The 56,379-nt window shown below is 51.8% G+C and carries 56 protein-coding genes; 27 read left to right on the top strand and 29 right to left on the bottom strand.

Going from position 1 to position 56,379, the window contains the following annotated elements:
* Positions 1–52: 52 nt before the first annotated feature.
* The 3 genes from purD to AB7C91_RS02920 are packed head-to-tail and all read right to left on the bottom strand — an operon-like array spanning position 53 to position 3,136.
* Positions 53–1,309 (bottom strand): phosphoribosylamine--glycine ligase, encoded by a 1,257-nt coding sequence (gene purD / locus AB7C91_RS02910; protein WP_332447657.1) that lies wholly within the window; start codon positions 1,307–1,309, stop codon positions 53–55.
* A 49-nt stretch (positions 1,310–1,358) separates the two neighbouring features.
* Entirely contained in the window at positions 1,359–2,357 is a 999-nt protein-coding gene (gene dusB / locus AB7C91_RS02915) for a tRNA dihydrouridine synthase DusB (RefSeq protein WP_332447658.1), read from the bottom strand.
* A complete protein-coding gene (locus AB7C91_RS02920) occupies positions 2,354–3,136 on the bottom strand; it encodes a TatD family hydrolase (protein WP_428589115.1) in 783 nt (260 codons plus the stop codon). Before AB7C91_RS02920 ends, dusB begins: the two co-directional genes overlap by 4 nt.
* 187 nt (positions 3,137–3,323) lie before the next feature.
* Here AB7C91_RS02920 and AB7C91_RS02925 point away from each other — a divergent pair, with 187 nt between their 5' ends.
* The 12 genes from AB7C91_RS02925 (at position 3,324) to AB7C91_RS02980 (ending at position 14,806) form a co-directional block, all read left to right on the top strand.
* A complete protein-coding gene (locus AB7C91_RS02925; RefSeq protein WP_332447660.1) occupies positions 3,324–4,436 on the top strand; it encodes a regulatory iron-sulfur-containing complex subunit RicT in 1,113 nt (370 codons plus the stop codon).
* Between the two features lie 125 nt (positions 4,437–4,561).
* Entirely contained in the window at positions 4,562–4,843 is a 282-nt protein-coding gene (rpsT, locus tag AB7C91_RS02930) for a 30S ribosomal protein S20 (protein ID WP_332447661.1), read from the top strand.
* Between the two features lie 75 nt (positions 4,844–4,918).
* Positions 4,919–5,239, top strand: a complete 321-nt coding sequence (locus AB7C91_RS02935; protein ID WP_332447662.1) for an HU family DNA-binding protein — start codon at positions 4,919–4,921, stop codon at positions 5,237–5,239.
* A 34-nt stretch (positions 5,240–5,273) separates the two neighbouring features.
* Positions 5,274–6,938, top strand: a complete 1,665-nt coding sequence (gene lnt, locus AB7C91_RS02940; RefSeq protein WP_332447663.1) for an apolipoprotein N-acyltransferase — start codon at positions 5,274–5,276, stop codon at positions 6,936–6,938.
* A complete protein-coding gene (locus AB7C91_RS02945) occupies positions 6,935–8,200 on the top strand; it encodes a nicotinamide-nucleotide amidohydrolase family protein (RefSeq protein ID WP_332447664.1) in 1,266 nt (421 codons plus the stop codon). Before lnt ends, AB7C91_RS02945 begins: the two co-directional genes overlap by 4 nt.
* Positions 8,201–8,349: 149 nt before the next feature.
* Positions 8,350–10,215 carry a transcription termination factor Rho gene (rho, locus tag AB7C91_RS02950; protein WP_332447665.1) on the top strand — a complete coding sequence of 622 codons (1,866 nt, stop codon included), beginning with the start codon at positions 8,350–8,352 and terminating at the stop codon, positions 10,213–10,215.
* Between the two features lie 72 nt (positions 10,216–10,287).
* The gene (rpmE, locus tag AB7C91_RS02955; protein ID WP_332447666.1) at positions 10,288–10,491 is read left to right on the top strand and encodes a 50S ribosomal protein L31; all 204 of its coding nucleotides are present in this window, start codon (positions 10,288–10,290) and stop codon (positions 10,489–10,491) included.
* A 177-nt stretch (positions 10,492–10,668) separates the two neighbouring features.
* Positions 10,669–11,838 carry a galactokinase gene (locus AB7C91_RS02960; protein WP_332447667.1) on the top strand — a complete coding sequence of 390 codons (1,170 nt, stop codon included), beginning with the start codon at positions 10,669–10,671 and terminating at the stop codon, positions 11,836–11,838.
* Positions 11,835–12,635 carry a 5'/3'-nucleotidase SurE gene (gene surE, locus AB7C91_RS02965; RefSeq protein ID WP_332447668.1) on the top strand — a complete coding sequence of 267 codons (801 nt, stop codon included), beginning with the start codon at positions 11,835–11,837 and terminating at the stop codon, positions 12,633–12,635. Before AB7C91_RS02960 ends, surE begins: the two co-directional genes overlap by 4 nt.
* Complete coding sequence (locus AB7C91_RS02970) at positions 12,628–12,981, top strand: hypothetical protein (protein WP_332447669.1); 354 nt, start codon at positions 12,628–12,630, stop codon at positions 12,979–12,981. Before surE ends, AB7C91_RS02970 begins: the two co-directional genes overlap by 8 nt.
* 59 nt (positions 12,982–13,040) lie before the next feature.
* A complete protein-coding gene (locus AB7C91_RS02975) occupies positions 13,041–14,201 on the top strand; it encodes a cysteine desulfurase family protein (protein ID WP_332447670.1) in 1,161 nt (386 codons plus the stop codon).
* Complete coding sequence (locus AB7C91_RS02980) at positions 14,198–14,806, top strand: iron-sulfur cluster assembly scaffold protein (protein ID WP_332447671.1); 609 nt, start codon at positions 14,198–14,200, stop codon at positions 14,804–14,806. Before AB7C91_RS02975 ends, AB7C91_RS02980 begins: the two co-directional genes overlap by 4 nt.
* A gap of 63 nt (positions 14,807–14,869) precedes the next feature.
* Here the strand turns inward: AB7C91_RS02980 and AB7C91_RS02985 are convergent, their stop codons facing one another.
* A complete protein-coding gene (locus AB7C91_RS02985; protein WP_332447672.1) occupies positions 14,870–16,363 on the bottom strand; it encodes a tagaturonate epimerase family protein in 1,494 nt (497 codons plus the stop codon).
* 15 nt (positions 16,364–16,378) lie between these two features.
* The gene (locus AB7C91_RS02990; protein WP_332447673.1) at positions 16,379–18,064 is read right to left on the bottom strand and encodes a nucleoside kinase; all 1,686 of its coding nucleotides are present in this window, start codon (positions 18,062–18,064) and stop codon (positions 16,379–16,381) included.
* 134 nt (positions 18,065–18,198) lie between these two features.
* Between AB7C91_RS02990 and AB7C91_RS02995 the strand changes: the two genes are divergently transcribed.
* Complete coding sequence (locus AB7C91_RS02995; RefSeq protein ID WP_428589126.1) at positions 18,199–19,935, top strand: aldehyde ferredoxin oxidoreductase N-terminal domain-containing protein; 1,737 nt, start codon at positions 18,199–18,201, stop codon at positions 19,933–19,935.
* Here AB7C91_RS02995 and AB7C91_RS03000 read toward each other — a convergent pair.
* Positions 19,908–20,453, bottom strand: coding sequence for a YfcE family phosphodiesterase (locus AB7C91_RS03000; protein WP_332447675.1), 546 nt, complete (start codon positions 20,451–20,453; stop codon positions 19,908–19,910). The two genes, AB7C91_RS02995 and AB7C91_RS03000, sit on opposite strands and share 28 nt — an antisense overlap.
* A gap of 115 nt (positions 20,454–20,568) precedes the next feature.
* On the opposite strand from AB7C91_RS03000, the gene AB7C91_RS03005 reads away from it, so the two are divergent.
* Together AB7C91_RS03005 and AB7C91_RS03010 are read left to right on the top strand one after the other, a co-directional pair.
* Positions 20,569–21,495, top strand: coding sequence for a lysophospholipase (locus AB7C91_RS03005; protein WP_332447676.1), 927 nt, complete (start codon positions 20,569–20,571; stop codon positions 21,493–21,495).
* On the top strand, positions 21,474–22,739 hold the full coding sequence (locus tag AB7C91_RS03010) for a YihY/virulence factor BrkB family protein (protein WP_332447677.1): 1,266 nt from the start codon (positions 21,474–21,476) through the stop codon (positions 22,737–22,739). Before AB7C91_RS03005 ends, AB7C91_RS03010 begins: the two co-directional genes overlap by 22 nt.
* Here AB7C91_RS03010 and AB7C91_RS03015 read toward each other — a convergent pair.
* Entirely contained in the window at positions 22,736–23,542 is an 807-nt protein-coding gene (locus AB7C91_RS03015; protein ID WP_332447678.1) for a ZIP family metal transporter, read from the bottom strand. The genes AB7C91_RS03010 and AB7C91_RS03015 overlap by 4 nt on opposite strands.
* Before the next feature lie 93 nt (positions 23,543–23,635).
* Between AB7C91_RS03015 and AB7C91_RS03020 the strand changes: the two genes are divergently transcribed.
* Positions 23,636–24,100, top strand: coding sequence for a hypothetical protein (locus AB7C91_RS03020; RefSeq protein WP_332447679.1), 465 nt, complete (start codon positions 23,636–23,638; stop codon positions 24,098–24,100).
* Here AB7C91_RS03020 and AB7C91_RS03025 read toward each other — a convergent pair.
* Genes AB7C91_RS03025 through AB7C91_RS03035 form a run of 3 tightly spaced genes read right to left on the bottom strand, consistent with a single transcriptional unit; the run spans position 24,085 to position 25,536 of the window.
* On the bottom strand, positions 24,085–24,468 hold the full coding sequence (locus tag AB7C91_RS03025; RefSeq protein ID WP_428589133.1) for an HIT family protein: 384 nt from the start codon (positions 24,466–24,468) through the stop codon (positions 24,085–24,087). The two genes, AB7C91_RS03020 and AB7C91_RS03025, sit on opposite strands and share 16 nt — an antisense overlap.
* Before the next feature lie 3 nt (positions 24,469–24,471).
* Positions 24,472–24,873 carry a hypothetical protein gene (locus tag AB7C91_RS03030; protein WP_332447681.1) on the bottom strand — a complete coding sequence of 134 codons (402 nt, stop codon included), beginning with the start codon at positions 24,871–24,873 and terminating at the stop codon, positions 24,472–24,474.
* Positions 24,874–25,536, bottom strand: a complete 663-nt coding sequence (locus AB7C91_RS03035) for a Crp/Fnr family transcriptional regulator (RefSeq protein WP_332447682.1) — start codon at positions 25,534–25,536, stop codon at positions 24,874–24,876.
* Between the two features lie 86 nt (positions 25,537–25,622).
* Here AB7C91_RS03035 and AB7C91_RS03040 point away from each other — a divergent pair, with 86 nt between their 5' ends.
* Positions 25,623–26,294 (top strand): ATP-binding protein, encoded by a 672-nt coding sequence (locus tag AB7C91_RS03040; RefSeq protein ID WP_428589136.1) that lies wholly within the window; start codon positions 25,623–25,625, stop codon positions 26,292–26,294.
* Here the strand turns inward: AB7C91_RS03040 and AB7C91_RS03045 are convergent.
* From AB7C91_RS03045 to AB7C91_RS03085, 9 genes are all read right to left on the bottom strand, one after another.
* Positions 26,291–27,364 (bottom strand): hypothetical protein, encoded by a 1,074-nt coding sequence (locus AB7C91_RS03045; RefSeq protein WP_428589139.1) that lies wholly within the window; start codon positions 27,362–27,364, stop codon positions 26,291–26,293. The two genes, AB7C91_RS03040 and AB7C91_RS03045, sit on opposite strands and share 4 nt — an antisense overlap.
* Positions 27,358–28,104 (bottom strand): outer membrane lipoprotein-sorting protein, encoded by a 747-nt coding sequence (locus AB7C91_RS03050; RefSeq protein ID WP_332447685.1) that lies wholly within the window; start codon positions 28,102–28,104, stop codon positions 27,358–27,360. Before AB7C91_RS03050 ends, AB7C91_RS03045 begins: the two co-directional genes overlap by 7 nt.
* Entirely contained in the window at positions 28,097–29,332 is a 1,236-nt protein-coding gene (locus tag AB7C91_RS03055; RefSeq protein WP_332447686.1) for an ABC transporter permease, read from the bottom strand. The genes AB7C91_RS03050 and AB7C91_RS03055 overlap by 8 nt, the downstream gene beginning before the upstream one ends.
* 12 nt (positions 29,333–29,344) lie before the next feature.
* Positions 29,345–30,601, bottom strand: coding sequence for an ABC transporter permease (locus AB7C91_RS03060; RefSeq protein WP_428589143.1), 1,257 nt, complete (start codon positions 30,599–30,601; stop codon positions 29,345–29,347).
* Positions 30,598–31,281 carry an ABC transporter ATP-binding protein gene (locus AB7C91_RS03065; RefSeq protein ID WP_428589146.1) on the bottom strand — a complete coding sequence of 228 codons (684 nt, stop codon included), beginning with the start codon at positions 31,279–31,281 and terminating at the stop codon, positions 30,598–30,600. Before AB7C91_RS03065 ends, AB7C91_RS03060 begins: the two co-directional genes overlap by 4 nt.
* Positions 31,278–32,384, bottom strand: a complete 1,107-nt coding sequence (locus tag AB7C91_RS03070) for a slipin family protein (protein ID WP_332447689.1) — start codon at positions 32,382–32,384, stop codon at positions 31,278–31,280. Before AB7C91_RS03070 ends, AB7C91_RS03065 begins: the two co-directional genes overlap by 4 nt.
* A complete protein-coding gene (locus AB7C91_RS03075) occupies positions 32,381–32,791 on the bottom strand; it encodes a GntR family transcriptional regulator (protein WP_332447690.1) in 411 nt (136 codons plus the stop codon). The genes AB7C91_RS03070 and AB7C91_RS03075 overlap by 4 nt, the downstream gene beginning before the upstream one ends.
* Positions 32,792–32,920: 129 nt before the next feature.
* Positions 32,921–33,757 (bottom strand): pirin family protein, encoded by an 837-nt coding sequence (locus tag AB7C91_RS03080; RefSeq protein WP_332447691.1) that lies wholly within the window; start codon positions 33,755–33,757, stop codon positions 32,921–32,923.
* Between the two features lie 59 nt (positions 33,758–33,816).
* The gene (locus AB7C91_RS03085) at positions 33,817–34,329 is read right to left on the bottom strand and encodes a ferritin (protein ID WP_332447692.1); all 513 of its coding nucleotides are present in this window, start codon (positions 34,327–34,329) and stop codon (positions 33,817–33,819) included.
* 222 nt (positions 34,330–34,551) lie between these two features.
* Here AB7C91_RS03085 and AB7C91_RS03090 point away from each other — a divergent pair, with 222 nt between their 5' ends.
* The 5 genes from AB7C91_RS03090 to AB7C91_RS03110 all read left to right on the top strand — a co-directional run bounded on the left by AB7C91_RS03090 (position 34,552) and on the right by AB7C91_RS03110 (position 40,651).
* On the top strand, positions 34,552–35,649 hold the full coding sequence (locus AB7C91_RS03090; RefSeq protein WP_428589151.1) for a substrate-binding domain-containing protein: 1,098 nt from the start codon (positions 34,552–34,554) through the stop codon (positions 35,647–35,649).
* A 117-nt stretch (positions 35,650–35,766) separates the two neighbouring features.
* Positions 35,767–37,314 carry an ATP-binding cassette domain-containing protein gene (locus tag AB7C91_RS03095; protein ID WP_332447694.1) on the top strand — a complete coding sequence of 516 codons (1,548 nt, stop codon included), beginning with the start codon at positions 35,767–35,769 and terminating at the stop codon, positions 37,312–37,314.
* Positions 37,315–37,362: 48 nt separating this feature from the next.
* Positions 37,363–38,550, top strand: coding sequence for a multiple monosaccharide ABC transporter permease (gene mmsB / locus AB7C91_RS03100; protein WP_332447695.1), 1,188 nt, complete (start codon positions 37,363–37,365; stop codon positions 38,548–38,550).
* A gap of 114 nt (positions 38,551–38,664) precedes the next feature.
* The gene (locus AB7C91_RS03105; protein WP_428589155.1) at positions 38,665–39,963 is read left to right on the top strand and encodes a TrkH family potassium uptake protein; all 1,299 of its coding nucleotides are present in this window, start codon (positions 38,665–38,667) and stop codon (positions 39,961–39,963) included.
* A gap of 16 nt (positions 39,964–39,979) precedes the next feature.
* Entirely contained in the window at positions 39,980–40,651 is a 672-nt protein-coding gene (locus AB7C91_RS03110; RefSeq protein ID WP_332447697.1) for a TrkA family potassium uptake protein, read from the top strand.
* On the opposite strand, the gene AB7C91_RS03115 is transcribed toward AB7C91_RS03110, so the two are convergent.
* The 3 genes from AB7C91_RS03115 to AB7C91_RS03125 all read right to left on the bottom strand — a co-directional run bounded on the left by AB7C91_RS03115 (position 40,648) and on the right by AB7C91_RS03125 (position 43,004).
* Positions 40,648–41,169, bottom strand: coding sequence for a gamma carbonic anhydrase family protein (locus AB7C91_RS03115; protein WP_332447698.1), 522 nt, complete (start codon positions 41,167–41,169; stop codon positions 40,648–40,650). The two genes, AB7C91_RS03110 and AB7C91_RS03115, sit on opposite strands and share 4 nt — an antisense overlap.
* Positions 41,170–41,243: 74 nt before the next feature.
* Positions 41,244–42,179: a ketopantoate reductase family protein gene (locus tag AB7C91_RS03120; protein ID WP_428589160.1), complete on the bottom strand. Its 936-nt coding sequence runs from the start codon at positions 42,177–42,179 to the stop codon at positions 41,244–41,246.
* Positions 42,180–42,182: 3 nt separating this feature from the next.
* Complete coding sequence (locus AB7C91_RS03125) at positions 42,183–43,004, bottom strand: MBL fold metallo-hydrolase (protein ID WP_428589163.1); 822 nt, start codon at positions 43,002–43,004, stop codon at positions 42,183–42,185.
* Positions 43,005–43,237: 233 nt separating this feature from the next.
* Here AB7C91_RS03125 and AB7C91_RS03130 point away from each other — a divergent pair, with 233 nt between their 5' ends.
* From AB7C91_RS03130 to AB7C91_RS03145, 4 genes are read left to right on the top strand one after another with little or no spacing between them, the layout of a single operon-like run.
* Positions 43,238–44,146 (top strand): metal ABC transporter solute-binding protein, Zn/Mn family, encoded by a 909-nt coding sequence (locus AB7C91_RS03130; protein ID WP_428589166.1) that lies wholly within the window; start codon positions 43,238–43,240, stop codon positions 44,144–44,146.
* Positions 44,139–44,915, top strand: coding sequence for a metal ABC transporter ATP-binding protein (locus tag AB7C91_RS03135; protein ID WP_428589169.1), 777 nt, complete (start codon positions 44,139–44,141; stop codon positions 44,913–44,915). The genes AB7C91_RS03130 and AB7C91_RS03135 overlap by 8 nt, the downstream gene beginning before the upstream one ends.
* Complete coding sequence (locus AB7C91_RS03140) at positions 44,908–45,795, top strand: metal ABC transporter permease (RefSeq protein ID WP_332447703.1); 888 nt, start codon at positions 44,908–44,910, stop codon at positions 45,793–45,795. Before AB7C91_RS03135 ends, AB7C91_RS03140 begins: the two co-directional genes overlap by 8 nt.
* Positions 45,767–46,150, top strand: a complete 384-nt coding sequence (locus AB7C91_RS03145; protein ID WP_332447704.1) for a transcriptional repressor — start codon at positions 45,767–45,769, stop codon at positions 46,148–46,150. Before AB7C91_RS03140 ends, AB7C91_RS03145 begins: the two co-directional genes overlap by 29 nt.
* On the opposite strand, the gene AB7C91_RS03150 is transcribed toward AB7C91_RS03145, so the two are convergent.
* Genes AB7C91_RS03150 through AB7C91_RS03165 form a run of 4 tightly spaced genes read right to left on the bottom strand, consistent with a single transcriptional unit; the run spans position 46,151 to position 51,468 of the window.
* Positions 46,151–47,065, bottom strand: coding sequence for a helix-turn-helix transcriptional regulator (locus AB7C91_RS03150; RefSeq protein WP_332447705.1), 915 nt, complete (start codon positions 47,063–47,065; stop codon positions 46,151–46,153). It abuts the gene before it with no gap.
* A 37-nt stretch (positions 47,066–47,102) separates the two neighbouring features.
* Entirely contained in the window at positions 47,103–48,347 is a 1,245-nt protein-coding gene (locus tag AB7C91_RS03155; protein WP_428589174.1) for a hypothetical protein, read from the bottom strand.
* Positions 48,344–49,108, bottom strand: coding sequence for an outer membrane lipoprotein-sorting protein (locus AB7C91_RS03160; protein WP_332447707.1), 765 nt, complete (start codon positions 49,106–49,108; stop codon positions 48,344–48,346). The genes AB7C91_RS03155 and AB7C91_RS03160 overlap by 4 nt, the downstream gene beginning before the upstream one ends.
* Positions 49,105–51,468: an efflux RND transporter permease subunit gene (locus AB7C91_RS03165; RefSeq protein WP_428589177.1), complete on the bottom strand. Its 2,364-nt coding sequence runs from the start codon at positions 51,466–51,468 to the stop codon at positions 49,105–49,107. Before AB7C91_RS03165 ends, AB7C91_RS03160 begins: the two co-directional genes overlap by 4 nt.
* A gap of 151 nt (positions 51,469–51,619) precedes the next feature.
* On the opposite strand from AB7C91_RS03165, the gene pyk reads away from it, so the two are divergent.
* Entirely contained in the window at positions 51,620–53,053 is a 1,434-nt protein-coding gene (gene pyk / locus AB7C91_RS03170; RefSeq protein WP_332447709.1) for a pyruvate kinase, read from the top strand.
* Here the strand turns inward: pyk and AB7C91_RS03175 are convergent, their stop codons facing one another.
* From AB7C91_RS03175 to AB7C91_RS03185, 3 genes are read right to left on the bottom strand one after another with little or no spacing between them, the layout of a single operon-like run.
* A complete protein-coding gene (locus tag AB7C91_RS03175; RefSeq protein WP_332447710.1) occupies positions 53,054–53,797 on the bottom strand; it encodes a hypothetical protein in 744 nt (247 codons plus the stop codon). It lies immediately after the preceding gene.
* 55 nt (positions 53,798–53,852) lie between these two features.
* A complete protein-coding gene (locus tag AB7C91_RS03180) occupies positions 53,853–55,520 on the bottom strand; it encodes a GGDEF domain-containing protein (RefSeq protein WP_332447711.1) in 1,668 nt (555 codons plus the stop codon).
* Positions 55,521–55,550: 30 nt separating this feature from the next.
* Positions 55,551–56,339 carry an NYN domain-containing protein gene (locus AB7C91_RS03185; RefSeq protein ID WP_332447712.1) on the bottom strand — a complete coding sequence of 263 codons (789 nt, stop codon included), beginning with the start codon at positions 56,337–56,339 and terminating at the stop codon, positions 55,551–55,553.
* Positions 56,340–56,379 lie beyond the last annotated feature (40 nt).

The raw sequence follows: 56,379 nt of genomic DNA on the forward strand, positions 1-56,379 counted from the left end.
CGTCCCAGGATGTATATCCATGGGACGAATATAAACGGTTGCAGACAATCAATCAATTCTCAAAAAAACGATCACCAATGTCCTTACGGTACCAAGCGCCTTCAAATTGTACATGGCCCACACCTTTGTAGGCGTTCTTGTTGGCGTTCATGATATTGTACCCGACTCCCACCACGGTGACGCAACGTCCGCCTGTGGTTACCAATGAACCCTCATACTCCTGCACTCCGCCAAAGAAATATCGGGGTGCGTTGTCGAAGGAATTGAGCATCAAGGCCGCAGGCAATGCACTGAGGGTTTTTCCGATACTCGGTTTTTCGGGATACCCCTCGCTGGCCACCACCAAGGCAACGGTGGACTTCGTGGAGACTTCCAGATTCAGGGAGGAAAGGGTGTCGTGTTTCATTGCATTCAGAATGTCGACGATGTCGGTGTGGATCAGGGGGACGAAGGCCTGTGCGGCCGGATCATTGAACCGAACGTGGTAATCAACGAGGATTGGGCCTTTCTTGGTGATGATGACGCTGATGGTCAGCACCCCTTTGTAGGCCATTCTCTCTGCTTTCAAGCCGAAAAGCGTGGGCTCGATGATGGTGTCGACCAAAGCTTGCCGTACTTCTTCCTGCAACGGTACCGGGCAGATGGATCCCATGCCGCCGGTAGGGGCTCCGCCTTCCTCCGCCTTCATGTAATCACTGCTGGTCGGAAGTATCAGATACCCTTTGTTGTCGAGGAATAAGGTGACGGTGATGGGCAGGCCGTTCAGATGCTCCTCAAGGATGATTGGGCTGGATGTAAGGATGGTACGGGAGAAATGCATCAAGGTCTCATAGTCGGTTGAATCGACCATGACTCGACTTGGGGCGATGGCATTGCTTTTCACAACAAAACGCTCACCCTCGTGTCGTTTCAGATATTCGGAAAGTTTCTGTTCATCGTCGAACAGGACGTGCGTCGGAGTAGGGATGTTGTGCCGGTCGGTGAACATACGGGAAAAGTTTCGGTCGCCTTCCAGCTTCAGGGCTCTGTTGGGAGCGCCGAATGTATCGATGCCGCGTTCGTTCAAATAATCGATCACCCCGGTGAACAATGGTGCTTCCGTGCCGACGAAAACATAGTCGATTCCATGGGCGCGACAGGCTTCATAGACTTGCTCGGGATCCGAAGGATCGATGGTGAGGTTCACTGCGATGGATTTTGTCCCTACATTGCCGGGAGCAACAAACAGGCCGTTGATCAAACGACTCTGAGAGAACCACCATGCAATGGCATGGTCTTTGGCTCCAGAGCCCAATACTAATACTCTCATTGCACATCCTTTCCGAACATTACTTTTATAAAAGTACCATTTTAGACCTTCATAGGTCAACAAGTTGGCTTAGGGCCTCTTCGTACTGCTCCCGGCTCAACGCTTGCACGACAGCTTGCTTGACCGTTGCCGTATTGGGGATTCCCTTCAGGTAGGAGCAGGTATGCTTGCGCATCAAGGTGCAGGCCGTTTTCTCCCCATATGTGTCGATCATCAGATCCAGATGGCGGAAAATGGCGTGCTTGCGCATGGCAATGGTGACCGGTTGTGGAACGTTTCCTGCAAGGATCGCCTTTGCCTGGGAAAAGATGAAAGGATTCCCGATAGCCCCACGGGCGAACATGACCCCGTCGATGCCGGTTTGCTCAAGCATCCGTTTGGCATCCTCGGCATGAAACAGGTCTCCGCTGCCGAATACCGGTACGCTATAGTGGTGCTCGATGCAATAGCGCTTCAACTCGGTAATCTTGGACCAATCGGCGAACGGAGCGTACCCTTGCGTTCTGGTGCGGGCGTGCAGAGTGAGAGCGCTTGCCCCGCCATCCAATGCCGCCTGGGCAAATGCAAGGAAATTCTCGTTTTGGGCATCCCATCCGGTACGGAATTTGACGGTGACCGGAATGTCGGTCAAATCGGTAAGAATCCGAACCACTTCGGTGATGAGCTTGGGATTTTTCATCATGGCCGATCCTGCCCCGGTTTTGGTGACCTTTGGGACCGGACAGCCGCAGTTGATGTCTATGACCTGCGGTTGATAGGGACGCAATTGTTCTATGGCTGCTTTCAGGGAATCGGTATTCCCCATGAACAATTGGATGGCATATTGATCCTCATTCGGGGCACGATCCATCAGGACCAAGGTCTTTTCCCCTTCCCTGGCCAACCCTTCAGCGCTGACCATCTCGGTATAGGTGAAATCCGCTCCAGCTTCGATGCAGAGGCTTCTGAAAGGTATGTCCGTATAACCGGCCAGCGGAGCGAGGAAGAGATTTCCTGCCACGCTGGTCGATCCTATTTGGACTGGATGATAAAGATTCTGTTCGTTCATACGTCCTTTGGAAGAGCGAAAGCTCTGAGGCTGTTAGCATAAAGGCTTTCGGAAAGCTCTTCAAGAGAGGTCTGACGCAACTCGGCAAGTACCTTGGCGGTTTCGATCAGGTAGTGGATTTTGTTCCGCTCACCCTTGTATGGATAGGGTGTCATGAACGGTGCTTCACTTTCAATGACGATCCTTTCCGCGGGAAGACGCATCGCCACCTCATGCAGGCTGTGGCTGTTCCTGAAGGTGAGATTTCCTGCAAAGGAGAAGGTGAGGTTCATGGACAACGCTTGTCTGGCGAACTCCCAGTCCTCACCGAAACAATGGAGGATGCCGCCCTTCGGGGGAAGTTTTTCCGCGAGGATGGGTAGAAGATCTTCTCCGGCGTTGCGATTATGAATGATGACCGGAAGGTCCAGATGCTTGGCGATCTCCAAATGTTTGAGCATCAGCTCGATCTGCAGCGTCTTGTCCCCTCCGAACATGTGGTAGTAATCCAACCCGGTCTCACCGATTGCTATGATACGTTTTTTTTGTGCATGGGAAATAATGTGTTCCTCCCAATCCTTGCCTGGATTGGTGACCTCGGTCGGTGATACTCCCACCGCATGAAAGACCGAGTCGACGCTTTCCAGGTTGGCATAGGTCCGCTCAAAGTCCGTAAGGCTGTTGCAGATGCTCACCACATGCTTGACCGACTTGACCTTGGCCAGTTGGACTGCAAGCAGTTGTTCCATCTTGTCATCCTGCAGCAACCCAATATGGGCGTGCGTATCAAACAGTTGCATACCGACTCCTTGAGAAGTATTCTCACATGTGGGGAGGTGTAGGTACACTATACCATGGCATATTTCTACCGTCAATGTTGTAAATCGAATGCTGTCAATTAGTTATATGATGAACTCAATAGTTTGACAATTTCCCTTCCGCATGATAGTTTTACAACGATACAGCCTTTTTGGGCAAAGGATTTGCATGAAGAAAGAACGATTGCACGCCCCTGACGGGCAAGGACCACGTCCGAGACCGTCCAGCGGTTATATATATCTGGTAAAAAACCCTTCTTCCAACGAGACAAGCGTCTGTGCCTGGGATTCCGTTCTCTATCCCGGGACCTCGGTTGTTGCACCCACCCGGTATGGTTTGGATTTGGGGATCATCGTGGCAAGTGCCGACTGTTTGGATAAGGAATATACTCCAGGTTGCGACCAATGCCGGGGAGCCTGTTTGCATGGTGAATGCATTCCCAAGCAGGACGAAGAGCAGGCACAGCAGGAACAGGTGGTCATTGCAGAGCCGGAAGGTGAGTATGATTTCTCCTATATCGAGGTTGAGGAAGAGGATCCATGCAATGCCTGCAAAGGCTGCAATCCGCAGCCCGAACCCCAGGAGGTTGCACTCTCGGGTGATATCATCTGGATAGACCGGCTGGCCACCCCATCTGATCTCAATCGGTATCAGGAACTCATGGCCAAGGAAGATGAGGCCATGCGCATCTGTCGGGAGAAGATTGTCTATCACAAGCTCGATATGAAGTTGGTCACCGCACATTTCCTGCTTGGGGAACCAAAGATCATCTTCTTTTTTACTGCCGATGTTCGGGTTGATTTCAGAGAACTGGTCAAGGATTTGGTTTCGGTCTTCAGAATCAGGATTGAGTTGAGACAGATCGGCGTACGCGATGAAAGTCGGGTGCTTGGAGGCTTGGCGGTTTGTGGTCGGGATTTTTGCTGCCACAGTGTTACCGATAAACTCAATCCGGTTTCAATCAAGATGGCGAAAGAGCAGAACCTATCCCTCAATTCAATGAAGATTTCCGGGCCATGCGGAAGGCTTTTGTGTTGTTTGTCCTATGAATTTGATTTTTATGTGGAGGAAAAACGCAAATATCCACCGGAGGGAAGCAAATTAAAGGTTGGCTTTGACTTGATGAAAGTGACGGAAGTCAACATACTGTCAAAACGAATTACGCTGAATGGAAGTGAAGGACGTATGGTTACGATGCCGCATACCGCAGTCTTTTTCAACGAGGATACCAGTCGTTGGGAGATTACAAAAGAGTACGCGGATGAATTTTTGTCCAACTGAAGTAAAGCATTGTATTGACCGATTTTATAGACTGTGATATGTTTTTAGACCGTCGGCCCTCTGTTGCCGACTCCATCTTTAATATATGAACTACGTATTCAAGGTAATATGTTTGGAGGTATTACGTGATTAACAGGTCTGCAGAGAAACGCGAGCGACAGAACCGCGTCCGAAGAATGAGGAACCGTGCAGCAAAGAGCACCATGCGCACCGCAATCAAGAAGTTTGACGCAGCTGTCGTTGCCGGTGACAAGGACTCTGCCGCTTCTGCATTGGCTTTGAGTCTCAAATTGTTGGATGCCACTGCAAGTAAGGGCATCATTCATCAGAACACTGCCAGTCGCAAAAAGTCCAGATTGCAAGTCCGATTCAACAAATTGAACGATCAGGCCGCTGTCCAGGCATAACGGCCGTTATGGTAGGAGAGCCGACTGATATGTCGGCCGGAGCGCATACCCAAATATTGTGTTGAAGGAGTTACCATGGCAGGACCAAAATTGACAAAAGCCGCAATCATCGAGAGTCTCCATGAAAAGCATGGACTGAATAGAGCAGATATCCACAAGATCATTGACGAATTCTTCGAGGAAGTGAAAGACGGACTGAAGAATGACCAGGTCATTGAGCTTCGAGGGTTTGGAACCTTTGAAGTACGCACCCGAAAGGGTCGGGAAAAAGCTCGCAATCCCAAGACTGGCGCCATTGTAGCCGTCGATACGCATGGAGTAGCCATCTTCCGTCCTGGTAAGGAGCTCAAGGATTACGTGTGGGATTTGCGTGATAACAAGCCGGTGAATGACTGACCTATCGCGCTACTAAAACGTAGGAGAAACTCTCTTGGTTGAATTACACGCAAGACGGAACCTCAGAACGGTTTGTTCTGAGGTTCTTGTGTTATTGGTTTCGGCATTCGTCTACTCATTGGCCTTCCCCGGTCTCGTATCGGTCAATGGGTTTGGATTCATAGCTTTCTTTGCTTTGATACCGGTTTTTGCGGTCATCAGGAACACTACATGGAAGCTGACCCCCGTCTACGGGTTCTTTTTCGGCTTCGTGTTCTATCTGTTCTTCAATTATTGGCTCAAAACCTTCCATCCGTTGGCCATCCTGATCGTTCCGATCATCAAGGGCGGGGAGATGGTGCTGTTGTTTCCCGCACTCAAGGCTGCCCAGAAGCTGTTCAAAAAGTACGGGTATCTGGTGGAAGCCGTTGTATGGGTCGCCTACTCCTATCTGAGCCAGGATTGGTTTGCCGGGTATCCCTATGGGACCCTTGGTTCGGCGATCTACCGCTATTTGCCGTTGATCCAGATTTCTGAGATCTTCGGAATCTGGGGTGTCACGTTCTTGATGGTACTCCCCCAGACGTTTCTCGCTATCTATGTCAGGGATTGGTATTCCCATACACATGAAAGTTTTGGTTCCTTTCTGCGCGCCCATATCCCGTTTCTGGTTGTCTATGCCGTCATGGTCATCGCCACTTTGGTGTTTGGTTTTGCGAGCATGGCCTATTGGAATGCGCAGCAGCCGGACAAGACATGGCGGGTTGCAACCGTGCAGCACAGTGCCGACACCTGGAAGGGCGGGTATGTGACCTACAAGAATAATTTCAACACCCTCAGGAAGCTGAGTCTTGAGGCCTTGCAGGAAAAACCGGACATCATCCTCTGGTCGGAGACTGCGTTCGTCCCTTCGGTTGCCTGGCATGAGAAATATCCTTCTGATCCCGATACCTCGGCTTTGGTGGAAGAGTTCGTCTCCTTCGGCAAGTCGCTGCCGGTCCCCTTGGTTACGGGTAATCCGGAGGGCGTCATCGACGATCCTTCAAAGCCGGCTTTGGGTGAGGATGGCTCATGGAACCGTAAGGATTACAACACCGTTATTTTCTTCGAAGGCGGGAAGATCAAAAATACCTACCGCAAACAGCATTTGGTTCCCTTCACTGAGCATTTCCCCTATAAGAAGCAGCTTCCTTGGCTGTACAACATCCTGTTGGCCAACGATTACAATTGGTGGGAAACCGGTACGGACCCAGTGGTCTTTACCACCAAGGAAGGGGTCAAGTTTTCCACTCCGATCTGTTTTGAGGATGTTTTTGGTGATTTGAATGCGGCGTTTGTCGCAAACGGAGCCGATGTCATCGTCAACATGACCAATGATGGTTGGTCGAAAGCGGTATCGGCGGAGATGCAACATCTGGGTTTGGCGGTTTTCCGATCCATTGAGAATCGCAGGACCACTGTACGCGGTACGAACAGCGGGATGACCTGCGTGGTCGACGTAACCGGAAAGATCATTGATCCGATGCAGCCTTTCAAGGTAGGTTGGCACATCTATGATGTACCTGTATACTCAGGAAAGACCTTCGGTACCACCATCTATACCCGGTACGTCAACTGGTTCGCCTATCTGAACATCTATCTGAGTGCCGTCCTGCTCATCGGAGGCACCTTGTACCAGCTGGTTCGCTTTATCACAAGGAGAAGACAAACCCAATCATGACCTATACCAGTGCTGCTCTTTTCATCATCGGGACAGAATTGACCCGTGGCGTCATTGCGGACAAGCATTGTCAGGTGCTTGCCAGCCAGCTTACCCAGCTGGGCTACCGGGTGGACCGGATGGTGCAGGTCCCTGACGACGGGACGATCGCCGATGTACTGAAGGATTGCATCGACAATTGTGATCTGGTGGTGCTCACCGGTGGGTTGGGCCCGACCAGTGATGATATGACCCGTTCCATTGTGGCCTCGCTTGCCGGTGTTCCTTTGGTGCGGGACCAGCATACCTTCGAAGCCTTGTATGCTCGCATCGGGGAGCGTATCTGGGGGGCGAATGAGCAACAGACCATGATTCCCCAAGGTTTTGAAGCCATCCCGAATCCCAACGGGACTGCAGCCGGATTCAGAGGATTCATTCCTGACGGGCAGCGGCAGATCGCCTGTGTGGCCATGCCCGGTCCTCCGAGGGAAATGGATCCCATGTTTTTCGATCAAGTATTGCCGTGGCTGGCTTCCCTGATCGGGCATGACGACTTTACCCGTAGTGAGTACTCGACGTTCCTTATTCCCGAGGCGAAGCTGGAGGAACTGTGCAAATCGGTGACGTTCAACGGCCTGCAGTGGGGAACGCGTTTCCAGGACCTGAAGATCAGCTTGTACTTGGTTGGCGGAACAGTGGATGAACGATCCCGGATGGCCTCTGATCTGAGTGCATTGGTGGGCCCCTCCTTGTTGGTGGAAGGCGATGCCATGCCCGTTGAACTGCTTACTGATCTGCTGATCAGCAGAAAGGAAACGATCAGTTGCGCCGAAAGCTGTACGTCCGGGTATGTGGCCAAATTGCTTACTGACCAAAGCGGCAGCTCCGCTTGGTTCTGGGGTGGTGCGGTGACCTATGCCAATGAGGCGAAACAAGCAATGTTGGGAGTGCAGGAAGCAACCCTTGCCATGCATGGGGCGGTCAGCGAGGCCTGTGTCCTTGAAATGGCCGAAGGGATGTTGCTTCGTTCCGGAACCGATTGGGCTGTATCGGTGAGTGGAATCGCAGGACCATCCGGGGGTACGGCGGAAAAACCGATCGGAACCGTCTGGTTCGGATTTGCCGGGAAAGGCCGCAAAAGCGAGGCGGTAGCCGTGCATCTTACCTCCTATGGACGCGAGTCAGTCCGAAGAAAAGCCAGTGTGGTTGCACTTATTCTTGCAAGTCAGTACATCAAGGGTGCCTCCTTGCTTGACACTGTGCACAAGTGGCAATATATTTAGATTACCAACCGCGGGAGCCCTACACACGTACGTTATTTTTGTTCCCGCATATGCTTACATACTGTTAAATCGTGAAGGAACCGGGCTCCTGGTGCACCTCGTTGTAGTGCAAGGTATCCTATAGGCCCCGTTTCGTTGGAGTGTATCCTATGTCTTCCGAAGAATTATTATCAACCGAAGCTGACGTGGCTGTAGCATCTGAGCAAGAAAAAGCGAAGAAACCCGTACGCCGTATTACCCGAAAAAAGAATCCCGTGGTCGCGAAAGCGTCAATGGCTGCAGGTGAAGAGTCTGTTCCTTCTGAGGAAGATAAGGAAGCTTCCGAACAAAAGAAAAGACGTGGCAGACCCAAGAAAAGCACCACAAAGCAACATGCCGATGCTGTACAAGAAGCACAACAGCCCCAGTTGGAATTTCCTGTTGAGCAACCTGCAGCAACCGCGCCGCAAGGAGAGCAGGTTCAACAGCAATCGGTGAGTGAGAAACCGGAACAGCCACCTGTTGTGCAAAAGAATACTCCGCCTGAGCAGAGGAATCAAAACCAGAATCCCAATCAATACCGCAAAGGCCAGTCTTACAACAATCGGAACAACCGCAACCAATCCGGTCGCCCGCATTCCAAGAACTCATATCAGAAAAGCCAAAGCTTCGGATCAAACCGCGGCATGCGGCAGAATCAACAGGATGAGAGCTCAAACGATCTGAATATCGAAGAGCATCCCGAAGCTCCGGTTTTGCAGCTTGAATACTATACCAACCTATCCATCGATGAGCTGCGTAAAGTAGGGGTGGAACACGGGGTGAATTCCGAAACCATCCTTGACCTGCGAAAACAGGAGATCATCGCCGAAATTCTTCGTTTACACACTGCTACCGGTGGGGTCATCGTAGGAACCGGTACGCTGGAGATCCTGCCCGATGGGTTCGGGTTCCTCCGGTCTCCGGCCAACAGTTATCTCTCCGGGACCGAGGATGTGTACGTATCTCCCGCCCAGATCAAGAGTTTGTACCTGAAGACCGGTGATGTTGTGTACGGACAGGTTCGGACTCCTCGGGAGAATGAACGGTTTTTTGCAATCCTCAAGATCCTGAAGGTCAATGGTGATGAACCGATCGTAGCGAAGATGCGTGTTCCCTTTGACAGTTTGACCCCGCTGTTTCCTGACCAACGGCTGAAGCTTGAGACGGTCGAGGAGGATATGTCGGCTCGCATCATCGATATGTTCTGTCCGATCGGCAAAGGTCAGCGGTCCTTGATCGTAGCACCACCGAGAACCGGTAAGACGGTACTGTTGCAGAAGATCGCCAATTCGATCAGTGCAAACCACCCCGAAGTCGTCCTGATGGTGCTTCTGGTTGACGAGCGGCCCGAGGAAGTCACCGATATGCGCCGACACGTAAAGGGGGAAGTCATCGCCTCCACATTTGATGAACAGGCAAGTCGGCATGTCCAGGTGGCCGAGATGGTCATTGAAAAGGCGAAACGCCTGGTGGAACACAAAAAGGATGTGGTCATCCTTTTGGACTCCATCACCCGTCTTGCCCGTGCCTACAACCAAACGGTTCCGGCCAGTGGAAAGATTCTCAGTGGTGGTGTCGACTCCAATGCCCTGCACAAACCCAAACGGTTTTTCGGTGCTGCAAGAAACATTGAACATGGGGGCAGCCTGACGATCATTGCCACCGGCTTGATCGAAACCGGGTCGCGCATGGACGAAGTCATTTTCGAGGAATTCAAGGGTACCGGCAACAATGAGATCATCCTTGATCGACGCTTGGCCGACAAGCGGCTCTTCCCGGCCATCAACATCAAGAAGAGCGGGACCCGCCGGGAAGACCTTCTGTTGCCGCCCGACGAAGCTGCGAGGATTTGGCTTACCCGTAATGCCGTCAATGATATGGATGACCAGGAGATGACTCCGTTCCTCATTGACAAAATACGGAAGACAAAGGATAATGAGGCGTTCTTGCGTTCGATAAATACCGGGATTCCTTCGAATTCCGCAGCCTATTAGAACCAGGAAAGGAATGATGAACCTTGTCTGCTGCCTACAGCCAGCAGAAGATATATCTCTGGAGGAACTATAATGAAAGACGGAATTCACCCCCGCTATGAAATTACTGAGGTTCGTTGCTCTTGCGGCAACGTAATCAAGACCAAGACCACTGCCAAGAATCTTGAAGTGGAAATCTGCTCTGCATGCCACCCCTTCTTTACCGGTACGCAGAAAATGGTTGACACCGCCGGACGCATCGAGCGCTTCAAGAAGCGGTACGGGTTGGAGAAATAAGTAGCATAGTCAAGAGCCGCCAGGATTGGCGGCTTTTTTAAGGCTTTGGCATCAGACATTACGCATCTTTTGATTGGGAGGTGAAATGCAGGATGGACAAGGTGTACAAAATAAGGTTTTTTGTTGCAATCTGCCGACAAGTATCCTAAAATTGACCCATCAAAACTAGGTTGGGGCATGGATAACGTCATCAAGCAACACATCAAAGAATACGGAGAGGCTCCTCTTGTCATTGCCCAAGTGCCGGGAACGTGCACCTTGTTGGGTAGTTACGCGGACGCCTGCAAGGGATGGTCCTTGGTCGGAACCGATTCCTCGTCGTTGTTTGTCGCCGTATCCTATCGTGATGACCAGTTGGTACGTCTGACCAACGCCACCCTCAACGACCGAAAACGGTTCTCCTTGACCAACATCAAATACCGCAAGGAAGATCGTTGGGGCAATTACCTCAAGGCGGTCATTGCCATTCTGGCCAATGAGGGGGTTTCGTTCTCCGGATTGAATATTACCGTCGAGGGAAATCTGCTGTATGGTGACAACCAGATGGTCAGCACCGCCAGTGCTTTGGGGACCTGCCTTGCCCTCAATTCCTTGTTGGACCTGAAGCTCAGCTTCACCTCTTTGATCAGAATCTCCTATCAGGCCAATACTTCCTTCAATAATGAGCAATGCAGGATCAGCGATCTTCTGACGATGCTGAACGGCAAACCGGGCAAGATTCTGTTTTTCGATCTGCAGCATGTCACCTATCAGGAGCTTGACTTCCCCTTTACCGAAGAGAATGAGGAGTATCTTGCCGTCATTATCGACAGCAAGATTTCTCCCAATGCGATGCGTGAGGAAATCAACAGCAAACGCAAGGCCATTGAACGGGCATTTCTCAAGCTGAAGGAACTGAAGAGTGGAGGGTTCCTGCGGGATTTTCCTGAAAATGAACTCAGCGCCCGCGTGGTTCCCCTTGATGAGGAAGCACGGCATAATGCAGAGTATGTCCTGATGGAATCCCATCTGGCCAATGATGCGGCTTCCTTGCTGAATGCAAAGGATGCACCTCTCTACGGAAAGCTGATGAACCGGGTGCAGGCAGGTCTGCGCGACCTGTTGGAAGTCACCTGTCCAGAGGTCGATTGGCTTACCAAACGCGCTACCGAGCTTTCCGGGTGCCTTGGTTCGGTGCAGATCGCCAACGGCTTCAGCGGCAACATCATGGTCCTCTTGAGTAAACAAGCGCTTCCAAGTTATATTAGCCGTCTGGAGGATTACGAACACATTTTCGGCTTCCATCCAAGATGGTACCCGTATGCGGGCCACGAGGCAGCCAAGGTTGTGTTTCCTGAGCATAGATGAATATACTGCTGACAAATGATGATGGATACCAGAGTGAAGGGCTGAGGATTTTGTCCGAGGCTTTGACACGTGCAGGCCACCAGATTTGGATCTGTGCTCCTGCATCCGAACGCAGCGCCAGCAGCCACTCCATGACCTTGCGCGGAGAGATCACGATCACCGAATACGCACCGCAGCGGTATCATTGCAGCGGGACTCCGGCTGACTGCATCCTCTATGCTTCGAAAGGCAGAATATTCCCCATCCAACCCGACTTGGTCATTAGTGGTATCAACCACGGTTACAATATTTCCACCGACATCCTGTATTCAGGGACGGTTGGGGCTGCTCGGGAGGCGGCCTTGACCGGGCTCCACTCCATGGCGGTCAGTTGTTCCCGAAGCAAGGACGGCAGTTTTCCTTTTGCACGGGCAGCAGCCTTCGTGGTGGACCATCTGGACGAATTCTATCCCATGACCAGCAGTGAATGCATCATCAACATCAATGTACCCGGAGAGGGAAACGGCAAATGGAAAAGCGGGGTGCTCAGTTATCTAGAGTACCATGATGCCGTGGAGACGAAGCAGGAGCAGCAAACCCATTATTTCGACACCTCCTCAGTCCGGTTCGGTACCTCCGTGGTTCTGTCGTTGAAGGGCGGCATCCCTCCCGTACAGCGTTGCGATACGCTGGATACCGATTTCCAGGCCGTCCAACAGGGATATGTGAGTGTGACCGCTCTATCCATCCTCCCTCCGGTATATGCCAAGGTGCAGAAACAGCTGGATGCATTGAGCCAGGAGGCGTGTGATGGCTGAATGTTGGGAGGATAAATGCGCCAAATGCGGGATGTGTTGCCACGAGAAAGCCGTCTACGGCCGAAACCTGGTGATCGATCTCGACTCCTGGTGCGAATTCTTTGATCCTCACACCAAGCAATGCACCGTTTATGTAGAACGATTCGTACACGCAGAACGCTGTCGAAGGCTGACGTGGTGGCGAGCCATGTTCGCTTCCTATCTGCCTGACAGCTGTGCCTATGTCCAATGGGCCAAACAGAATCACCTCCGATTTGCAAAACCCCGGTTTCTCCGGTTTATCCACAGCAAAACCTGTCCTCCTGAAGATCCAGACGACCCTCTGTACCAAGTATTCCGAGCATAATCGGTTCGTGGCTTGACCCTTGGGGCCACGTGTTACTATCGTTGTCTATGAGGATTAGTATGGAACAGCACGTTATTTATTTGGATAACAATGCGACCACTGCGATGCATGAAGATGTCATCGAAGCGGTCCATCAGGCCAATCAGCTGTACGGTAATGCATCCAGCATGCATGCGTTTGGACGGGAGGCGGCCTTGGCCGTCGAGGAAAGCCGTCAAGCAGTTGCCCGCCTGATCGATTGCGACAGTTCCGCCATTGTATTCACCAGCGGTGCCAGTGAAGCAAACAACACCGTATTCAATATGTTTCGGGAGCGCATCGATCTTGGTGCGAAGCGCAACCGTATCGTCACCACTACCATCGAGCATCCTTCGATCAATGAGACCGTCAAGTATCTGAAGAAACTTGGATATCTTGTTGATGAGTGTCCGGTGGACAAAACCGGCATGGTTGATCTTGAGGTGCTCAAGACCTACCTGAATGAAGAGGTTGCCTTGGTTTCCGTCATGACCGGCAACAATGAGATCGGAACCATCCAGCCGATCGCCGAGATCGCCAAGCTCACCCATGCGGTGGGAGCTTACTTCCATACAGATGCCACTCAGGCGATCGGGAAGATTCCTGTTTCGATGCGGACGATGGATATCGATTATCTCAGCCTTTCCGCCCATAAGTTCTATGGACCGAAAGGCATCGGGGTGCTTGCCGTCCAGAAGAAGGTCCCCTTCAGCCCGCTTGTCCATGGAGGACATCAGGAAGGAGGAAGACGGGCAGGGACGTACAATACCGCTTCAATCGTCGGATTGGGCATTGCCGCAAAAATCGCCGAACGTGATCTTTCCAGCGAGCAAGAGAAGCTGTGGCATCTGCGCGAACTTCTCCGCAAGGGTATTGAGGAACGTATTCCCAATGTCGTGGTGAACGGGAATCAGGAACATTGCCTGCCCGGGACCCTTGATGTTTCCTTCCCCCATGCAGAGGGGGAGTCCATTCTCCTGTATCTCGACATGGAAGGAATCATGGTTTCCACCGGGAGTGCATGTGCAAGCGGGTCGCTTGAGCCCAGCTATGTGCTTTTGGCCTCCGGGGTGGATATTGAGCTGGCGCACGGCTCCATCCGTTTCAGCTTCGGCAGATTCAACACTGAGGAAGATGTTGTCTATGTTCTTGAGAAATTGCCGCCTATCATCAAGCGTTTAAGGGAGATGTCCACACGATGACCAATTTTATGAGTCAATGGGTCTACACCCCGGTGGTGAAGGACCATTTTATGAATCCCAGGAATACCTGGAAGGAAGATGAACAATTTGACGCCGATGGAATCGGCGAAGTCGGGTCCCTTGCCTGTGGCGACCAGATGCAGGTCATGATCAAGGTCAAGGATGACAAGATTGCGGATTTGCGTTGGTTGACCTACGGCTGCGCCTCGGCGATTGCAAGCACCTCGATGATGAGTGAGATGGCAATCGGTATGACCTTGGATGAGGCATATCATCTTTCGCCCTCCATGATCACTGATGCATTGGGCGGCTTACCCGAGCATAAGTTCCATTGTTCGGTACTCGGAGACAAGGCGCTTCGAGCCGCTATTGACGACTATCTTGCCAAAGCGGGTCGGGAAAACCCTTTCAAGAAGCAGGTGGCGACCGTCATCTGTGAGTGCAAGCAGGTTACCGATGTTCAGATTGAGGATTTGGTGAAATCGGGTCAGGCAAAGACGCTGGAACAGCTGCAGGAGTTCACCGAATATGGTACGGTATGCGGCAAATGCAAGCAGGCGGTCAGCGATCTGTTTGACGAGTACAAGCATATTTACAACGTTTAGATACTTTTCGGACGGAAAAACAACAAAGGCGGCCTTCCAGACCGCCTTTGTTGCGTCTTGCACTTATTGCTTGAATCCCAAGAGGACCAGATGTTTGGATATATGATGATCCAAGAGCTGGTGGTAGAGTTCCTCTTCTCCGATCAGAAGGTCGAAGAATGCATCCTTGAAGAGCTTGTTGCCCTGGGCATCCACATCCTCCAACAGATATCCGTAGGTGATATGCAGAAGTTGCCGTGCATTGTCATCATCAAGATACTGGACGAGCTGGGCGTCACCTACCATGGAGAGCGGTTTCACCGCATCCAGGTCGGTGGTCACATGATAGAAATGCTTGGCATCGGCGAAATGTATGAGAGCATGCTGGTGCATCGCCCGATATAAACCGGGGTCCTTCAGCGCAACCAGTCGGACGGCTTCCAGCCAATTGGTGCCTGCCGTCTTGACGTGGAAACTGCCTTTGATGACCTTTGCGAGGATCGGGAAGATGGAAAACTTGTCACTGCCTGAATGCACGCTGAGTCGATACCCGAATTGTTTCGCGATCGCAACATGCCAGGCAAGATCTTCCTCAAACAAGTGCAGGTCCCCCTTGTAATCGATTCCTTTTTGGAATTCCCCGATGAAACGCGGTGCGAGTGTCGAAACGACCACATTCCTCCGTTTCAGTTCCAAGGCGAGGAACAAATGGCTCTTCGGATCGGTGGGTGTGTCGGTTTCATCAATGGAAATCTCAAAGTCGATCGGTTTGTCCGCACCCTTGATGAATCGTTCATAGACCAGCTGGATGAAATCGAGCGCCTTGTGATAGGTCAGTACATCACGCATCAGGCTCTTTTCATCGAGCTTAAGGGAATTGTCCCCAACGGTGAATACTTTTTCCCGATACAGCTGCTCATACAGGGTCCGAAGGCTTGCATCAAGGCCGGCATACATTGCTTCCAGTTCCCCCGCCTTCAAGGTAATCACTGAATTGTCGATCTGCTCGGATGAGTCAAGAGTGATCATCGTTGCGCCCTGCTGCAGAGCCTTGGCGATATCATCGATCTTTTTCAGATGGTCCCCATCCGCCCCATAGCCTGAGGTATACCCTTCCTGGAAGACTGCATAGGCTGCCCGGTCTATGACATCATCGAACGTCCGGTTGGTGAAATTCAGTTCCCTGATGCTCTGTTGGGCGAAGATCGGGAAAACCGAGGTTCCTCGAAGTGCCTCTATATGGCCCGGCGTTGCTTCCCCCAACCGGTCACCCAATCCGATTGAAGGTCGTCTTGTCGTATTGGCCACCGGTTGGGTGTAGGGCAGATACCTGTTGAGGACCAATCGGTTGGCATGGTTGGTCGGACAGATCTTGCATCCATCCTCTTCCTCTCCTTCCAACTCATCGAATACCGGTCCGCCGCCCACGGCAACCAGATGGCGGGTTCGTCCATGCCGGACCAAAGCCAGGGTGCATTCTCCCAGATTGGTGACCGACCGTTCGTAGAGGTGGACCGCACCACCAAAACGTTTGTTCAGATTCTGTGTATCTATGGTTTGTTTCTCATATACTTCCATGGAATGTTCTCCTTGTCAGATGACATTGAATTCACTGCCTCCTATGAACTCCCTGAGCAGAGAGTCATGAGGAACCAGCGTATCGGGAATAGGATTCACATGCTCAAGAAAGCGTAATAATCGTCGGGCGGTTTCATATGCCGCTCCCGCCGAGGGTTTCACCATCTTGAGCAAGGGTTGGGCGTATGTGGTCAAGACGCCCAATTCATAATCGAGTGCACTGTTGATCATCACATCTGCATTGTTCTGATAGGGGAAAATGTACCGATCTTCCCCCCGTTGGACAGAAGGCCACATATTCAAGGTTGTTTCGGCATTGGTTCCCCGGGTACGATTATCGCGGACCATACGGCGGATGATCCGGTTGTCCGTTGTACTGATTCTGTTGTGGTCATCCAGATTCAACTGGGTGAGGGCCGAGATATAAACTCTGAAAAGGAGGTCCTTGTCCAATGAAGCAGTCAGGTTGGGATTCATTCCATGGATTCCCTCGATGACCAGCAGGGTGCGTTTATCCAGGCGTACCGCTTGCTCTTCGTAGGTTCGGGTGGAACTCTTGAAATCATAGATGGGAAGATGGATCGATTCCCCGGCAAAGAGCTTGGACAGATCCTCCTGGAATTTGGCGACATCCAAGGCCTCGAGAGCTTCAAGATCGGGCTTGCCGAACTCATCCTTGGGGGCTTGCTCAGGAGTGAGATAGTAGTTGTCCAAGGAGATTTTGATTGTTTTCTTTCCCAGCACCTGTAGTTGGATGCCCAGTTTATAGGCGAAGGTGGTCTTTCCCGAAGAGGATGGGCCTGCGATCAGAATGGCCTTCACGCTGCTGTGCAGATTGATCTGATCGGCGATGCTTGCAATTTTCTTCTGTTGCAGCGCCTCGGCCAGCCGGATGAATGACTCGATCGTATTTTGATTACCCATCTGGTTGAGTTGCCCGAGACTCTGGATGTTCAGGATGCTTCCCCAGGCTTTGTATTCCTTGAATACGGAAAACAGCAACGGATTGTCCACAAAGGGATCGAGGGAGGTGATGTTGTGTGAACGTGGATACCGCAACAGCATCCCCCGTTCCTGATATGGTTTGAGTTCCCAGACCTTCATCAAACCGGTTCTTCCCAAGAGCGGTTCATAGGAGATGTCAAGGTATCCTTCCAAGCGATACAGATCGACCTTCGGGTCGTTGCGGGTGGCAAGCAGGGCTGCCGTCTGTGCAAAATGATTCTCCTCGAAATAGAGCAGAGCCTTTTTATAGGGCAGGGTGATTTCCTCTATCGGAAGATTCTGTTCCACCAGCTGTTGCATCGCAGATGCGATGGCGAGGATGTCGCTGTGGTTCAGCGTCAACTCATCGTCGAAGCTGAAATAGTATCCATCGCCGAGCGAATGCCCGATCACCAACCTTCGGTTTGGATACAGCATAGAGACGGCAGCACAAAGCAGATAGCACAGGGAGTGCCGATAGATGCGCTTACCCATATCCCCGAACAACCTGACCGGTTCCACGGTGCAGTCGGCCACCAAGGCACGGGAACAGGAATGCAGTTCATGATTTACCAAGGCAGCCACATAGGGGTTTGTCTCATAGGGTGTGTCGACACAGTCCTCTACCACATGGGCGGCAATCAAGACATCCTCCACAGAGGACCCGATCGGCAGGAGTAGTTCTTGTTCGGCAAGTGTCACCTGAATTTGTTTCATACCTCAACTATACTCATAGGAAAGGCTGGGAACAAGAGAAAAGCGTTTTGTCCGATTCTATGGTATACTAATGAACTAAACCCAAAGCTTGATATTTTATTGACAGCAGCGTGAGAGGTAGGTACCCTTTGCATATGAAACAGAAGCATACGTTGGCGTTCCCTTATCGGCAACGCTCGATATTGCATATAGATGTCGACACTGAGACGTTCGAGGTCCTCGCGTTGGAGGAGGCCGAGTCGAAGGCATATCTGGGCGGCAGGTTGCTTGCCCTTTTCCTTTGGAACCGGTTTGCACGATATGACCAGTTGGATGAGAAACATTATGAGAGCGGAAATCCCGTGGTATTTGCCCCGGGTGCCGCTTCCGATACCCCGATGCCCTGTTGTACGGTCTGCAGTATAGTGACCAAGAGCCCGGTAACCGGGCGTTTGAGTGTGACCTGTGCTTCCACCCCATTCGCCCAGGGCTTGCTGGGGTGTGGATACAGTGCCCTGGTCATCACGGGTCGAAGCCGAAGACTGACCAGTTTTTCGGTTGCCGAAGGAGCGGTGGTTTTCAGCAATGCCGAGGCGTTTCATGATCTCTCAACCACTGAGGTGATGCATAGAATGCAAGCTCCCCATCTGGTGGTGGCAGGACCGGCCGGCGAGCATCTGGTAAGCCATGCATCCATAGTCGTTGACAATCAGAATCTTACCCGTGGCGGGGTGGGGAAGGTCTTTGGGTTGAAGAATCTCAAGTATTTTACCCTATTCCCGCAGGCTACCGGCAGGGATTCCTATGATTCTGAACGTATGGGACTCTTGTCCCAGGCGTATCAGAAGGACATGCATACTGCAAAGTTGGGAAGAACGATAGCCCAAGAAGGGTCTATAGCTTTGCTCTCCTTGGCAAATAAGCATGGCTGGGCCGCCATTGATAATTATTCCATGCGGATGGACGGTCGGCTGTGGGGATTATGTCCGCGTACCGCCCCTGATGCAGAGCCTCCTGAGGATTCTGTATGCCCGCCTTGCATGCAACGCTCGACGCTTGACTTGGAAAGCGCCATGGCCCTTGGGTCAAATTTGGAGTTGTTTGACGGCCGGAGTGTACAGCAACTGGTGGTTCGGTGTCTGGAAAACGGTCTTGAGCCGGCAAGCGCCGGTTCCATTCTCTCCTGGGCCCGACACTGCCGGATGGACGGAAAATTGAGTTTCCTTCCCGATATGCAACGATCATCGGCAATGCTCTATCTTCGACTTCTCGATTCCATGGCATACCAGCGGGGTACCGGTGAACAGCTCTCCAAACCGTTTGTACAGTTGCTGGCAACCTATGGAGGGGAGGAGCATGCCTTTCATGTCGATGGTTTGGCACTTGCTCCCTATGATTATCGTGCTCTTCCTGTCCAGGCGTTGCTTACAAGCCTCGGCGATGACACGTTGGTGTATGCAGAACTGTTGTGGGGCAACCACTATCAGAGAGGCAACGAACGACGTCTGGCCGGCTGGGCATTGTATGTGCAGAAGGTAAGTTATGCAGCGCAGAGCTTGGGCTTGTGCACTTGGTTGCTGCTTCCTTCCTTTGCGCATCCTGTTCTGCACTTTCCCTGGTTCAAACGCAGGAAGCGGACCTTTGCAAGACTGGCTCTCTTAGCTTCCTTGAGTGAAGGGTACGAGTTGACGGCGCAAGACATGCAAGCATACGGGGCCAAGGCATTGGATTTGGAGCGGACGATCAATGGAAAGTTGACGGGAGTACAGGGGAGGTACGGTTCATTGCCTGATCAACTGCTGGTTGACGGCCGGAGCAATTATCGATCGTCGCAGGTTGTTCCCCTTGCCCGCTTACTTGATGCCTATTGGTCGCTCCTGCGGGTGAAATAATACGTACACCCTGCCACCGGATCTTCTTCCTGCAGTCGGTAGACCGATGCCTTCTGTGTTTCAAGCACTGCATATGTCGCTCCAAGGGTTGAACGCGGATAGGTTGGTGATCCGGGATTGATCAAAAGGATGCCTTCTTCGTTCAGGTAGATCCTTGGTACATGGGTGTGGGCGCTGATGAAGATGTCCCCAGGATGCATGTGCAATCCATAGGGGGAAGGATATCGGTCCCCGTGGGTCATGACCACCTCTCTCCCCTCCCATTGGAAACGTTGGATCAACGGGGGGAGGGTGATTCCCGCCTGATCGAAGGAATAGGACGTATCGCAATTGCCTTTCACCAGGATGCTTGGCGGGTCTTGGCTGAACAGTTCACGGAAGACTGGATCCTCGGTAGGGGTCAGATCCCCGGCAATCAGGATTGCTTGGGCATGTACCTGCCTTGCCCTCGATTGCAGCATGTGCAGGATGCGGTGATCGCCATGAATGTCGCCGGTAATGAGGAAGGATGAAGCCATCGGTATACAACTCCTGATTTTCATACATTCGGAGGAAAATGGTTCTTGTGATGTGCGCACAATGTTGCTATCATAATACGGGAATTATATAAAAATTAATACTAGGGGGTGGCCTATGTCTACCATCAGGGAACTGGCGTGCAGCGACGGGAAAAGCGTGTGGTACCGTGTCTGGATTCCTGAGGAACGCCAGATAGACGGGGTGCTGCTCATTCTCCATGGCATGGCAGAGCATAGCCTGCGATATACGCGATTCGCTGAGTTCCTGACCACAAAGGGCTTTGCCGTGTATGCCCCCGATCATCGCGGTCATGGGGAGACAGCCGTTCGGTCTGCAGAAACTCTTGGATGGTTCGCAGAACGCGAGGGCTGGCAACGAGTTGTTTCCGATGCTCATGAACTGACCAATGTCATTCTCAGCGAATTCCCGCGCAAGCCCCTGTTTTTGCTCGGCCACAGCATGGGTTCCTTTCTTGCCCGATCCTTGATGGTACAGCACTCCGATGTCTTCGACGGGATTATCATCATGGGCACCGGTGGATCCCAAGGCTTGCTTGGGAAAGTCGGCAAACTGCTTGCCCGCAGTCATGTAGCCAAGCATGGTTCAAAGTACCCGGATGAACTGCTCAACAAGATGAGTTTCGGGTCCTACAACAAGAAAATCACGAATCCGGAAACTCCTTTTGATTGGCTCAGCCACGATAAGGACGAGGTAAAGCAATACATCGAAGATCCTTTGTGCGGGTTTGTCTGTACCGCAAAATTCTTTGAGGATCTGTTGGATGGGGTGGAAATGGCCAATAATCGCCAGTTGGCGGAAAAACTCCCTGCTGATCTTTCGCTTCTGATCATCAGCGGTGCAGAGGATCCGGTAGGTGCGTATGGCAAAGCTGTCCAGAAGGTACATGACCTGTATCGAGGTTGCAGCATCTCCGACCTCACGCTTTCCTTGGTACCTGAGGCCCGGCATGAATTGCTGCAGGAGACCAGTAGGCTTGCCACGATGAAGTATCTCTATACGTGGATGAAGCAAAGGATCTGATGATGGCATTCTGGCCGGTTGTGCAAGGTAATCTCAAGCGATTGGGGCGGTTTCTCGCTACGGTTTTCCGACAGGCGATGAAGGATAATGTGATGAACTCCGCTTCCGGCATGGTGTATTCGACGTTGTTGGCGATCGTACCTGCCCTGACCTTCCTGTTTACGTTCTTCAAAGGGCTCGGGGTCCTGGAACCATTGACCAATTTCCTTTCCCAATGGTTGATGGATTTGGTAGGCACCCAAAGCGGAACGGAGTTAATGACGCTGCTCGACCATTATACCAGCAATGCAACCAGCTTGGGCGTGGTCGGCTTGATCTCGTTTTTGATCACGATGGTGCTTCTGATCAACAAGGTATGGACCATCATCAACCAGATTTACCGGTCTACCCGCAACCGAAACCCTCTGAAGCAATTTGCAGGTTTCATTACGTTTCTCATCGTAGCCAGTCTTCTGCTGGCCGCATATGTCAGTGTGCAATCATTGCTGGCTACCTGGTATCTGGACCTCATCGGGGTGACGATGTCCCGCTGGTCGGCTACCTTGAAGACCTTTGCACCGAGTCTGATCGTCATTCTCATTCTTTTTCTCTTGATTTACTTTGTTCCCAACACGAAGGTACGGTTCAACGCAGCATTGCTGGGGAGTCTGTTCGGCCTCTTGGTGATCACCGTCTTCAGCAAGTTCACTTCCTTGATCACGACCATGGCGACCAATTTCTCCGTCATCTACGGCAGTTTTGCTGCGATCTTCTTATTCTTGTTTTTCTGCTATGTATTCTGGACCACAGTATTTCTGAGTGTGGAACTGGCCTATGTGCACCAATTCCGCCCCGAGGCGGCAAGTTTCATCGGCCTTCCGCAGAGCCCGGCGCTCCAACTCTCGGAAGGGACGAACATCATGATGCTCATCGGAAGTAATTTCCGTTCAGGCAAGGGAGCAACCTCTTCCAAGGAGATGCTTGACCGCCTTGCCATCCCGCACAACCGGTTGCAAGGGTTCCTGGATTTGTTGACCGAGCTCGATTTCATCACCCCGACCAACAACAGCAAGACCAGTTTCATCCCTAAAAAACCTCTGGAGAATCTTCGTCTCCAGGATTTGGTGATGGGTTTGTACGGATTGGAGACGATGGATGAAGTCGAGCATGACACTGCTGGGGAAGCGGTCGCCCAGCAGGTACAGGAGCGGGGGGTGTCCTCCCTGGGGTCCTTGACGATAGAAAACCTGCTGCAGAGGATCTAACCGAGCGCTACATCAAGAATCATCATGATGGCAAAGCCGACCATCGTTCCGATGGTGGCGAAATGGGTGCCGCTGTGGTCGTTCTTTGATCCTTGGGCTTCTGGAATCAGTTCCTCCACCACCACGTAGATCATGGCTCCTGCGGCAAACGCCAGGGCATACGGCAAGATGGGTTGCATCCTGGTTACCAACCATGCGCCGAGAACCCCTGCGATCGGTTCAACGATGCCCGAGGCCTGTCCATACAGGAAACATTTGGTCCTGCTGAGGTTTTCCCTGCGCAGCGGAATGGAGACCGCAGCTCCTTCGGGCAGGTTCTGGATGCCGATGCCGATGGCAACGACGATTGCCGCCATCATGCTCTGGGTATCGGAAATCGCTGCCGAACCGATTGCGACGCCTACCGCCAATCCCTCGGGAATATTGTGCAGCGTAATGGCGAACACCAGCAAAATCGAGCGGCGCAGATGGGTGGGAATCCCTTCCGCTTCCCCAGGTTTCGAACCGATATGGGTATGCGGCAGCAAATGGTCGCTGAGCCAGAGAAAGGCTCCTCCAAGCAAGAACCCCACTGAGGCGACCACATAGGCAGGCAACGGACCTGACTTTGCCAACTCGATAGCTGGGTCGAGCAATGACCAAAAGGATGCAGCAATCATGATGCCGCTGGCAAACCCCAGCATGGTGTTCAGGACATGCGGCTTGATCGTCTTGAAGAAGAACACGAAGGCTGCTCCGATGGCAGTCATCGCCCAGGTACCCAAGGTGGCCAACAAGGCCAAGAGGATAGGATTATTGCTCATGTCGTTACAATACGTGGCCAAGTCGAGGCGGTCAAGATGAAAACTGCTTGCCTAGGAGCACTCACAAAGGCTATCGTGAAGATGGAGGCTCCCATGTTGTTAGATTCCACCACCCAACCCGTCGTCGATCCCTTGATCTGGCATTCGTTTCCTGATGAAACGGACGGCGTCCTGACCGATGAACGCTATCGGTGCGGCGACCTTGTCTGCACGTTGTTGAAAAACCCCGTCTGCAAAAGCGGCGAAGATCTGGTCAACATTCCCTATTCCATGGTGGCCCAGCGTGATGGAAAGACCATCCTTGCCGTTTCCCTGGAACAGGAAGACCTTCGTTCGCTCTCCTACAAACTGGGATGTTCCCTTCGGTCCTTGCAGGAGGATTACCAAACCAAGGGATATTACTCGGAATTGCGGGCATATCTTTACACCAATGAATACCGGGAGGATCTCGGTCTCTATGATGGGGGATTGGACCTGCAAAGTGTCAGAATCTTTTTGCTTGAAGCAGTCTGCGATACCTTCGATATTCTCGAAGAGCCGATTCAACTGAACGGATAACATCCCTTGTGCGGGATTACGTGACGTATTCCGCCTCTTGGATGTTCGGTATCCCCGCTTCGTCGAGGGATCAAATGGATATGGCAGTGGAATATCGACTGGCCTGCTGCTTCTCCGATGTTGATCCCGATATTGAAGGCCTCAATCGTGGGGTCGGATGCGACAAGCAGGTCTCGTACACTGTTCAGCAGCTGGCCGCAAGCCAGCTTCTCCTCGATGGTCAGCTCGAAATATGAGCTGACATGTCGTTTGGGGATGATCAAGCTGTGACCTTCGGTGACGGGAAATCCATCCTTGATTGCCACAGCCAGGGTATTCTCGAGAACGATTCGATCCTTTTCCATCGTGCAGAAGATGCAGCTTTCCATAGGCTAGAAGGTGAAGACAAAGTTCCCGCTCAGGGTGAGGGAGGAACCGGAATGGACCTGACTTTCGTTAAAGGGGAATATGATCACCTGGCTGTTGCGTTGCACTGCGGTGGGAAGCAACAGTCGGGTCTTGGTTTTTCCGACGACCAAGGTCGCCTCATTCGGCAATGCTGCGTCGCTCAGAACGGCTTTCACCATCACCCCATCCACTTCCAGGACGATCCTATCGCCCATGGCATATCCGGCTCCAAGGAAGTCCTCCATTCCCAGATTCAAGTCCACCAATGATCCCGCATACACAGTATCTACGGTGGTCGTAACAGCCTCAGTCCGATGAGCAACGGTTGCACACGAACTGAGCAACACGATAAGTATTCCTGCGATTCCCAACGATAATGGTTTCATTCATGACTCCTGATGCAAGACGAATGTACTCTTATGATACTCCAACAACCCCTCGGTGCGCATCCTGGACAACTCACTGGACATGGCACTTCGTTCTACACACAAGTAGTCGGCAAGCTGCTGTCGGTCGAAGGGAATGGTGAAGGTTCTGCTTCCGCGCTTTTTCGCTTCCTCACTCAGATAGGATAGCAGTTTTTCCCGAGTGCTTCGTTTGGTGATATGGTTGATCTTCTTCAGAAGTTCCATATTCTTGTGGGAGAGCAACTTTACCAGATTCTCGATCAGGCTCTGATGAAAGACGCAACCCTTCTGGCAAGTGGTGATGACTTGATGGATGTTGAGAAACAGGATGGTGGTCGGTTCGGTGGTAATCACGGCCACCTCACTTTTCACCTGGGTGCAGGCAATGGTCTCGGCAAAGCTGTCCCCAACCTCCAGGTTGGTCACCACCGTTCTGTTTCCCCAGAAATCGAAGCGGACGATATTTGCAGATCCCAAAAGTACAATCCCCAGTTCGTCGGTGTAGTCGCCTTCATCGATGATAGTGTAATCCTTGGGGAAGTCGGTCTTCCTGGATTTGAGGCAGGAGAGCAGGTGGGGAAGGTCCTGCGACTCTACCCGGTTGAACAATACTGATCGCTTCAGAATGTCATCTGTATCCATATACACCTATATCTGTTGGAAAAACAACATATCCTTCTTGGCCTTCATGCTAGCATAGACGATGTCGAATGACAATGGAGGAAGTGATGATCAGACAGATGATCCGTATCGATGAAGTGAAGTGCAATGGCTGCGGCCTATGCGTAGGGGCCTGCCAGGAAGGTGCCATCGGCCTAATCAATGGGAAAGCGGTGTTGCTGCGCGAGGATTACTGTGACGGTTTGGGCAATTGCCTGCCGGTCTGTCCTACTGGAGCCATTACCTTCGAGGAGCGGGAAGCTCCGGCATTCGACCATGCAGCAGTAGAGGCTTTCAGTTGTCCGGGCAGCCGGATCAAGGTGATGAAGCAAGCAGAACCCAAACCACAGGTTGAGGATCGGCCAACCAATACAACGAGTGAGCTCCGGCAATGGCCGGTACAGATCAAGCTCGCTGCACCGAACGCCGGATTCTTCAATGACTGTGATCTGTTGATTGCTGCGGACTGCACCGCGTACGCATTCGCCGATTTCCATCATACCTTTATCAGGAATCGTGTTGCCCTCATCGGGTGCCCCAAGCTGGATGCCGGTGATTATGCCGAGAAATTCACCGAGATTTTCTCGAACCATGACATTCGGAGCATTACGGTGGTCAAGATGGAAGTCCCCTGCTGCGGCGGACTCGACTATGCCGTCAAGCGTGCCATCGAAGCCAGTGGAAAGATCATCCCCTTGGCGGTAGTGACGCTTTCCACCGAAGGGGAGATACTTCGCTAATAGATCCAGGAGGCTGCAAACAACAGATTTGCAGCTGAGGAAGGAGACCCATCCCAATTGAAAAGATCAGTGGTATCGCCAAAACCGGAACTCAGGTAGGCCGAGAGTGAGAATCCTTCGAACACCGACCAACTGACTCCCCCGGTGACGTTCAGCGATCCATCCAAGGGAGAAATGATCGACTGGAAACGATAGGTAAGGCTGTTTGATGGGCTGTAGGTGACCTCAGGGTAGAGAAGCAGTGCGCAATTACTGTCGTTCTGGCTTTCCCATGACCAATTTCCAAATGGGCGGGACAGGAATTCCAGTCTAAGCCCGAGATTTTTGTCCCCGCTGAGTGTCATCAGATGATACAGCCCCCCGCTGATCATCCATGTCTCTTTTTCGATCGACCCTTGTTCGTTGAATCCGACAGAGGAAGAAAGATACCAGTCGGGGCCGATGTTTCCCTGGAGACTCACATACGGGGTATGGAGACGAGTGGGATCAGCCTTGGAAAGGAATCCTCCTTCCACCTTGGTCTGTCCGACTGTGGTGTAGAGGCGAAACCCGAAGCCAAGATCCTTTGCAGACATTGTTTTTGCCGGGAGTACAAGTGCCTCGGCAAAGCTGAAGAGACCCAGAGGATAGTTGATTGCTGCCAGATAACTGGTTTCGCTCCTGAGCTCGGCTTGGGTAAGGCTGACCGAAGTGGATGAACTGCCATAGATGACATCACCCGCATTGAACAGAATGCCGTCACCCCAACTCAGCCGTGTTTTTCCTGCAGTCAGGCGGAACGCGGGGAGCTTTGCCTTGAAATAGGCCTTTTGGAGCACATCGTCGATCGTGGAAGAGGAGGAAAGGGATGCGGTGCTCAGCACCACCTCCCCCCGGACATTTCCCTTGTTTTCTGATTTGAAGGACAAGTTGAGGTTCGGAAGCATGCCTACCGAGATTTTCTCGGTTGCCGGAGCATACCCAAGAGAGGCCAGCAGCTGCAGGTCGACCACCGGATTCGGTGCTGCCCCCAACGTCGCGAGTGAGAGAAAGACCAAGAGCAGGGAAACCATGATTTTTTTCGTTACCATGTCAGATTCTCCAGACTGAAGAGCTTGGCATCGAGGATTGGGTTGACCTGCAGTTCATCAAATTTCATCAATGTGGAGCTGTCCCGTTTCATTTTATCCTCAATCTTGGTCTCCTTGGGCAGGGTACGGTCGGCGACCACAAAGGTGGAAAGCACTTGCAATTCCTTCAGCAACCTTCCTTGGGCGGTTGAATACTGGGCCTTCCAGACTACGTACGTTTCTGTATCCACCCAGATTTTCTGGATCGGATAGGCTACCTGTCTACTTTTGGCCGTGAGCGTGAGTACATGGCAGTCATGGGTATTGTATGTCTCAGTACCGTCCAGCGTGACTGTATAGGAATCGAGGGTATTCTTCTCCTCGGTCATATCCTCATAGGAAAGGTCGGAGCCGAGTACTGACTGACGGAGTGCAGCCCCCTGAAGTCTGATCAACTCTTCTGCATCGGGATAGTAGAGATACAGACTGCCTTTGGTCCGGAGTATCTTCTGCCCCCTTTCTGCGATGCTGGTGAATTCGATCAAGGAATCGGAAGTGCCTCTCGACCATGCCTTGAAGGTGCTTTCCTTGGTCCCGAATCGGTCGGTGGTGAAGATGGATCCGGTGGCATAGGATGTGTCGAAGGTATTTGCTTCATCCATCTTGTTGATGATCTGTTCGGCGCTGATTGCAAAAAGGGATGCCGGCAGCAACAAACTCGTCACCAACACCAGCAGAAGGGAAATACGAAGCTTAGACATAACGCAATGCCTCCACAATTTGAATTTTCGAAGCTCTCCGAGATGGGATGAAGGTTGAAAGGGAAGCGATGATGATTGCATAGACCCAGACGAAGAAGGCGGTGAACCAACTTACCTGCGGATAGAGGATGGAGGAAACCTCCATGTCGATGCCGCTCATTGCCTCGGAGAAATTCAAGCCCATCCTGCTCATGACAAACACAATGATCACCCCTACGATGGTTCCCAACGTTGAGCCGGCGATGCTGATGAATGATCCTTCAAGGAGGAAGAGCTTGGTCAGCTCTTTGCCTTGCATACCCAAAGCCCCCATAGTGCCTATTTCACGCATCCGCTCATAGATGACCATCATCGTGGTGTTGATGATGACTGTACTGCCCAGGATGAAGAAGATGAAACCGATGACGTAATAGATGGCCTTGGCGAGAACAATCAGCGAATACATGGTATTCAGTTCATTCCAAGCCTTCGTCTCGGTTTCCAGCGACAAGGTATCCTCCAAAGCGGTCTTGACAGCCTTCGCCACTTCCTTCTCCTTGAAACCATCCTGGGTGAGCAGGAGAATTTCCTGGACTTGTCCTTCCATCCGCAGTAAATACTGTGCACGGTCGAGGGGAACATACAGGGTCTTTGCATTCAATGCCCCAACCGGGAACGATGCAATGCCGACGATTTGGAAGGTCATGGCATTCGAACCACGCAAGGCAGTGGACGTGAGCATGGTCACCTTGTCTCCCAGGCCCAACCCCAACTCGTTTGCCAACACCGAGCCGATGAGCATCTCATTTGCTCCGGCTTTGGGAAGTCGACCTTTGCTGACCAGTTTGTCGAAGTCTATGAAAGCCGTTTCGGTGGAAAAATCCACCCCTACGGCCAAGGCCCCATTGTTCTGCTCATGGAGGTAGAGGTTTACCGGGAAGTTGATGCGTTGTGTAACCGCCTTCACCCCGTCCACACTTGAAACAACCGGGAGGATTTGCTGAGCGTCAAGGCTCAGATGGAGCGGATTGTAGCGTTCGTATTTTGCGAACTGTGCATTGCGGATTCTGACCTGTCCTGTATAGAACGAGATGAGGTTGTGGGCCATATCCGACTGCATGCTGTCAACCAAGGCAAGCAGCAATACGATGCTCATGGCCGAGACGGCGATGGCTACAGCGGATAGGATGGAACGACGAAGGTTCCTGAATATATTGCGGAAAGCCACGACGGGCAGTTTGATCGTCATTACCTGCTCCTCCTATTGATGATGCAGACAGGTTGGAATGTCCAACTTCAATGCGCGCTTGATTGGGAGATATGCCACCAGCATGGACAGGATGATGCCGCTGAAAAAGGCCGTTACGGTTGCTTTCACGCTCCAGGCTCCCTTGAAGACACTTGAGATTCTATATCCCATATCCATGTCTCGGAGCATGAAACCCAAATCGATGCCTACATTGACCATGAACAAGTTGAGTAGGGACCCTAGGGCGATCCCGACCAACGAACCGAGCAGTCCGATGCCTCCCGCTTCAAAGAGGAAGGAAAGCAGAATGTGCCGATCTCTCATCCCCAAAGCGCGCATCATGCCCAGCTCCCGCATACGTTCATACATGGCCATCAGCATGGTATTGGAAACCCCTACCGCTGCGATGATGAAGACCAGGAAGAGAATCATGCCCGTCCCCCCACGTTTTGCACCGGCGATGGCAAGGTAATCTCGGGCAAGATCCTTCCAAGTATAGACCGTCAGGTCCCAATGATTGGCATCCAGCTGCTGTTGCAGGGTTTTTGCCGCCGTATCGACATCGGCTTGTTCGTCAAGCAGGATATCGATCGAAGTGACCGAACCATCCATGCCCAGATATTGGTTTGCCGCTTGCTTGTCCATCATCAGCAACGTACGGTTCACATTGGGATTGGGACAGTTGAGGATCCCTACGATCTGCATGTCGACAGCCTCGTAGAAACCTCCTTTTCCCCGGGTTACCAAGGTGACCCAATACCCTACCTTCGCTTTGATGTCCTCGGCGAACCAGCTGCCGATCAACAGGCCGTCCATCTCACCGGATTTGAGCAAACGTCCATCGACAAGCGTATCGCCATATCGATACACGGAAAAATCGTTGGCGGGGTCGATGGCCGTCACCTGGACGCTCATGTTTCCGTCCTCACCGAAGTCATCCTGGTAGAGGATCATGTCGGCATTGAAGGTGGTGCGCTCGGTTGCCTGCATTCCCTGTTGCTGCAGAAGCTGCAGGACTTGCCCGGGATTATCGATCGACGAATCCAGAGGGAGGAAGTGTCGGTCCTGCCAGTAATCCTTCTGGTAGATCCTGAGGGATGCGGTCTCATACCAGCGCAAGTTGCGCATAGATTCCCGATCAGCTCCAACCAGAATGGAATCGATGAGTATGTACATCATGAGCCCTGTTGCAATGGCAACGGCCGTGATGGCTGTCCTGCGTTTGTAGCGGGAGAGGTTCTTCACTGCCAATTGCAGGATGAATTTCATTGCTGTCTCCTTTCGTCACTGACAATCATCCCGTCATGCAGGCCGACGAGACGTGAAGCGTATTCCATGACCATCTTGTCGTGTGTGGAGAAGATGAAGGTGGTGCCGTACTTCTCATTCATTCGCTTCATCAACTTCAGAATTTCTTCGCCGGTTTTTGAATCCAGGTTGGCCGTCGGCTCGTCTGCGAGGATGATCTGCGGTTGTTTGATCAAAGCCCGGGCGATGGCGATGCGTTGCTGCTGCCCTCCGCTGAGCCGGTTGGGCCTACGGTTTTCCATACCTTCAAGGCCTACTTCCTTCAACACGGCATAGGTTCGGTCCTTGATCTCCTGCGCGGGGACATCAAGCAGAGAGAGCACGAAGGACACATTTTCGTACGCGGAGAGCACGGGTATCAAATTGTAGGTCTGGAAGATGAATCCCAGATTGTTGCGTCGGAAATCGGTCTTCTGGACCTTGTTCATATCGCTGATCGGAACGTTGTTGATGAAGATCTCCCCCTCGTCAATGGCATCGATGCACCCGATGAGATTCAGCAGCGTTGTTTTGCCCGAACCGGAAGGTCCTGCAATGGAAAGAAACTCCCCATCGTTCACATCCAAAGATACCTGTTTCAAGGCTCTGACGACGGTCTCTCCCGTTTTGTAGTTGCGTGATATCTTTTCTACTCTGATCATTCCTGTTCTTCCTTTTCCTCCGCCAGGTTGCGTTGGTGTTTGAGTTCTTCGATCTGTTGGAGCGCTGCGGTTCCCATGACTGAGCCGAAATCCATTTTCTCCAGGATGGATGCAGGCATGAGCATCATGGAATTGTTCTGCCTGATTCCTTCGTACACCATATTCATCGAGCGAAGCTGGAGTGCGATCGGATCACTTGCATACTGGGAGGAAGCCTCCCTGAATTTCTTGGCGATTTCCACTTCGGCTGCCCCGAGAATGATGCGCGATTCCTTCTCCCGTTCCGCCTGTGCCTGTTTGGAAAGGGAATCTTCCAATTCCTTGGGAATGATGATATCGGTTATTTCCACCGACAGGATGGTCACTCCCCACGGATTTGTTTTTGCATCAAGGGCCTGCTGGATTTCCCTGCCCAAATCCTCTCGTTCGCTGAGCAGGCTGGTCAAAGGATGCTTCCCAATCGAATCCCGAAGGGCGGTCTGAGCGGAGAGTATGACGGCTTCCGTATAATCCTCCACCTCTAGGATTGCTTTCTTGGCATCCCAGATCATCCAGAATGCAAGCGCATCGACATGCACCGGCACCGTGTCCTTGGTCAGGGTTTTTTCCGCACTGAAATCAGTGGCCCGGATACGCATGTCGATGAATTCGGCGATACGGTCGACCAACGGGATGAGGAAACAAAGTCCGGGACCTCTGACCGTATGGAACTTGCCCAGCCTGAGGACAATGACCTTGTCCCAGTGATAGACCAATTGGAAAGAGGAGGAGAGAAGCAATCCCACTGTGGAAAGCGCAGCCATCGGGTAGAGGTAATAGGAAAGACCTCCGACAATACCGACCCACAACAACAGGATGAGCCCCATTACGGTCGCCCAGAGCGGGAACAGGGCGATGATCACGGCGGCGACCAAGCTTGCCGTGCTGACCGTAGCCAATGCGGTGGCGGGCATTACAGGATAGATCGCAAGTTCCACGATCCATCCTGCCGCCAGAAAGAGTGCGAGGCAGAAGAACGACAACGCACCGTAGCTGAAGTCACGGGCGAGCACAAACCCCTTCATGTTTTTGATCCGTTCGATTTTTCTGTGGTACAGGTTCATGATGATTCCCCTTTTGCGGCCAGATCGCTGATGGCTTGTTGGATTTCCTCCACATTGAAACCATAGGATGAGGCCTTGGTTAGATATTCCTTGGTGATCTGTGCGAGGATTCGTTCGCGTTCAATGCTGTCGATGGTGATGTGTTTGTCGCTGATGAAGGTTCCCGAGCCTTGTTGGGTTACGACGATGTTTCTGATTTCCATCTCTGCATATGCTCTGGCAACCGTATTGGGATTGATGCTTAGGTCCACGGCTAGACTGCGGACGGTCGGCAGTTGTGCGCCTTCCTCCAATCTTCCGTCGGCGATGGCCATCTCCACCTGCAGAATGATCTGCTTGTAGAAGGGAACCCCGCTTTTCACATCCAAACTGAATTCCAATTTCGGCTCCGTTTTCGGTTTTGCCACGGTTCTCCTCACTTCCTTGTATTATTGTACTGGTGTATTAGTACAATGTCAACAAATCCTTTTGTCTGTTTATGACGAAACAGGGCTGCTCAGGAAAAGCAGCCCTGTCACAGATAAAACAACAATCGGTCAGGAATGTTTGATGAAGGTTCCGTCGTTCAATTCTTTTTGGGCGAGCAGCAACTCTTCGCGCGTATTCATGACAATGGGTCCGGCCCAGGCGATGGGTTCACCCAATCCTTTGGCGGCGTGAAGGAAAAAGCGGGCTCCTTCATCCAAGCTCCTCAGTTGCAGGGTATCTCCTTCGCCGAAGAGGATCGCCCGATGATATGGGACCTGTTGGCCGTCGGTCTCTACTGAGCCTCTGACCAGATAGATGAACAGCGTGTCCTGCGCATCCAGTTCAAGGCTCCAGGTGACATTGGGTTCCAAGCTGACGTCAAGATAGAGGGTCTTGACGTATGCACCTTGAACAGGACCGCTGACCTGCTGGTATGTCCCGCTGATGATGCGGACTTGGGAACCCGGGTTTTCAATCATCGGAATCTCTGCAGCCCGGATATCCCGATAGGCAGGTTCGGTCATCTTGTCTTTTTGGGGAAGGTTGAGCCACAGCTGGGTTCCCAGCATCCGTGGGCTTTCCTGGGGCATTTCCTGATGGATGATTCCGCTGCCTGCGGTCATCCATTGGCAGCAGCCGTCATTGATCGTCCCCCTGTTGCCCAGGCTGTCCCCGTGTTCTATCATTCCTTCGATCAGATAGGTGACCGTCTCAATGCCCCGATGGGGATGCCAGGGAAATCCTTTGACATAGTCTTCGCTCTCGGTTGCATCGAATGCATCAAGCATCAGAAATGGATCGAAGTCCTTGACATCCTGACGTCCGATGACCCGCACCAACTTGACTCCGGCTCCGTCATATTGTACCAAGCCCCCGGTGATCCGTTTGATCGGTTTCTTCTGCATGGTTCCTCCATGGACAAGAGAACACCCGCTTCATGAGGAAGCGGGTGATACAGTTTCTGTTACAGCACCAAGGTCGGGGGTGCGTACGTCCTTGCCATCAGTTCCTGGTTCAGCATGAACAGCCCACGGCTGTCCTGACCGAACACATCGAACTTCTGGATATTTTCCTGGGCATTGGTTTCCTCTTCTCCCTGTTCCTTGATGAACCAGTCGAGAAATTGCTGGGTACGGAAATCCTTGAGCCTGACGGCTTCCTCATAGATGGTATTGATCGAGGCGGTCACGAATTCTTCGTGTCTGAGGGCTTCAACCAGCGGTTCCTTATAATTCTGATATGTCTGGGAGGGATCTGCAATGGACCCGAAGGTGACCTTTGCTGCATTGTTCACAAGATACTGGCGCATCAGAAGCGCATGGTCGCGCTCTTCCTGTGCCTGGACCTTGAACCAGTTTTCATACCCCAATAGTCCATTCTGCGCATAATACGTGGCCATATCCAGGTAGAGATACGCGGAAAAAAATTCCTTGTTTATTTGCTCATTGATCAAATCAGCTATTTTCTGTGCAAGCATTTGGTTTTCTCCTTTCTTGGCAATGTTGCTACACTCAGTATACTAATAAGAATCGTTCTCAGCAATGGGAAATGTTCAGCAGTCCGTACAACTTTGATATTTCTGGAAAAAACTTGACGGCACATATAGCCGATGGTAGAGTAAGTAAAAACGATTGGTTAGGCTGTTTGGCTTTTGATAATGCGTTAACGTTAACGCATGAAAATATGAAGGAGGCTATCTATGAAAAAGATGCTCGTGGTAGGAATGGTACTGCTCATCGCTATGAACATGGCTTTCGCAGCAGGAAGTGCGGAAACTACGTCCAGCAAAGGGATGATCGGGGTTGTCATGCCCACCAGATCGGAGGAGCGCTGGAACAAGGATGGAGCGGCGGTCAAGACCGGTTTGGAGAAGCTCGGCTACAAGGTCGACCTGCAGTTCTCTGACGACGATATTCCCACCCAGGTTCGCCAGATTGAGGACCTGATCACCAAGGATGCGAAAGTGCTCGTCATCGCTTCGATCGATGGATCGGCGCTCAGTGATGTTCTGGCCAAGGCTGCTGAAGCGAAAATCCCCGTCATCGCCTACGACCGCTTGATCATGAAGTCGCCGAATGTCGATTATTATCTGTCGTTCGACAACTATGCCGTCGGCCAGCAGATGGGCGACATCCTCATCAAGGGGATGAACTTGGATAATCCCAAGAAAAAGCTGCTGTTGATCGAACTGTTCGGTGGATCCCCGGACGACAACAATGCTTACAAGTTCTATGATGGTGCCATGGATAGGCTCAAGCCCTATTTTGCAAACGGCACCCTCAAGATCGGTTCAGGCCAGCAGGGCATGGATACGGTGGGAACCTTGCGTTGGAGCAATGAACTTGCCATGTCCAGGATGGAGAACCTCCTTTCCGCTCATTACACCAACCAGACACTCGATGGAATTCTTTCCCCCTATGATCCGATCAGTCTCTCCACGCTTGAAGCGTGCAAAGCCGTCGGTTATGGTACAGCAGGAAAGCCGTTGCCGGTGGTCGGTGGTCAGGACTGTATCGTCGCTTCCTGCAAATCGATTCTTGCCGGTGAACAGTATGCAACCGTCCTGAAGGATACCCGTGTACTCGGACAGGCTACCGTTGAACTCGTTGACACCATCATGCGTGGAGAGACCCCCAAGGGGTTGGATACCACCAGCTACAACAACGATTCCATCAAGAACGGCAAGCCGTACATCGTTCCCTCCGTACTGCTGAAGTCCGTCATCGTCACCAAGGACAACCTGAAAGCTGAAGTAGTCGATACCGGCTATCATACTGCCGCCGAAGTTGGACTGTAATTGCATTTGTCCGGCTTCCTGGTGAAGCCGGAATTGTATCGCATGATCGCGAACCCGGTGCCATCTGCCTGCGGCTGAAATGGAATCGGGTTCCGGTCTGTATAATGAGGGACATATATGCCAAACAAATCCATTCTGCTGTCGATGAAGCATATTACCAAGACATTTCCAGGCGTGAAAGCACTTGATGACGTCAGCTTGGATGTCAGCACTCGTGAGATTCATGCCTTGGTCGGGGAGAACGGCGCCGGAAAATCAACGTTGATGAAGGTTCTTTCCGGTGTATATCCATATGGAACCTATGATGGGGAAATCTCATTCGAAGGCAAACGATGTGCGTTCTCCAATATCAAGCAAAGTGAACAAGCGGGAATTGTCATCATCCATCAGGAATTGGCGTTGAGTCCCTATCTCTCCATAGCGGAGAATATGTTCATCGGTGACGAACGGGCGAAATTCAATATCATCAACTGGGACAAGACCCGTGAAGATGCATTGAAATACATGGAGCGTGTAGGCCTGCATGAGAACCCCAATATCCCAGTGAACAAACTGGGTGTGGGCAAGCAGCAAATGGTCGAGATTGCTAAAGCCCTGGCCAAGCATGCCAAATTATTGATTCTCGACGAACCCACTTCTGCCCTCAATGAAAAAGACAGCAGACATTTGCTTGAGATCCTCAAGGAACTCCGTGACAAGAGCAATATTTCCTCCGTGTTGATCTCCCACAAGCTCAATGAAGTCGCTGCCGTCGCTGATTCCATTACGATCCTGAGAGATGGGAAAACCATCGAGACTTTGGATGTTGAGCGAATGAACGGCGAGGCTGTGTCAATCGGAGAAGAGCGCATCATCAAGGGGATGGTTGGTCGGGAGATAACCGAGATGTTTCCCAAGCGCAGCAATCCCATCGGCACTGTTCTTTTTGAGATCAAGGACTGGACGGTCCATAATCCTGATAATCCGGAACGAAAGAAACTTGATGGGGTGAGCATCACCGTCCGAGCCGGAGAAGTCGTCGGCTTGGCTGGTTTGGTCGGAGCCGGTCGTACGGAATTGGCTATGAGCGTGTTCGGCAAGGCATATGGTGAGAACATCACCGGCCAAACGCTGATCGAAGGTACTCCGGTCGATATCAGCACCATTCCCAAAGCCATCGCACACGGTGTCGCCTATGTCCCTGAGGACCGAAAGGAACTGGGACTGGTGATGATTCAGAGCGTCAAGGAAAATACAACGATCGCCAAACTGAAGAAAATTGCCAAGATGTCGGTGGTAAATGATCATGAAGAGAACATTGTGGCCGAGGACTTCTGCAAGCGGCTCAATACGAAAACACCGACGATTCTCCAGATGACGGGGAATCTTTCGGGTGGCAACCAACAGAAGGTCGTATTGTCGAAATGGTTGTTCACCGATCCGAGGATCCTGATCCTCGACGAACCCACCCGAGGCATCGATGTAGGGGCGAAGCATGAAATCTATACGATCATCAATTCGCTTGCTGCACAGGGCATGGCATGTCTGCTGATTTCCAGCGAAATGCCGGAGATCATTGGAATGAGCGATCGGATCTATGTAATGAGCGAGGGCAAAATTACCGCAGAACTTTCGGGAAAGACAGCAACCCAAGAGGAAATCATGCGGAATATCCTGAACAATTGAGGAAACCCAATACATACTTGACTGAGTGCATACGATAAGGAGAGCGGGATGAGTGGCTTGATTGCAATTTTGAAAAAGAATGTGAGGCAATACATGATGGTCATCGCCTTGGCCGTGGCGATGGTCGCTTTCGGACTGCTGACCGATGGCATTTTTTTCAGGCCGGTGAATTTGACGAATCTGGTGCTGCAGAACAGCTATGTTCTGATTCTTGCCGTCGGCATGTTGCTGTGTACCTTGACGGGAAACGTTGACCTCTCTGTCGGATCCATTGTCTGTTTCATCGGAGCCCTGTGTGGTGTCATGATGGTGGATCTGCAGTGGAATCCGTATGTAGCAATGTTGGTTGCACTTCTTGTCGGTGCGTTGATCGGTATGTGGCAAGGTTTCTGGATTGCCTTCATAAACGTTCCCCCGTTCATCGCCACACTGGCCGGCATGCTGGTTTTCCGTGGGTTGGGACAGGTGATCATGAAAGGGCAGACGAAAGCTCCCTTCCCCAAGGAATTCCAGTTGATCTCATCGGGATATATCTCCGATCCGTTCGGCGGAGCGGTGATCGGTACGACGCACTTCCATGTTTTTACTGTATTGATCGGCTTTCTTATCGTTGCCCTGATCATCTTCAGTGAGATCCAAAAGCGGAACAAGCAGAAGCAATATGATTTTGACCTGCTTCCTACGGGAATCTGGCTAGCCAAAGTGATCTTCATTGCCACCGTTCTCGTTGCGTTCACGGTTGTATTCGCCGTATACAAAGGGTTCCCCAATATCCTGATCCTATTGGGCATTTTAGTCATCGGATATCAGTTTGTTGCTTCCAAGACGGTGCAGGGACGCCATATCTATGCGCTGGGGGGAAACAGGAAAGCAGCCGAGCTGTCCGGGGTCAAGGTTAAATGGGTGATGTTCTGGATCTATACCAATATGGCGATTCTGGCTGCCGTTGCTGCAATGGTGTTTACGGCGCGTCTGAACTCGGCTACACCGAAGGCCGGACAAAACTTTGAAATGGATGCCATTGCCGCCTGTTATGTCGGAGGGTCGGCCGTCTCCGGCGGAGTGGGGACGATCATCGGGGCTGTCGTAGGCGGTTTGTTCATCGGAGTGTTGAACAACGGTATGTCGATCATCGGCATCAGCACCGACTGGCAGCAGGCGATCAAGGGTTTTGTCCTGCTTGCAGCCGTGGCATTCGATCTGTATTCGAAATCGAGGTCATCAAAGGGTGCATGATGCAAGAAAGTCCGTGAGGTTGCATCAAGAGGGAGTGGCCATCGCTTGCCGAGAAGGTCGCAAAGGAAGATGGTGTTGAATCGATGAAGCAGAAGCAGTACACTGCATGCCATCATGAAGCCGCGTGTACATAAAAGCTGGCAACCCAATCATCTTCTGTTGGTAGGGTTTGCAATCATCATTTTCCTAGGCTCTGTACTGCTCAGCCTCCCTTTTGCCCATAATGAGGGCATCCATCTACCGTATGTGGATGCCCTGTTCATTTCAACCAGTGCAGTCTGCGTAACGGGATTGGTGACTGTTGATGTAGCCCAGACCTTTACCTTGTTCGGCAGAACCGTCATTGCTCTGTTGATTGTACTGGGTGGATTGGGATTTGCTTCAATCGTCATTTCCTTCAGCCTCCTTTTTCGGATGAACATCGGTATTTCCCAGCGCTCCTTCATCAAGGAAGCGTACAACCTGTCCTCGCTGAAGGGGACCTTGATGATCGTTCGCTCCGTGGTGGTCGCCGCCATTCTGTTCCAAGGGATCGGGACCTGTATTGAGTATTTTATTTTCCGTACATCCTATGGTCCTTTGGATGCTCTCGGTCATGCAGTCTTCAATTCGATTTCTGCATTCAATAATGCAGGTTTCGATCTGATGGGCAAGTACAGGAGCCTTACGGAATACCGCAACAATATTGCGATGAACCTGACAACGGCCTTGCTTATCATTCTCGGCGGCAGCGGTTTTTTTGTGCTTGCCGATATCGCCCGAAATCGCAGATGGGCAAAATTGGCCATGCATACACGAATCGTAGTGTTGATGAATGCCATCCTAATCCTGTTCGGGATGGTGTTCTTCGTTCTTTCCGACCGCCTTGATTGGCTTTCCGCATTTTTTCAGAGTGTTTCCGCACGAACGGCTGGATTCAATACCGTTGATATCGCTTCCCTCAGCCAAGCCAGTCTGATGATCCTCATGATTCTGATGTTCATCGGAGCTTCTCCGGGATCGACCGGCGGCGGTATCAAGACCACCACCACCTTTGCTCTGTTTCTCAGTCTTGGATCACTCATGTTCCGCCGTGAACCGGCAGCATTCAAGCGGAAAGTGGGCAGTGAAAGTATTCTCAAGGCATTTCAGGTCCTACTGCTCTCATTGTTGCTGGTGTTTGTGGGGAGTCTGCTAATTTTGAAGGTGGAAGGGGATCATTTTCCCTTCATGGCTGTTCTCTTTGAGACAGTATCGGCATTTGCGACTGTTGGACTTTCCACAGGAATCACTCCGACACTCTCCTTGCTGTCCAAGCTGGTACTCATCTGCATTATGTTCGCCGGCAGGGTGGGACCGATCACGATTGCAACCAGCCTAAAGGCAAAACCATCCTCTTTGACGCATGTCGAGGAACAAGTATTCATCGGATGATGGGAGAAATACACCTATGAAAAAAGAATTCGACCCCAATGCGTTCGGTATCATTGGACTTGGACGTTTCGGCCTTTCCCTCGCCTTGGAGCTGACCAAGGCAGGCAAGCAAGTCATTGTCCTGGAGATCGAGGCGGAAAAACTCGATGCAGTCAAGGACCAGATTGACACCATCTATCCGGTGAATGCCATCACTCCTGCAGTACTCAACGAATCGGGCATTTCTCATTGCCACACCGTCATTGTCTGCATCGGAAAGGATATCGAATCGAACATCCTGGTGACGATGAGTCTGATCGAGCTCGGCATCCCCCGTGTCATTGCCAAAGCCACCAGCCCGAACCATGGCAAGGTACTCGAGCGTATCGGAGCCGAGGCCGTCTTCCCCGAAGTGGAAATGGGAGCCCGCCTGGCGCATTCGCTGGTATCCACCGGGACACTGGAATTTCTGGAACTCTGCGACGATTTCTCCATCGCCAATATATCCCTCTCCTCTGTCTTTGCCAATCAAACAGTAGAGGTGTTGAATCTGCGAAGACGGTTTCATCTGAACATCATCGTGGTCATCCGCAAGGAGAAGGCGATCACGGAGATTGTACCCGATCTGACTTTGCTTGAAGATGATGTTCTGGTGGTCGGCGGGACCAACGAAGCAATCAAGAAATTCGAGCAGGCCAACGAAGCTTAGCCGATGGTTTGTTTTTCTGAAACCAGATCCTTTGCGAACGACCAATACTCGTACCCATTTTCAGCTATGCTCTGAAATTCTGCATCGCTGAGGGTACGGATGAGTCTTGCCGGAGAGCCCATGATCAGCGAGCGGGGAGGGAAGGTCTTGTGTTCCGTCACCAGGGAGCCCGCACCAACCAAGGATTGGCTTCCGATACGGCTTCCGTCCAGGATGATGGACCCCATTCCGATCAGACAATCATCTTCAATAGTGCAACCATGCAGTATGGCACCATGGCCTACCGTACAACGCTTTCCAATGACCAGGCCCTGATGTTTGGTCACATGCAGGACGGCGTTGTCCTGTATATTGGTCTGCTCCATCACCAAGATGGAATTCACATCGGCACGAAGTGTGGCGTGAAACCAGATGGAGACGCCGCGTTCCAAGGTGACATCCCCGATGACATCAGCGGTAGGGGCAAGATAGCAATCATCGGCTATGCGGGGAGTGGTCTGGTTGAGGGTGTACTGCATGCAAGGCTCCTATAGGTACTGGTCTGCCAGCCAATTATTCCAAGAAACTTTGTTCGTTGCAATGCATACATGCGTTAGGAGAGGTTCCGCTTCAGGCAGGTGATCGCGACAGTTTCAAGATGGCTTTCAGAGAGCAGTACATCAAATTCCTGCTGCAGATACTGCATTTCCGGTTTTGCCACCGAACAATGCTTCGCCATGGTCGTCTGCGCAAGCTCCGTTCTCATGAATATACGAAACAGGAAGGTGAGAACTCCTGGGCTCAGATCCATCCAGATGAGTTTTCTTGGTCTGGGAGTAATGCCGACCGATCGCAGGACCTTCCTGCTTTCCTGGATGCCGTCGACCATGCGCCTGACATCGGATCTGGAATGGCCCAGTGCAACGTTGTCGCAATCGAACCCATACAATGCGTTAGCAATGTTGGTGACCAGTCCCACATGGGTTTTCTGCCAGGCATCCATATGCTTGGACCATACCGATGGGATTCCGGCCCTGCAAAACAGTTTGATCAGGATTTTTACCCGTTTGGTTTTGGTTTGACTGTATTCGCCGAAGGTTGTCGTCTGGAAGATACGTTGCATCCCTTTTGCGATGAAGTACGACACCGTTGCATTCTTTCGTTCGCCACCGGCAGCAGGAAATCCGATCATCAGGCGTTGCGGTCCCACCGCTTGCGCCCAGGATTCATATCCTCCGGCTGTATTGACGACAAATACGATATTCGGAGAATTATTTCGGGACAATACGGGAAGAATTGCATCCACTTGCGTTCTCTGCATGGTTACGATGAGGTAATCATAGCGATCGTCAGGTCGCAGAACGTCGATCACGGCAACAGAAACCTGTTCGATCTTCCGGGATTTGGGTTGTACGAGCACAATCCCCTGTTCCTTGATCTGCCGATACCGAGTGCTTCGTGCCAGGACGGTCACCTCGTTGCCGGCTTGTGCAAGTTTGCCAGCAAAAATACTGCCGATGACCCCGGCCCCATACATCAGAATCCTCATGGATCAATCCATCCCTTTCCCCGAACCTTCAAAAACAAGGGTATCCCCACAAGATAGGTACTCCATATTGGGCAACCTTGCTGCAAGATAGGTATAGGCCCGCTTGCCTGTGCAATGACAGGTATGGAATTGTACATGCGGATAATCCGCCAATTGATGGGCAATTGCATCCAGCACGTCTCGACCCACAGTTTTCCTGAATAGAGGATTATACAGATGATACCCCCCGATACAGTGAGTGGGGCCGAATGTTTTGCCTTTTCGCATGATGTCCACAATACCGGAGTGTCCGCAACCAAGAACCAGAACGGTGACATCCTCACAAATCACCAAATTTTGTTCATGTCGGAAGGAGTCTGTTCGTCCATTTTCATAGAGAGAATCATTTGCATCGGAATGGGTGAGACTGTCGGATTGCTCAACGGTAAAAAGCCTGAGTTCATCATCGATGACGGTATCCCCATCCAACAACACGATTCGTGGATGGTTCTTGAGGGAAGGGTCCAATCCGACCGGTATTTTTATGCCGAGCAGCTTGCTGGAATGCTTTTCAAAAGCGCTCCGCTGGACATATACGGTTGCCTGCGTGTTGACCTCCAAAAAGTGTCTGAGCGCACCACCATGGTCGTAATGTCCGTGGGAAATGATGACGGTGTCAACGAGTGAGAGATCAATATGCATGCGTTCTGCGTTCTCAAACAGGGTATCATCCGGGCCAACATCAAATAAAATCACATGATTTCTCGTTTTGATATGGAGTGCAAGGCCATGTTTCGGCTTCATCGCACCTTGCCCTTGATTCTCAACCAATGCGGTTATCTTCACGTCGCACTCCTTGCGATGCAATTGCATATTTGTCACGAAATGAGAACCTGAGTAATACAAATTAGTACTTGTATCGTTTTTGTATTCTAGCAAGCAATTTCCCTGTTGCAAAGGTTTGTATCGGAATCACGGTGTTTTGTACGGGGTACGGTTCGAGTGAATAAAAAATTGCGAATGACTTGCAAATTTATCATACCTTCACTATCTTGTACCTACCATTCCAGGAGGAACCCATGCGTATACGAATGCTGTTCAGTCTTGTGCTCCTGTCCAGCACAGCCTTGCTTTTCGGACAAGGGTCCAGTGAGAACAAAACAGTTTCAAATCTTCCCATCGTGGCGGTAAGCATTCTGCCCCAGGCATATTTCATTGATCAATTGGCCAAGGACAGCGTACAGACGGTGGTACTGGTCACCGAAGGTCAGGATCCTCATTCCTATGAACCAACCCCATCACAAATGGCTGCACTTTCCAAGGCGAAGCTTTGGATACTCAGCGGAACTGACTTTGAACATTCTCTCGTGGATAAGGTGGCCGCCCTCTATCCAAACCTCACCATAGTCGACGGAACAAGGAACATGGAGCTGCGCAGCCTCGAGGAACATGATCATCAAAGCGGTGAATCCGATTCCGGAGCACAGGGTTTGAACATCGATCGTCATACCTGGTTGGGGTGGTCACAGTCAAAAATCCTGTTGGAGAATACCAAGCAGGCCTTGATCGATGTCCTTTCTCTTCCCTCTGCTTTGCTGAACCAACGAAGCGAAGCATTCAGTAAGCAAATTGACCAGACTTTTTCCGCCCTGCAGCAACAGTTGCAGCCCATGGCAGGTTCGACCATCTTCGTCTATCATCCATCCTTCGGATACTTCCTCGATTCGTTCTCGTTGAAGCAGGAAGCAGTGGAAACCGGAGGAAAGGAACCCACAGCCAGGGATTTGACACGTTTGATCGAGCAGGCGAAGGTGGATGGTGTCAAAACCATATTCGTCCAGAAGCAGTTTCCCGTATCCAGCGCACAGACGGTGGCAAAGGCGGTGGGGGCGACTGTAGTCGCACTCGACCCGCTCGCCTATGATTGGCTGGCGAACATCCAACAGATGGGTGAAGCACTGCTCGGCTCGGGGGGTGTACATGAGTAAACAGGCGGTTGCGCTCCAGTTTTCCTCTGTTTCCTTTTCCTATCCATCCTTAACGGTCCTCGAGGATGTGACCTTCCATTTTCATGAAGGGGAATTCATTGCCTTGGTGGGGCCGAACGGCAGCGGGAAAACCACCTTGCTTAAACTTATTCTCGGTCTGGAAGCACCTGCCAACGGATCGGTTGCCTTGCTCGGACAGAGCCCGAAGAAAAGTCGTGCATTAGTCGGGTATGTTCCCCAACATGCTTCGTACGACCCAAGTTTTCCCATCTCTGTTTTGGAGGTGGTGCGGATGGGACTGGTGGAAGCACAAGGACGCAGTGCCGCCCGCATAGCAAATGAACTTGCATTGGATGCCCTCAGACAGGTGGAATTGGCAGACCTTGCCGATCGGCCTTACCGTGCATTGAGCGGCGGGCAGAGACGGCGGGTATTGGTCGCTCGTGCTTTGGTCTCCCGCCCAAGGATGCTTATCCTTGACGAGCCGACGGCGAATATGGACAAGGTAAGCGAGCATCGTCTGTTTGCGACGCTTGAGCACCTCAAGGGTGGAACCACCATCCTGATCGTCACCCATGACATGCGTCTGGTTTCCTCGCTTACCGACCGGGTGTTCTGCATCGATGCGCACAAAGAGGGCAAGGTGGGCAGGACGGTGGTCCAACATGTGCTTGAGAAGGTTGAGGAAGCGGATGTGAAGCGGGTCCGTCATGATGTCGAACTTTCCCCTGATGCATGCGCCTTCGGCGAGGAGGATGCAAATGGCTGAATTGACGACGTTCTTTTCCGCATTGTTCAATCCCGATCTTCCGTTCGTGCGCAACGCCTTTTTGGCGGGTTTGCTCAGTTCAATCTTGTTCGGAGTGTTGGGTTCGGTAGTCACCGTAAAACGGATTGCAGGCCTCGCCGGGGCAATCAGTCATGCAGTGCTGGGAGGCATCGGCATAGCCCTGTATCTTTCTGCAACAGGTATTGTTCCCCATCTCAGTCCGATTATCGGAGCCATTGCATTTGCCTTGATTTCCGCTGCGATCATCGGAGTTGTATCCTTGAAATCAAAACAGCGTGAGGACACCGTCATCCAGGCCATCTGGGCCATCGGCATGAGTATCGGGGTGTTGTTCATGGCGAAAACCCCAGGCTATACCGATCCCTCCAGCTATCTGTTCGGCAATATCCTATTGATCTCCAATACCGATCTTGTGTTGATGCTCATCCTTGATGTGATCGTCCTATTGCTGGTCTGGCGGTTTTATCCCCAGATCGAAGCCACGGCATTCGATGAGGAATTCGCCCAGGTGCGCGGCATCCCGACCCAAGCGGTATTCTTGGCCATCCTGTCCGTCACTGCAGTCGCGGTTGTGTTGCTGCAGACGTTTGTGGGGATTGTCATGGTCATCGCCATGTTGACGCTCCCGGCGGGAACCGCCGGTTTCAAGGCGCGGAACCTCGCTTCGATGATGGTATCCGCCACACTCTTCTCCTCGCTTTTTTCCGTCAGCGGCTTGATGGTCGGCTGGGTCTCTGATGTTCCGGTCGGGGCGATGGTGGTGGTCATTGCGGGTGCTTTCTTTTTGGGAAGATCTGCAGGAAATCTGGTGAGCAAACGGAGGCATATCCATGACCAAAGCAAGAAAAGCAATTCTTGAAGCCTTGCGTCTGAGCCCGATCCCTGTCTCGGCGATCAGCTTGGTCAGCCAACTCGGTCTTGCCTACGACCAAGCCACAATCTACCGTAATCTCCACTATCTGGAGGACCAAGGTATGGCGGAGTCATTCATCCTGCACTGCAGTGAACAAGGAACGGTTCGTTATTACAGCTACCGCAATAGGGAGGATGGGGTGCATCATCACTGGTTTCATTGTGAAAGATGCCATCGTTTCATCGATTTGGGAAGTTGCAACTACACCGAGCAGCTGCAGCAATGGGAGAAGGATTATGGGTTTGTCATCACAGACCATACCTTCTTTTTGACCGGTATTTGTGATTCCTGTAACGTATGATCAACTTTTAAGCAAGACAAAGAGCTGCAGTCGGTTGTTCACCCCGAGCTTTCCGTAGATATTCTTGATATGGGTTTTGACGGTATTGGGGGAGATGAACAGTTGTTTCGCTATTTCCTGATTACTCAACCCTTCGACCATCAACGTGATGATCTGTTCCTCACGTTCCGAGATGCCGTAGGTTTTTGCAAGCGAAGGTTTGAGCACCGTCTGTTCGTAGGTGAGGAAATAGCGCCGACTGATGAAATAATAAAGATAGACCGAGAGGATGGAGAAACTTAGATACACCAATTTGAACGGACTGTGTAGAAAAAAGATCAAGTCAAGGGGAAAGAGGAAAGCCAAAGGCAGAAAGGTGTAACAAATCCCTTTGAGTAGACGTTCCTCCTCCCATGTCTCCGATCGCTTGATGAAGAAAAGGCTCAGAACCCCGTGGATGATCAAAAACATGCTACCCCCGAAGAAGTGGTACTGGATCGTCAATTGCAAGGCCTGTACCCAATCGCCGCCACTGAAGGCGAAGATCAAATAGATGCTGACCACCAAAAACAGAAGGATCAGGAAGGTGAGGATTCGGTTTCCCAGATGTTTCTGAACACTGGTTGCCGGCAGAAGGTTGATCAAATACCGGCTGAACATCAACAACAGGGCAGTGGTGAGCAGGATGGAACACAGAGTGGTCGCCAATGCATAGAGTGCATATGCGAACGACGCAAGAGCAGCGGCGTTCAGAATTCTGGACAAGTACGTGGCGAGTAGCGTAAGGCACATCTCCAGGCAAAGGGGAACCAAGACGGTCAGAAAAGAGCCTGTGTAGGCGTCTTGGATCCTCGAGCGGAGCAAGATGCACAGACAGGTGATCGAGACAACCAAGGCTGTGGTCAGAAAGAGCAGGATGTCCGAAAGGATTATCATGACCGCCTCCTTTCAGCATCCTATCATACCTGGCGGTCTAGAACCATGCTTTTAGTCCTATCAGGACTGAGTCGTTGGCATCCCACATCGAGTACAGACTGGTTTTGTTTTCCATTTCCCCATATATAGTCGTTTTCAGCAGCAGTTCCAGATTATCATCCAAGGCATAGGAAAGCGAACCAAGGATGGCATATCCTTTGCTTTCCACTGCATAGGTACCGGCCAACCGCATCTTCAACGTTTCCCGGAGCATCGGGACTTCGACGGCAATAATCAGGATGTCGTCATTCGCTTTGCCGTCCACTGATGCAAGGACGTCCACGTCAAGCGGGTTGCTCGGAAAATCCAGGACATACCGGCCTTGGTAGGTAAAGGAGGCAAAGAGGTTGGTTTGTGGATTGGTATAAGACAACTCCGCCAAATAGATCCATTTGCTGTTGTACAGCCCGGCATCTGTGCCGGTAGTATCCTCGCTTTCTGCATAGCCGCCTTCGAAGGCGAAGGTAAACGGACCTGCAAGCAGGCTTGCCTCCCCCCCATAGAATTGAAACCGTGTATACACAAGGTCCAAGGCGGTCGGTTGGAAGGTGGACGGGTCGAGTGTGATGTTGGTGAAGCCGGGATCCCCGGATTTCCCGCTGTAGGCGATTAATCCGGCATCGAAAAAAGTACCATGGAATGCATATCTGGCGGCGATGGTGAAATCTGTGATTGCATGCGTGTCCGCTTCATTGATTTTTACCGAACTGAATGCGCCCGGAAGCAGTGAATACCGTCCTTCGGTGGTGAGATACGTGGGGAAAAAACCGGGCTTGAGGACCAGTTGCAATGAACTGGAAGCCCAATAATTGGTGAGGCTGACCATATAATCCGGTCGTTTCATTGCCTCCAGATCATCGACCAATCCACCTCTCATATCCCTGCTGTTGAGGATGTCGACGACGTGGGATGCCGATGCACTTCCCCATTGCTCCTTGTACAACCCGGTTTTGAACACCATAGGTCCGAAAAACAGCGATATGGAGACTTCATTTGCATACAGCTGCGCATCCAAGCTGTCGAACAGCAGGTCGATCTTAGCTTGGTAGCGTGAACTGTTCTGTTCCATGGTGAGGCCTACCTCCAAGGAGGGAGCGACAGTTTCATCATGGGGAAAGACGGATAGGGCGCTTTGTGATGTGAAACTGAAATTACGCGCTTTGCTTTCCTCGGTAAACAGATCCAAGGCGAAGAGGGAAAAGCCAAAGATGGACAGAAGCAGGAATATGATGGTTTTTTTCATATGAGCCTCCCGGTCTCCAAGAAGGTGACGGTAAAATATCCGGGGTTCAGGGCAAGGTCGTATTTTGCATCCAGGATTTCCAGACGGGTTGCATGACCACTGAATATGCTGGTCATGACCATTGTCTTGGCAATCGGCCTGCCCCCGATTTCTGCGATTGTTTCGGTAACCAGCGTCTTGAGCAGGGTCTTCCCATCGAGGTCGTAGAATTCGACGCGAAGGGGTAGGAAGGTTCGCTTGTCAACGGTGGTGACCAATTTCCCGTACGTGGTCGGTGCATCGGGAAGCGATGCAATTTGGTAGCTGTCCCCCTGTGAGGAAAGCAGCGAATGGGTTGCTTCATCTGCATCGTAGGTGGTGGAAGCCATGTCGGCATAGGAGAAGTCACTGCCCATGAAGGATCCTCCTTCCTCCGAGGCTCCGATTCGTCTGACCCGCTTCAAAGCGGGAAGATAGATCCATTGCTCGGTGGTTCCTCCATCCTGCTCGAGGGAGAGGAAGCGGGTGTTTCGTACACTCTCAGGAGAGAGAAAGACCGTGAGGGTGGAAGTCTTCCCCTCCTTGGTCTGGCTGATGGTTTGGATTCTTCGTTCCCGTCGCTGGCCGTTCGCCTCGATGAGGGTAAGTCTTAAATCCAAGGCAGAGGAATCGGAATTCTGGACAGCCAGAACCTGTTGCATGACCTCATCGGCTGAAAGGTCGGCCGCTATGAGTGCATGGGTGAATAAGAGTATGAACAGGATGATGATCGAACGTTTCATACAAGTTTCCTCCTGGTAAGGATGAGCTTCGGAAAATGGATACGGATGGCGGGAAGCAGCAACAAGGTGCTGAGCGCAGAGCTCACCATGGCTATGCAGAACAACAACCCTAGGTGGGCGATGGGGGTGAAGCGACTGAAGAGCAGTCCGGTGAAGGCCAATGCCACCGATGCTGCATTTGCCAGAATAGCTTTTCCGGTTGTCTTCAAAACGTGTTCCAGTGTGTCGTCGTCTCGCTGCAAGGCTGAGAGCAAGTGGATGGCATAGTCGACACCCACCCCGATGGCAAGTGCGGACAGCAGGCTGGTGATGATATCCAACTTGATACCCAGCAATGCCATCGAGGAAAAGACGGCTGCCAAGGCGAATAGGCAGGGCGTCAGGGAAAGGAATGCCAGTTTCACCGAACGGAAGGTGAGCAGCACCAACACCCATACGGCGATCAGGGAGCTGAACAGACTGACCATCTGGCTTTTGGTGACCAAGTCGGTCAAAGCGAGACTGACGGCTTCTCCTCCTCCAATGTCCACTTTCCAAGAGGATGGGAAGAGGGTGGGAATGAGGGAAGTGAGCAGTCTGAGCGTCTGGGTATCTGAATTCTTGAGGAGGATGGTCAGGACGGTGGTGTCGCTCTCCAACGGGTCGTTGATGAAGCTGTCCAAGGATGAACTGTAGAGCAGGAGGTATTGGGCGATGAGATTCCCCAACTGTTCATCGGTCTCCAAACCATACCGCTGAGGATCCATCGGTATTTCATATCGGCCCTCACCGGTGCTTTCATTGGTTGCTTGTCTTGCTTCAACCGGTGGCAACTCTTGTCCCGGTTCGTCCAGATTGAAGAAGTCGAAGGTCGGTTCCTCCCCGCCTGCAACCGGCAGCTCCCCCTCCTTCGGTCCCAGCAGCTGGTTCATTCGTTTGATGAAGGGGAGGATGGACTGCACCCCTCCCACTTGATTCTGCTGTTTGAAGACATCGACTGCCTGTTCGATGACAAAAAGGTTGCGTGGGTCCAGAACGGTCTGCCCTTCGGGCATGCCAAGCATCACCGTCAGGGAGAAACTGCCCTGCATTTCTTGGTTGTATCGCTTGCTGTCCTGGACCAACGCTGAAGAAGGGCGGAAGAAAGCAAGCATGTTGGTTCCTTCCTCGAGTCGACTATAGGAAAATGGAAGCAGAATAAACAAGGAGAGGTAGGAAACCAGCAGAACTGCGATACCCCATCGGTTGGAACACGTCATCACCAGTGGAATCACCGAACGTTTCGATACCTGTCTGCTTTGTATCCGATTTGCCGTCTTGGTTCGGTAAACCAAGCGAATCAAGGCGGGTAACAGGACCAGGGAGCTGAATGCACAGACCCCTACACCGATGAAACTCAGCAACCCGAATGTTCTGAACGGTCCAAGCGGGCTGGAGAGCTGTGCCAAAAATCCGCTGGCTGTGGTAGCGGCCGCTGCGATGATCGGATACGTGTTGCGCTTGACCACAGAATGAAGTACCACGTCAACCGATGCTTGGCCATACTGCTCAAAGAAATGGCTGAAGATGTGAATGGTGTAGGCGCTGCCGACGATCAACAAGAGCACCGGTACCAACATGGTGGCCATGGTGAAGGTGATGCCGAACAATGCCATCAGCCCCAGGGCGAGGCTGCTGCTGACAAGCAGGGGAACCAGCGAGAGAATGGTTGCCCTGATGCTTCTGAGGAATAGATAGAGTACCAACATGATCAGGATGGATACGATCGGGGCGAGGATAGCCAAATCGGAGAGCAGACTGGTCCTGATCGCCTCGGTAACCACCGGCATGCCCAAAATCGTAGAATCGAGCAATGGATATGCTCCAAGGAGATTCTTGAGGGAGGATAGCAGTGTCGTTGCATCATATCCCAAAGTGGTTTGAATCAGGATGGAAGAAACCTTGCGGTCGGAACTGATGAGCATCCCGTCATAGAATTCCGGCCACTGGGCGAGTCTGGCTTCCAATTCAGATGAATCCCCCTCATAGAGAGGGACGACATCCACGCCATCGAAGGAGCTTTGGAGATGTTTCAGATTCGTAAGGCTTGTTGCCTGTTTGACCCCGTCCAAGGCTTCGATCCTGGCGGTCAGATCAGAGATGACGGCCAGATATGAAGGTTGCAGGATGGAATTCGGTTCATACAGACTCACCACCAAAGTGTCAAGCGAACCGAACTGTGCTTCTATGCGGTCATTGGTACGTACCACCGCAGAATCAAGGGGAATGAACGCATCTGTAGAACTGTCAACCTTCAACTTTGGAATGGTTGTGAGGCACAGCAGACTAACCGCCAAGGAGAACCCAACGATAAGCATGTCGCGAACGTGTTTCCTGTCCATACTTTCACTGTACGCGTGTCTGCGGTGCAAGCAATCGCCTGTACAGAGCATTTTGCATCACCTCATCGGGTGAGGACACCATCACCCGATGCAATTACAGCGCTTTACAAAATACATTGCGTAGCCGATGATACGACTAAGGGGGACTGTTATGACCTATACCAAAATCGTCGCCACACTGGGACCGGCCAGTGAGTCCTATGCATTGATCAAGGCCATTCTTGAAGCAGGTTGCCGGGTGTTTCGGTTGAACTTCAGTCATGGAACACATGAGGAGCAGCAAGCCAGATATGATTTGGTGTGCAAGGCAAGCAAGGAGCTTGCTATTCCTGTCGCCGTCTTTTTGGATCTCCAAGGACCGAAGATCAGGCTCGGGCAGTTGGAGGAAAACTCGTATACCCTACACAAGGGCGAGGAGTTGATCATCACTACCCAGACGGTGGTCGGTAATCGAAAACGGGTCAGCATCGACTACGCCTACTTGCATGAGGAGATTGAAGTTGGCCAGAAGATTTTGATAAATGATGGTCTGGTGAGCTTGGTAGTGGATCGGATCGAGGGTCAGGATATCCATTGCAGGATGTTGGAAGATGGTACCATCGCCCCACGCAAGGGGGTGAATCTCCCTACGGTACCGCTGCACCATCTCAGTTCGTTCACTCCAAAGGATGCTGATGACCTGGCTTTTGCCTTCAAGAACAACCTGGAATACGTCGCCCTTTCCTTTGTACGGAGCAGTAAGGATGTCAAGGCACTGAAAGACCATATGCAAACGACCTACGGCAGGACGATTCCCATCATCAGCAAGATAGAGAAACCGCAGGCGGTTGCGAATCTGAAGGCCATCATGGCCGAATCAAGCGCCATCATGATCGCCCGCGGGGATCTTGGTGTGGAAGTTCCTGCAGAGGAAGTGCCGTTGATTCAGAAATCCATCATTAAGACCTGCATCGATGCAGGTCTGCCGGTCATCACCGCCACGCAGATGCTTGAATCGATGATCCATAATCCACGGCCTACCCGGGCGGAGACCAACGATGTGGCCAACGCGGTGCTTGACGGAACCAGTGCCGTCATGCTCAGCGGAGAGACCGCAGCAGGGGAATATCCTTTGCAGGCGGTCCAGACGATGTGTCGTATCGCAAATCTGGTGGAAAAGAGTGATGCCTTCCGCAACCAGGTGTTCGACCAAATCAGCACCCTGGATCCGACACGCAAGCAGACCAAGACCGAAGCGGTGGGCATGGCCACTCGTGAGCTTGCGCTCTCGGTGGGAGCCTCCTATATCGCCTGTTTTACCCAGTCGGGTTCCACCGCCCGTCTGATCGCCAAATTCAGACCTTCAGTTCCCATTATTGCATTTTCTCCTCTGGAAGAGGTGGTTCGCTATCTCGCCCTCTCCTGGGGGGTCACTCCGATACTCATCGGACAGCAGGATTCGGTGGACCAGTTGCTTTCCTATGCTCCCGCCTATCTCGCAGAGCATGGGTTGGTGCATGCTGGGGATACCGTGGTCATAACCGCCGGGGTCCCGGTGGGAAGCTCAGGCAAGACGAATATGATCAAGGTGGTGGAAATCGAATGATCAGGGTCTGAAACTGATGGTTGCCCCGATGCTGACTGCCCTGCCCTGGTCATCAAACAGGTCCAGGGCACGCAGATCCATACTCAAGTAGGTCGACGTGACGAACTCGATGGGGACCAAGCGAAGGGCGATATTCACCAAGCCACGATTCTCTGCATTCCCCACCGAAGGGGTGGAGCTGTAGGAAACATTGCCGAAATCCAGAAGGAATTCTACCTTGTCCTTGAATGTTTGAGGGAAGAAAGGAGTTTGGAATGCCAGCGCAAAATTGATGTTGCTGTTCAGGTTCTTGGTAATTGAATACCCCAGCAAGAGCGTGGTGCGGGAAGGGAAATCCATGATGGAACTGGAAAAACTTGAGGCCAGGTACAATTGTGCCGCCGCCTCATTGGTCTTGGTGATGCCGCTGAGCTGGCCCGTCAGCCCTGCTGCAAAGCTGGTTTCCCCCTGGGTTTTGAATCGCCATTTTGCATTCAGCAAAAGATCGGTGTCACCGGCGATATCCACGGCAAGGCTAGTCTCAAACGTATCATTGAATGCCAACTGCAAGGCTGGAATATGCACTGCGCCCCCACTGGAAAAAGCAGCCGAGTAGCTGGTGGTGACCGAAGTGGATTGGCTTGATGCCGTTACATCGGCGCTGGGTGCGACGATATAGCCGGAAATACCGGCAAGCGTGGTACCTGCCGTCAACGGAAGGGCAATGGCCGCAACAATGAGCATAAGGATGCACAGTCGTTTCATCTTAGGTATCTCCCCTTGCCGATACGGTGTCGAAATCCTTGCTCTTGGTCAAGTCTCAGGCTTTGCATTCCTTCATTGCATTCTTACACCGATACATCGCTGCATCGGCACGGTTGACCACCGCAAGGAATTTCTCTTTCTTCTTCGGTATATAAAGATCCCATCCAACCGCCACCTCGTACGATACTTTTCCCGAAGAGGAGAAATAGGTCAGAATCGATTGGCTGATCTGTGCCAGCTGGTCGTCCCTGATCGAGGGGATGAGGGCGATGAATTCATCTCCCCCATAGCGGAAGATCTTGCTTGATGCTGGCAGGATGTTCACCAGCCGCTTGGCGAAATCACTCAGCAGCAGGTCGCCGGCCTTGTGCCCCTGGGTATCGTTGATTCTCTTCAGGTCGTTGATGTCCATCATCAGGATTCCCAGGACTTCCGGTTTGCTCGCCGAGACGATGTTCTCCACCTCACGGTCGAAGGAGGCACGGTTGCCTACCGCGGTGAGGGCGTCGGTATACGCCAGGGAAAGCAACATCTGTTCCTTGCATAGGATCCTGGTTTTTTCCCGCACCATTGTCACGCTATGCCAGAAGAGAATGACGGCGGCCAATGCCATGCCGAAATGGAGGATGACCGCACTGTCCAGCTTGATGTTCAAGGCCAGCAGCACCTCCTCGGCGACGATGGAGAATACCATGCAACTCAAGGAGAGCAGAAAGGAAGAGAGCGCACGGTTCCCTTTGTAGTATTCGTAGCTGAGGTAGGCGAACAGTGCAAGCAGGAATACCACGAGTGCAAATCCGCTGTAGAGCAGCAGGTCGGTGTACTGGGCGATGCCCAGGACCTGCAGGATGCCTCCGATGATATACCCAAGGATGAATATCAGGCTGATTCGCTGGAAATGTTGGAAACGGTTCTGTACCGGGTAACTGTGCAGGACGTAGTTCACCAGAAAAGACGGCAGCAGATACAGGGCGGCGAAACTCATATTCATCGGCAAGGCAGGATTGCGGATCAAAAGGAACTTGCTCGGGGTTTGGCTGAAAACCCAACCTCCCAGTGCGAGCAATACCAAGGCGAAATAGAAGAAGCTCTTACGCTCCTCGATGGTCTGGACTGCAAAGGAAAAACACAGAATCAACGTTCCAAGCAACAGCAGTGCGAATCCGAAAAACAGGGATGGCCATGCCGAGAACTCAGCGAGCAGCAAAGAAGCCTTGCTTCCTGCTTGTACTGTGCGGATATGTCCGGCAAAGGCATTGTCGGAGGTGAAGGTGAAGACAAGCTCAAGTACCTTTCCTGCATCCCTGGCATCAAGACGGATGAAATGGGGTGTGGAGCCGCCGAATACCGGACGTGCCCATCCCTTGTTCGGTCCTTTGTAGGAGTACACATTGGTACCGCCGACATTCACCATCAGCGATGACATGCTGGTTTTGACGAGGAGGGTGGTTGCACTGGAGGGGAGTTTGTCAGGAAGCGTGAAACGGGCGGTGATGGTTTTTCCCGCCGTTTTACCGGTTACGGTATACGGAAGGCTTACATTTTTCGCAACTACCTCCGCATCATCGAGGATGGTCCAAGGGGCTTCCCACGTGACGATTGGTTCATTTGCCAGCGGTTCAATGGAAAGAAAGGAGTCAAAGTAGAACCCGAGAGCCAAAACAATGACTGCAAGGAACAGAAGTATCCGTTGAATCTGATGCTCGACTATGGAGAAAGCCATGCTGCAAAACTCCTCGATTCTGTGTTTGGGTCAGGAAAGTACCTTTCTGATTTCCGGATGTCCTTTCTCATTGATCTTTCGTGCAAGAAATTTATCTTGTTCCAGTTTGGCCAGCAGGTTTCCCAGACTGCGGTAGCTGCTGCGCTCAATCATCCGGCTTTTATCCATCTGGTGGAATTTGACCCCGACATAGCTGACCAGTTGCCAGGAATCGGGGTCGAAGGATTCGATGACCTTCTTCGCCAGATCCTCAACCATCCGATCGATCTTCTTGATATGGGAAGGATCCTGTTTCTCTTCCTTCTTCGACTTGGGCACGCTGCTGTCCTTTGGTTCCTCGATCTTCGGTTTCGGCATGAAGGATTCAAGGATCAGGATTTCATCACAACTGTTGTTGAAAATCGCCTTGTCGCTGACCATCTCCTTGGTGACCAGATAGACTTCCTTCCCGTATTTGCGAAGGGCCTCCATGATGACGGTGAAATCACTGTCGCTGGTAATGAAGACATACCGGTCGATGACCGGAGTATTGATGATGATGGTCTCCAAGGCTTCCAGACTGATGATGAGGTCGGCCCTGTTCTTGTAGTTTGTGGTGATGGATGGAGTGTCCCGGATGACAAAATTGTATTCAGCCAATTGCTTTTCCATCTTCTTGATGGCTTTGGAATTCCCGCAAGCCATCTTGATGACGAAAATATTCTCCTCTTCCGGGCTCTCGTTGTGCTTGAGCGTCAATTCCTCGAACAGGATTTTCAAGTCCAGACCGGATGGAATGTTTTCCAAATCGATGTACAGAGCATTGTTTTTTCGTCTCATGCAGCATCCCCTTGTAGGAACTATACTACAAGTGGTCGTT

The organism is Sphaerochaeta sp. (assembly GCF_050256055.1).
Classification (GTDB): Bacteria; Spirochaetota; Spirochaetia; order Sphaerochaetales; family Sphaerochaetaceae; genus Sphaerochaeta.

What these genes read in the sequence shown, in the direction of transcription:
- AB7C91_RS03060 (WP_428589143.1), bottom strand. Translation starts at nt 30,601, where the DNA reads ATGAAATTCATCCTGCAATTGGCAGTGAAGAACCTCTCCCGCTACAAA.
- AB7C91_RS03040 (WP_428589136.1), top strand. Translation starts at nt 25,623, where the DNA reads ATGATCAGACAGATGATCCGTATCGATGAAGTGAAGTGCAATGGCTGC.
- AB7C91_RS03065 (WP_428589146.1), bottom strand. Translation starts at nt 31,281, where the DNA reads ATGATCAGAGTAGAAAAGATATCACGCAACTACAAAACGGGAGAGACC.
- AB7C91_RS02925 (WP_332447660.1), top strand. Translation starts at nt 3,324, where the DNA reads ATGAAGAAAGAACGATTGCACGCCCCTGACGGGCAAGGACCACGTCCG.
- AB7C91_RS03140 (WP_332447703.1), top strand. Translation starts at nt 44,908, where the DNA reads ATGGCTGAATTGACGACGTTCTTTTCCGCATTGTTCAATCCCGATCTT.
- AB7C91_RS02920 (WP_428589115.1), bottom strand. Translation starts at nt 3,136, where the DNA reads ATGCAACTGTTTGATACGCACGCCCATATTGGGTTGCTGCAGGATGAC.
- AB7C91_RS03180 (WP_332447711.1), bottom strand. Translation starts at nt 55,520, where the DNA reads ATGGCTTTCTCCATAGTCGAGCATCAGATTCAACGGATACTTCTGTTC.
- AB7C91_RS03135 (WP_428589169.1), top strand. Translation starts at nt 44,139, where the DNA reads ATGAGTAAACAGGCGGTTGCGCTCCAGTTTTCCTCTGTTTCCTTTTCC.
- AB7C91_RS03090 (WP_428589151.1), top strand. Translation starts at nt 34,552, where the DNA reads ATGAAAAAGATGCTCGTGGTAGGAATGGTACTGCTCATCGCTATGAAC.
- AB7C91_RS03020 (WP_332447679.1), top strand. Translation starts at nt 23,636, where the DNA reads ATGTTGTTAGATTCCACCACCCAACCCGTCGTCGATCCCTTGATCTGG.
- AB7C91_RS02975 (WP_332447670.1), top strand. Translation starts at nt 13,041, where the DNA reads ATGGAACAGCACGTTATTTATTTGGATAACAATGCGACCACTGCGATG.
- AB7C91_RS02935 (WP_332447662.1), top strand. Translation starts at nt 4,919, where the DNA reads ATGGCAGGACCAAAATTGACAAAAGCCGCAATCATCGAGAGTCTCCAT.
- AB7C91_RS02995 (WP_428589126.1), top strand. Translation starts at nt 18,199, where the DNA reads ATGAAACAGAAGCATACGTTGGCGTTCCCTTATCGGCAACGCTCGATA.
- AB7C91_RS03175 (WP_332447710.1), bottom strand. Translation starts at nt 53,797, where the DNA reads ATGAAACGACTGTGCATCCTTATGCTCATTGTTGCGGCCATTGCCCTT.
- AB7C91_RS03165 (WP_428589177.1), bottom strand. Translation starts at nt 51,468, where the DNA reads ATGGACAGGAAACACGTTCGCGACATGCTTATCGTTGGGTTCTCCTTG.
- AB7C91_RS03120 (WP_428589160.1), bottom strand. Translation starts at nt 42,179, where the DNA reads ATGAGGATTCTGATGTATGGGGCCGGGGTCATCGGCAGTATTTTTGCT.
- AB7C91_RS03115 (WP_332447698.1), bottom strand. Translation starts at nt 41,169, where the DNA reads ATGCAGTACACCCTCAACCAGACCACTCCCCGCATAGCCGATGATTGC.
- AB7C91_RS03000 (WP_332447675.1), bottom strand. Translation starts at nt 20,453, where the DNA reads ATGGCTTCATCCTTCCTCATTACCGGCGACATTCATGGCGATCACCGC.
- AB7C91_RS02980 (WP_332447671.1), top strand. Translation starts at nt 14,198, where the DNA reads ATGACCAATTTTATGAGTCAATGGGTCTACACCCCGGTGGTGAAGGAC.
- purD (WP_332447657.1), bottom strand. Translation starts at nt 1,309, where the DNA reads ATGAGAGTATTAGTATTGGGCTCTGGAGCCAAAGACCATGCCATTGCA.
- AB7C91_RS03085 (WP_332447692.1), bottom strand. Translation starts at nt 34,329, where the DNA reads ATGCTTGCACAGAAAATAGCTGATTTGATCAATGAGCAAATAAACAAG.
- AB7C91_RS02970 (WP_332447669.1), top strand. Translation starts at nt 12,628, where the DNA reads ATGGCTGAATGTTGGGAGGATAAATGCGCCAAATGCGGGATGTGTTGC.
- AB7C91_RS03045 (WP_428589139.1), bottom strand. Translation starts at nt 27,364, where the DNA reads ATGGTAACGAAAAAAATCATGGTTTCCCTGCTCTTGGTCTTTCTCTCA.
- AB7C91_RS02990 (WP_332447673.1), bottom strand. Translation starts at nt 18,064, where the DNA reads ATGAAACAAATTCAGGTGACACTTGCCGAACAAGAACTACTCCTGCCG.
- AB7C91_RS03155 (WP_428589174.1), bottom strand. Translation starts at nt 48,347, where the DNA reads ATGAAAAAAACCATCATATTCCTGCTTCTGTCCATCTTTGGCTTTTCC.
- AB7C91_RS02945 (WP_332447664.1), top strand. Translation starts at nt 6,935, where the DNA reads ATGACCTATACCAGTGCTGCTCTTTTCATCATCGGGACAGAATTGACC.
- AB7C91_RS03145 (WP_332447704.1), top strand. Translation starts at nt 45,767, where the DNA reads ATGACCAAAGCAAGAAAAGCAATTCTTGAAGCCTTGCGTCTGAGCCCG.
- AB7C91_RS03035 (WP_332447682.1), bottom strand. Translation starts at nt 25,536, where the DNA reads ATGGATACAGATGACATTCTGAAGCGATCAGTATTGTTCAACCGGGTA.
- pyk (WP_332447709.1), top strand. Translation starts at nt 51,620, where the DNA reads ATGACCTATACCAAAATCGTCGCCACACTGGGACCGGCCAGTGAGTCC.
- mmsB (WP_332447695.1), top strand. Translation starts at nt 37,363, where the DNA reads ATGAGTGGCTTGATTGCAATTTTGAAAAAGAATGTGAGGCAATACATG.
- AB7C91_RS03150 (WP_332447705.1), bottom strand. Translation starts at nt 47,065, where the DNA reads ATGATAATCCTTTCGGACATCCTGCTCTTTCTGACCACAGCCTTGGTT.
- AB7C91_RS02960 (WP_332447667.1), top strand. Translation starts at nt 10,669, where the DNA reads ATGGATAACGTCATCAAGCAACACATCAAAGAATACGGAGAGGCTCCT.
- AB7C91_RS03110 (WP_332447697.1), top strand. Translation starts at nt 39,980, where the DNA reads ATGAAAAAAGAATTCGACCCCAATGCGTTCGGTATCATTGGACTTGGA.
- AB7C91_RS03055 (WP_332447686.1), bottom strand. Translation starts at nt 29,332, where the DNA reads ATGACGATCAAACTGCCCGTCGTGGCTTTCCGCAATATATTCAGGAAC.
- rho (WP_332447665.1), top strand. Translation starts at nt 8,350, where the DNA reads ATGTCTTCCGAAGAATTATTATCAACCGAAGCTGACGTGGCTGTAGCA.
- AB7C91_RS03070 (WP_332447689.1), bottom strand. Translation starts at nt 32,384, where the DNA reads ATGAACCTGTACCACAGAAAAATCGAACGGATCAAAAACATGAAGGGG.
- AB7C91_RS03005 (WP_332447676.1), top strand. Translation starts at nt 20,569, where the DNA reads ATGTCTACCATCAGGGAACTGGCGTGCAGCGACGGGAAAAGCGTGTGG.
- AB7C91_RS03030 (WP_332447681.1), bottom strand. Translation starts at nt 24,873, where the DNA reads ATGAAACCATTATCGTTGGGAATCGCAGGAATACTTATCGTGTTGCTC.
- surE (WP_332447668.1), top strand. Translation starts at nt 11,835, where the DNA reads ATGAATATACTGCTGACAAATGATGATGGATACCAGAGTGAAGGGCTG.
- AB7C91_RS03160 (WP_332447707.1), bottom strand. Translation starts at nt 49,108, where the DNA reads ATGAAACGTTCGATCATCATCCTGTTCATACTCTTATTCACCCATGCA.
- AB7C91_RS02985 (WP_332447672.1), bottom strand. Translation starts at nt 16,363, where the DNA reads ATGGAAGTATATGAGAAACAAACCATAGATACACAGAATCTGAACAAA.
- AB7C91_RS03015 (WP_332447678.1), bottom strand. Translation starts at nt 23,542, where the DNA reads ATGAGCAATAATCCTATCCTCTTGGCCTTGTTGGCCACCTTGGGTACC.
- dusB (WP_332447658.1), bottom strand. Translation starts at nt 2,357, where the DNA reads ATGAACGAACAGAATCTTTATCATCCAGTCCAAATAGGATCGACCAGC.
- AB7C91_RS03080 (WP_332447691.1), bottom strand. Translation starts at nt 33,757, where the DNA reads ATGCAGAAGAAACCGATCAAACGGATCACCGGGGGCTTGGTACAATAT.
- AB7C91_RS03095 (WP_332447694.1), top strand. Translation starts at nt 35,767, where the DNA reads ATGCCAAACAAATCCATTCTGCTGTCGATGAAGCATATTACCAAGACA.
- AB7C91_RS03185 (WP_332447712.1), bottom strand. Translation starts at nt 56,339, where the DNA reads ATGAGACGAAAAAACAATGCTCTGTACATCGATTTGGAAAACATTCCA.
- AB7C91_RS03105 (WP_428589155.1), top strand. Translation starts at nt 38,665, where the DNA reads ATGAAGCCGCGTGTACATAAAAGCTGGCAACCCAATCATCTTCTGTTG.
- AB7C91_RS03130 (WP_428589166.1), top strand. Translation starts at nt 43,238, where the DNA reads ATGCGTATACGAATGCTGTTCAGTCTTGTGCTCCTGTCCAGCACAGCC.
- AB7C91_RS03025 (WP_428589133.1), bottom strand. Translation starts at nt 24,468, where the DNA reads ATGGAAAGCTGCATCTTCTGCACGATGGAAAAGGATCGAATCGTTCTC.
- rpmE (WP_332447666.1), top strand. Translation starts at nt 10,288, where the DNA reads ATGAAAGACGGAATTCACCCCCGCTATGAAATTACTGAGGTTCGTTGC.
- AB7C91_RS03050 (WP_332447685.1), bottom strand. Translation starts at nt 28,104, where the DNA reads ATGTCTAAGCTTCGTATTTCCCTTCTGCTGGTGTTGGTGACGAGTTTG.